Source organism: Ideonella benzenivorans (assembly GCF_020387415.1).
GTDB classification, from domain to species: domain Bacteria; phylum Pseudomonadota; class Gammaproteobacteria; order Burkholderiales; family Burkholderiaceae_C; genus Ideonella; species Ideonella benzenivorans.
On the sequence record NZ_JAGWCB010000018.1, the window covers coordinates 448,064 to 497,409 of the forward strand.

Annotated in this window: 43 protein-coding genes (1 of these 43 cut by a window edge); 23 read left to right on the forward strand and 20 right to left on the reverse strand. The window is 70.1% G+C overall.

Translation table 11 applies throughout. The features are described from left to right. Positions 1–850, forward strand: the 3' portion of a protein-coding gene (locus KGA65_RS18495) for a THUMP domain-containing class I SAM-dependent RNA methyltransferase (protein ID WP_225864592.1). 464 nt of this gene lie to the left of the window's left edge; the window shows 850 of its 1,314 coding nt (coding positions 465–1,314); the start codon falls outside the window, past its left edge; it ends in the stop codon at positions 848–850. Between the two features lie 13 nt (positions 851–863). Here KGA65_RS18495 and KGA65_RS18500 read toward each other — a convergent pair whose 3' ends face one another. The 9 genes from KGA65_RS18500 to KGA65_RS18540 form a co-directional block, all read right to left on the reverse strand. Further along, positions 864–1,289, reverse strand: a complete 426-nt coding sequence (locus KGA65_RS18500; RefSeq protein ID WP_225864593.1) for a YidB family protein — start codon at positions 1,287–1,289, stop codon at positions 864–866. A gap of 138 nt (positions 1,290–1,427) precedes the next feature. Then, positions 1,428–2,153 carry a 16S rRNA (uracil(1498)-N(3))-methyltransferase gene (locus KGA65_RS18505; protein WP_225864594.1) on the reverse strand — a complete coding sequence of 242 codons (726 nt, stop codon included), beginning with the start codon at positions 2,151–2,153 and terminating at the stop codon, positions 1,428–1,430. A 41-nt stretch (positions 2,154–2,194) separates the two neighbouring features. After that, positions 2,195–2,755: a hypothetical protein gene (locus KGA65_RS18510; RefSeq protein ID WP_225864595.1), complete on the reverse strand. Its 561-nt coding sequence runs from the start codon at positions 2,753–2,755 to the stop codon at positions 2,195–2,197. A 51-nt stretch (positions 2,756–2,806) separates the two neighbouring features. Beyond that, a complete protein-coding gene (locus KGA65_RS18515) occupies positions 2,807–4,498 on the reverse strand; it encodes a long-chain-fatty-acid--CoA ligase (protein WP_225864596.1) in 1,692 nt (563 codons plus the stop codon). Positions 4,499–4,613: 115 nt separating this feature from the next. Then, the gene (locus KGA65_RS18520; protein ID WP_225864597.1) at positions 4,614–5,351 is read right to left on the reverse strand and encodes a 5'-methylthioadenosine/adenosylhomocysteine nucleosidase; all 738 of its coding nucleotides are present in this window, start codon (positions 5,349–5,351) and stop codon (positions 4,614–4,616) included. 37 nt (positions 5,352–5,388) lie between these two features. After that, a complete protein-coding gene (locus tag KGA65_RS18525) occupies positions 5,389–6,813 on the reverse strand; it encodes an NAD(P)(+) transhydrogenase (Re/Si-specific) subunit beta (protein ID WP_225864598.1) in 1,425 nt (474 codons plus the stop codon). Continuing rightward, the gene (locus tag KGA65_RS18530) at positions 6,810–7,022 is read right to left on the reverse strand and encodes a hypothetical protein (RefSeq protein ID WP_225864599.1); all 213 of its coding nucleotides are present in this window, start codon (positions 7,020–7,022) and stop codon (positions 6,810–6,812) included. The genes KGA65_RS18525 and KGA65_RS18530 overlap by 4 nt, the downstream gene beginning before the upstream one ends. Then, positions 7,019–7,333, reverse strand: coding sequence for an NAD(P) transhydrogenase subunit alpha part 2 (locus KGA65_RS18535; protein WP_225864600.1), 315 nt, complete (start codon positions 7,331–7,333; stop codon positions 7,019–7,021). Before KGA65_RS18535 ends, KGA65_RS18530 begins: the two co-directional genes overlap by 4 nt. A 35-nt stretch (positions 7,334–7,368) precedes the next feature. Beyond that, on the reverse strand, positions 7,369–8,502 hold the full coding sequence (locus KGA65_RS18540; RefSeq protein WP_225864601.1) for a Re/Si-specific NAD(P)(+) transhydrogenase subunit alpha: 1,134 nt from the start codon (positions 8,500–8,502) through the stop codon (positions 7,369–7,371). Between the two features lie 193 nt (positions 8,503–8,695). Here KGA65_RS18540 and KGA65_RS18545 point away from each other — a divergent pair, with 193 nt between their 5' ends. From KGA65_RS18545 to KGA65_RS21120, 8 genes are all read left to right on the forward strand, one after another. Further along, complete coding sequence (locus tag KGA65_RS18545; RefSeq protein WP_225864602.1) at positions 8,696–9,187, forward strand: NUDIX hydrolase; 492 nt, start codon at positions 8,696–8,698, stop codon at positions 9,185–9,187. Between the two features lie 45 nt (positions 9,188–9,232). Continuing rightward, positions 9,233–10,345: a tRNA 2-thiouridine(34) synthase MnmA gene (gene mnmA / locus KGA65_RS18550; protein WP_225864603.1), complete on the forward strand. Its 1,113-nt coding sequence runs from the start codon at positions 9,233–9,235 to the stop codon at positions 10,343–10,345. Between the two features lie 386 nt (positions 10,346–10,731). Next, positions 10,732–11,628, forward strand: coding sequence for a substrate-binding domain-containing protein (locus tag KGA65_RS18555; RefSeq protein WP_225864604.1), 897 nt, complete (start codon positions 10,732–10,734; stop codon positions 11,626–11,628). A gap of 104 nt (positions 11,629–11,732) precedes the next feature. Beyond that, the gene (locus tag KGA65_RS18560) at positions 11,733–15,086 is read left to right on the forward strand and encodes a GLUG motif-containing protein (protein ID WP_225864605.1); all 3,354 of its coding nucleotides are present in this window, start codon (positions 11,733–11,735) and stop codon (positions 15,084–15,086) included. Positions 15,087–15,136: 50 nt separating this feature from the next. Beyond that, complete coding sequence (locus tag KGA65_RS18565) at positions 15,137–16,843, forward strand: ShlB/FhaC/HecB family hemolysin secretion/activation protein (RefSeq protein ID WP_225864606.1); 1,707 nt, start codon at positions 15,137–15,139, stop codon at positions 16,841–16,843. 15 nt (positions 16,844–16,858) lie between these two features. Beyond that, entirely contained in the window at positions 16,859–17,302 is a 444-nt protein-coding gene (gene exbB / locus KGA65_RS18570) for a TonB-system energizer ExbB (RefSeq protein ID WP_310740989.1), read from the forward strand. Continuing rightward, positions 17,299–17,685, forward strand: a complete 387-nt coding sequence (locus tag KGA65_RS18575) for an ExbD/TolR family protein (RefSeq protein WP_225864607.1) — start codon at positions 17,299–17,301, stop codon at positions 17,683–17,685. The genes exbB and KGA65_RS18575 overlap by 4 nt, the downstream gene beginning before the upstream one ends. Beyond that, positions 17,682–18,440, forward strand: a complete 759-nt coding sequence (locus KGA65_RS21120; RefSeq protein WP_310740990.1) for a TonB family protein — start codon at positions 17,682–17,684, stop codon at positions 18,438–18,440. The genes KGA65_RS18575 and KGA65_RS21120 overlap by 4 nt, the downstream gene beginning before the upstream one ends. Positions 18,441–18,462: 22 nt before the next feature. Here KGA65_RS21120 and KGA65_RS18590 read toward each other — a convergent pair whose 3' ends face one another. Next, a complete protein-coding gene (locus KGA65_RS18590; RefSeq protein WP_225864608.1) occupies positions 18,463–19,044 on the reverse strand; it encodes a thioredoxin domain-containing protein in 582 nt (193 codons plus the stop codon). Between the two features lie 149 nt (positions 19,045–19,193). Here KGA65_RS18590 and KGA65_RS18595 point away from each other — a divergent pair, with 149 nt between their 5' ends. Genes KGA65_RS18595 through KGA65_RS18610 form a run of 4 tightly spaced genes read left to right on the forward strand, consistent with a single transcriptional unit; the run spans position 19,194 to position 23,537 of the window. Then, positions 19,194–20,498 (forward strand): efflux RND transporter periplasmic adaptor subunit, encoded by a 1,305-nt coding sequence (locus KGA65_RS18595; RefSeq protein WP_225864609.1) that lies wholly within the window; start codon positions 19,194–19,196, stop codon positions 20,496–20,498. Next, complete coding sequence (locus tag KGA65_RS18600; protein ID WP_225864610.1) at positions 20,499–21,197, forward strand: ABC transporter ATP-binding protein; 699 nt, start codon at positions 20,499–20,501, stop codon at positions 21,195–21,197. 2 nt (positions 21,198–21,199) lie between these two features. Then, positions 21,200–22,357: an ABC transporter permease gene (locus tag KGA65_RS18605; RefSeq protein WP_225864611.1), complete on the forward strand. Its 1,158-nt coding sequence runs from the start codon at positions 21,200–21,202 to the stop codon at positions 22,355–22,357. Positions 22,358–22,367: 10 nt separating this feature from the next. Further along, a complete protein-coding gene (locus KGA65_RS18610) occupies positions 22,368–23,537 on the forward strand; it encodes an ABC transporter permease (protein ID WP_225864612.1) in 1,170 nt (389 codons plus the stop codon). Here KGA65_RS18610 and soxR read toward each other — a convergent pair. Further along, the gene (gene soxR, locus KGA65_RS18615; RefSeq protein ID WP_225864613.1) at positions 23,479–24,024 is read right to left on the reverse strand and encodes a redox-sensitive transcriptional activator SoxR; all 546 of its coding nucleotides are present in this window, start codon (positions 24,022–24,024) and stop codon (positions 23,479–23,481) included. The two genes, KGA65_RS18610 and soxR, sit on opposite strands and share 59 nt — an antisense overlap. Before the next feature lie 59 nt (positions 24,025–24,083). Between soxR and KGA65_RS18620 the strand changes: the two genes are divergently transcribed. Both KGA65_RS18620 and KGA65_RS18625 read left to right on the forward strand, forming a co-directional pair. After that, entirely contained in the window at positions 24,084–25,100 is a 1,017-nt protein-coding gene (locus KGA65_RS18620; protein WP_225864614.1) for a questin oxidase family protein, read from the forward strand. Between the two features lie 138 nt (positions 25,101–25,238). Next, positions 25,239–25,589 (forward strand): PspC domain-containing protein, encoded by a 351-nt coding sequence (locus tag KGA65_RS18625; protein ID WP_225864615.1) that lies wholly within the window; start codon positions 25,239–25,241, stop codon positions 25,587–25,589. A gap of 3 nt (positions 25,590–25,592) precedes the next feature. On the opposite strand, the gene acpA (KGA65_RS18630) is transcribed toward KGA65_RS18625, so the two are convergent. After that, complete coding sequence (acpA, locus tag KGA65_RS18630) at positions 25,593–27,266, reverse strand: acid phosphatase (protein WP_225864616.1); 1,674 nt, start codon at positions 27,264–27,266, stop codon at positions 25,593–25,595. Positions 27,267–27,367: 101 nt separating this feature from the next. Then, entirely contained in the window at positions 27,368–29,047 is a 1,680-nt protein-coding gene (gene acpA / locus KGA65_RS18635) for an acid phosphatase (RefSeq protein ID WP_225864617.1), read from the reverse strand. Positions 29,048–29,206: 159 nt separating this feature from the next. Between acpA (KGA65_RS18635) and KGA65_RS18640 the strand changes: the two genes are divergently transcribed. Continuing rightward, positions 29,207–30,430 (forward strand): cytochrome-c peroxidase, encoded by a 1,224-nt coding sequence (locus KGA65_RS18640; RefSeq protein ID WP_225864618.1) that lies wholly within the window; start codon positions 29,207–29,209, stop codon positions 30,428–30,430. On the opposite strand, the gene KGA65_RS18645 is transcribed toward KGA65_RS18640, so the two are convergent. Then, on the reverse strand, positions 30,415–30,645 hold the full coding sequence (locus KGA65_RS18645) for an ATP-binding protein (RefSeq protein WP_225864619.1): 231 nt from the start codon (positions 30,643–30,645) through the stop codon (positions 30,415–30,417). The two genes, KGA65_RS18640 and KGA65_RS18645, sit on opposite strands and share 16 nt — an antisense overlap. Further along, entirely contained in the window at positions 30,642–31,421 is a 780-nt protein-coding gene (locus tag KGA65_RS18650; RefSeq protein WP_225864620.1) for a helix-turn-helix domain-containing protein, read from the reverse strand. Before KGA65_RS18650 ends, KGA65_RS18645 begins: the two co-directional genes overlap by 4 nt. Before the next feature lie 104 nt (positions 31,422–31,525). Between KGA65_RS18650 and KGA65_RS18655 the strand changes: the two genes are divergently transcribed. Continuing rightward, positions 31,526–32,575, forward strand: coding sequence for a bile acid:sodium symporter family protein (locus tag KGA65_RS18655; protein WP_225864621.1), 1,050 nt, complete (start codon positions 31,526–31,528; stop codon positions 32,573–32,575). Here the strand turns inward: KGA65_RS18655 and KGA65_RS18660 are convergent. Next, positions 32,539–33,420, reverse strand: a complete 882-nt coding sequence (locus tag KGA65_RS18660) for a ParB N-terminal domain-containing protein (RefSeq protein WP_225864622.1) — start codon at positions 33,418–33,420, stop codon at positions 32,539–32,541. The genes KGA65_RS18655 and KGA65_RS18660 overlap by 37 nt on opposite strands. A gap of 77 nt (positions 33,421–33,497) precedes the next feature. Here KGA65_RS18660 and KGA65_RS18665 point away from each other — a divergent pair, with 77 nt between their 5' ends. Then, the gene (locus tag KGA65_RS18665) at positions 33,498–33,884 is read left to right on the forward strand and encodes a hypothetical protein (protein ID WP_225864623.1); all 387 of its coding nucleotides are present in this window, start codon (positions 33,498–33,500) and stop codon (positions 33,882–33,884) included. 140 nt (positions 33,885–34,024) lie between these two features. Next, positions 34,025–36,181: a TonB-dependent receptor gene (locus tag KGA65_RS18670; RefSeq protein WP_225864624.1), complete on the forward strand. Its 2,157-nt coding sequence runs from the start codon at positions 34,025–34,027 to the stop codon at positions 36,179–36,181. Positions 36,182–36,198: 17 nt separating this feature from the next. Here the strand turns inward: KGA65_RS18670 and KGA65_RS18675 are convergent, their stop codons facing one another. Both KGA65_RS18675 and KGA65_RS18680 read right to left on the reverse strand, forming a co-directional pair. Next, positions 36,199–36,744 carry a cysteine hydrolase family protein gene (locus KGA65_RS18675; protein ID WP_225864625.1) on the reverse strand — a complete coding sequence of 182 codons (546 nt, stop codon included), beginning with the start codon at positions 36,742–36,744 and terminating at the stop codon, positions 36,199–36,201. Positions 36,745–36,764: 20 nt separating this feature from the next. Continuing rightward, on the reverse strand, positions 36,765–37,508 hold the full coding sequence (locus KGA65_RS18680) for an NYN domain-containing protein (protein WP_225864645.1): 744 nt from the start codon (positions 37,506–37,508) through the stop codon (positions 36,765–36,767). Between the two features lie 208 nt (positions 37,509–37,716). Here KGA65_RS18680 and KGA65_RS18685 point away from each other — a divergent pair, with 208 nt between their 5' ends. Both KGA65_RS18685 and pbpC read left to right on the forward strand, forming a co-directional pair. Continuing rightward, positions 37,717–43,749 (forward strand): alpha-2-macroglobulin family protein, encoded by a 6,033-nt coding sequence (locus KGA65_RS18685; RefSeq protein ID WP_225864626.1) that lies wholly within the window; start codon positions 37,717–37,719, stop codon positions 43,747–43,749. Between the two features lie 19 nt (positions 43,750–43,768). Next, complete coding sequence (gene pbpC, locus KGA65_RS18690) at positions 43,769–46,204, forward strand: penicillin-binding protein 1C (RefSeq protein ID WP_225864627.1); 2,436 nt, start codon at positions 43,769–43,771, stop codon at positions 46,202–46,204. A gap of 118 nt (positions 46,205–46,322) precedes the next feature. On the opposite strand, the gene KGA65_RS18695 is transcribed toward pbpC, so the two are convergent. Both KGA65_RS18695 and KGA65_RS18700 read right to left on the reverse strand, forming a co-directional pair. Further along, positions 46,323–47,807: a P-loop ATPase, Sll1717 family gene (locus tag KGA65_RS18695; RefSeq protein ID WP_225864628.1), complete on the reverse strand. Its 1,485-nt coding sequence runs from the start codon at positions 47,805–47,807 to the stop codon at positions 46,323–46,325. A 389-nt stretch (positions 47,808–48,196) separates the two neighbouring features. After that, positions 48,197–48,544 (reverse strand): low molecular weight protein tyrosine phosphatase family protein, encoded by a 348-nt coding sequence (locus tag KGA65_RS18700; RefSeq protein WP_225864629.1) that lies wholly within the window; start codon positions 48,542–48,544, stop codon positions 48,197–48,199. Between KGA65_RS18700 and KGA65_RS18705 the strand changes: the two genes are divergently transcribed. Both KGA65_RS18705 and KGA65_RS18710 read left to right on the forward strand, forming a co-directional pair. Continuing rightward, complete coding sequence (locus KGA65_RS18705) at positions 48,543–48,920, forward strand: VOC family protein (RefSeq protein ID WP_225864630.1); 378 nt, start codon at positions 48,543–48,545, stop codon at positions 48,918–48,920. The genes KGA65_RS18700 and KGA65_RS18705 overlap by 2 nt on opposite strands. 65 nt (positions 48,921–48,985) lie before the next feature. Further along, positions 48,986–49,264, forward strand: coding sequence for a class I SAM-dependent methyltransferase (locus KGA65_RS18710; protein WP_310740991.1), 279 nt, complete (start codon positions 48,986–48,988; stop codon positions 49,262–49,264). Positions 49,265–49,346: the final 82 nt, after the last annotated feature.

A 49,346-nucleotide genomic window follows, 5' to 3' on the forward strand; every position in this document is an offset into this window, starting at 1 on the left:
CTGCGGCGAGCGGCCCAGCGTCGACACCTACCACCCCGATCTGTCGCTGGTGCTGCACGTGGGGCCCGACCACGCCAGCCTGAGCGTGGACCTCTCCGGCGAGGCGCTGTTCAAGCGCGGCTGGCGCGAGGCCAAGGGCGAGGCGCCGCTGAAAGAAACCCTGGCCGCGGCGATGCTGGCGGCCATCGGCTGGCACGGCCGGCCCGAGGATGGTGGCCTGCTGGATCCGTGCTGCGGCGCCGGCACGATCGCCATCGAGGCCGCGCAGATCGCCTGCGGCATCGCGCCCGGCCTGCAGCGCCGCTTCGCCTTCGAGCGCCTGCTGCCCTTCCGGGACCAGCTGTCGGCCTGGCGCGAGATGAAGGCCGCGGCCCAGGCCGCCGTGCATGCGCCGGCGGTGCCGGTGTGGGCGGGCGACGTGTCCTTCCGCATGACCGACTTCGCCACGCGCAATGCCGAGCGGGCCGGCGTGACGCACGCGATCGAGTTCAAGACCGCCGATGCGCTGCAGCGCCCGGCGCCGGCCGAGCATGGCACCCTGCTGATGAACCCGCCCTACGGCGAGCGCATCGCGCCCAAGGGCACCGGCCAGGGCGGCACCCAGGGAGAGAAGTTCGAGGGCGCGGCCGATGCCGGCGAGTTCTACGCCCGCCTGGCCGCCCACTGGAAGAAGGGCTACAGCGGCTGGACGGCCTGGGTGCTGACGCCCGAGGCCAAGCTGCCCAGCCTGATGCGCCTGAAGGAAAGCCGGCGCATCCCGATGTGGAACGGGCCGATCGAGTGCCGGCTGTTCCGCTTCGACATGGTCGCTGGCTCGGCGCGCAAGGGCGCGGACAACCCCGCGCCCTGAGCCCTGGGGGCGCTCAGCCCTTGAGCAGGCCGCTCAGCCCACCCAGCAGGCTGCCCAGATCGGGCGCCTCCGCGGGCGTGGCGGGCAGCTGACCCTGGGGTGTCATCCGGTTCACCAGTTCCGGCAGCAGCTGGGCCAGCTGGCCCAGCATCGCCTGGCCCTGGGGCCCCTGGGCCTGCTGCAGCAGGCCGGCCAGCGCCGGGTGGCCACCCAGCACCGACTGCAGCTGCTCGGCGCTGATCGGCAGGTTCTGCCCGTTCGAGATCCAGGAGCCGATGACCTGACCCAGGCCCCCCTGCTCGAACTGCTGCACCAGCCCGCCCAGGCCACCGCCCGGTGCGTTGCTGTCCAGCAGCTGGCTGGCCAGGGCCATCAGGTCGTTCTGGCCGCCGCCGGCCGCGCCGTTCAGCAGGCCATTCACTGCATCCAGCAGTCCCATGGGGTTCTCCTTCCTGAGAGATTGATGATCGAGGTCGGGAGCATGGCCCGCCCGCGTGTCCCTGTCACGTCCGGGGCGATGGCGCGGCGGGTGCGGTGTGCCAGAGGTCCGGCCGGCGTGGCGTGCACGCCGCAGGGGTCAGCCGCCGGCCAGGGCCAGCAGGCTGAGCGCGGCCAGCGGGGCGGTGTCCGCGCGCAGCACACGCGGCCCCAGGCTGAGCGGCTGGAAGCCGGCTTGACGGGCCAGGTCCTCCTCGCGCGGGTCCAGCCCGCCCTCGGGGCCGGACAGCAGCAGCACCGGCCCGCGGGCCTGTAGCAGCGTGGCCGGGCCGGCGGCGTCGGGGCCGAAGCTCAGCACCTGGCACAGGCCCGTGGCCGTCGCAGCCTGGGCCAGCCAGGCGTCGAAGGACTGGATGGAGGCCACGGCCGGCACCCGGGTGCGGCCGCTCTGTTCGGCCGCGGCCTCGGCCACGCCCTGCCAGTGGGCGCGGCGCTTCTCGGCCCGCTCGCCGGAGAGCTTCAGCACCGAACGGGCGCACATCAGCGGCTGGATCGCGTACACACCCAGTTCGGTGGCTTTTTCCACCAGCGTGTCCATGCGCTCATTGGCGGGCATGCCCAGCGCGATGGTGACCGGGCAGGCCAGCTCGCGGTCGGTGGCCTGGTGGGGGCCGATGGCCAGATCGACGTCCTGCCGGCCCATGCGGGTGACGGTGGCGGCCCATTCGCCGCCCTGGCCGTTGAAGACGATCAGCGCATCGCCCGGTTGCAGGCGCAGCACCTGGATGTGGCGGGAGGCCTCGGGCGGCAGGGTCAGGTCGGCGCCTTCGTGCAGCGGCGCGTCAAGGTGGACTCGGACAGGCATGGGCCGAGAGTGTGCCAGCCCCGGCACCGGGTGGGCCAGGCTCAGCCGGCCGCGCGCAGGGCGTCGAGGAACTGACGCAGCGCCGCCGGGCCATGGTCGTCGTGCAGGCCCTGGGCGAAGCGGCGGGCCAGGGTGCGCAGTGCGGCGAGGTCGGCCGCCCGCTCCACCTCCAGCGTGAAGCGGTAGCCCTTCAGCAAGCCCAACTGGCCCTTGGCCTGGGCGGTGAGCGTGTCGTAGAGCGGGGTGTAGTCGGCCGCGTCGATGCATTGCTGCGCGTCCTGCAGCGACCCGGTGGCAGCCTCGATGCCCGTTGGGGTGAGGCTGCCGGGCACCGTGTCGGCGGGGCTGCTGTCGCTGCCGTCCGGGCGACGGGCCGGGCGGGCCACGGCCGCGCCCGGGGGCGCGGTTTCGGCGATCAGGCCGGCGTCGAGCAGGGCGGTCAGGTCGGTGCCGGCCAGGCCCCGGATCTGCTGCAGCCAGACCTCGCCAGGCTGGCTGTCATTGATGACCAGCAGCAGGTTGCGCACCGGCCGCGACAGGGCCAGGGTCTTGGACTGGATCTCCGCGTGGCCCGCGGGGGTCTTGACGTAGCGCTTGTTCATGGTGCCAGCAGCCGGGGAGGCGCGCGGCACCGCGCACCGGGAAACCTGGGGTCAGCGCGCCGGCGTGGCGGGCCGGTCGCGCAGTTCGCGCCGCAGCACCTTGCCCACCGGCGTCTTGGGCAGGTCGCTGCGGAACTCCACCAACTTGGGCCGCTTGTAGCCGGTCAGGTTGGCTTCGCACCAGTGCCGCACATCGGCCTCTGTCACTGCGGGGTCCTTCTTCACGATCACGACCTTCACCACCTCGCCGGCCTTCTCGTCGGGAACCCCGACGGCGGCACACTCCATGATGCCCGGCATTTGGGTGATCACGTCCTCGACTTCGTTAGGGTAAACGTTGAAGCCGGACACCAGGATCATGTCCTTCTTGCGGTCGACGATGCGGAAGTAGCCGCGCTCGTCCACCATGCCCACGTCGCCGGTGCGGAAGAAGCCGTCGGCGGTCATCACGCGGGCGGTCTCGTCCGGGCGCTGCCAGTAGCCGGCCATCACCTGCGGGCCGCGCACCGCGATCTCGCCGGCCTGGCCGGCGGGCACCTCGTTGCCCTCGTCGTCGAGCAGGCGCAGCTCGGTGTTGGGCACCGGCATGCCGATGGTGCCGCTGTAGGCGCTGGAGGTGGTGGGGTTGCAGGACACCACCGGCGAGGTCTCCGACAGGCCGTAGCCCTCGCAGATCGGGCAGCCGGTCTTCTCCAGCCACAGCTTGGCCGTGGCCTGCTGCACCGCCATGCCGCCGCCCACCGACATCTTCAGGTGGCTCCAGTCCACCTTGTCGAAATCCGGGTGGTGGGCCATCGCATGGAACAGGGTGTTGACCGCAGGGAAGCTGTGGAAGCGCTCGGTCGACAGGGTCTTGAGCGTGCCGGCGATGTCGCGCGGGTTGGGGATCAGGATGCCGCAGCCGCCCATGCGCAGGCCCAGCATCATGTTCGTGTTGAAGCCGAAGATGTGATAGAGCGGCAGCGCGCAGATGGTGACCACCTGGCCCTCGTCGGCCACCCGGTCGATGGCCGGGCGGTACCAAGCTTCGGACTGCAGCACGTTGGCCACCAGGTTGCGGTGCAGCAGCACCGCACCCTTGCTGATGCCGGTGGTGCCGCCGGTGTACTGCAGCACTGCGATGTCGTCCGGCCGCACGGTGACCGGCTTGAACACGGTGCCGCGGCCCTGGGCGATGGCGTCGTTGAAGCGCACCGCGTCGGCCAGCTGGAACTCGGGCACCATCTTCTTGACCCGGCGCACCACGTGGTTGACCACCGCGCCCTTGATCCAGCCCAGCATGTCGCCCATGGCGGTCAGCACCACGTGGTCCACCACCTTGGCATGGGCCTGCGCCGCCTGCAGCGTGGCGGCGAAGTTCTCCATGATGACGATGGAGCGGGTGCCGGCGTCCTTGAGCTGGTGCTCCAGCTCGCGCGGGGTGTAGAGCGGGTTGACGTTGACCACCACCATGCCCGCGCGCAGGATGCCGGCCACCACCACCGGGTACTGGGGCACGTTGGGCATCATCACGGCCACCCGGTCACCGGGCTGCAGGCCGCTGGCCTGCAGGTAGGCCGCGAAGGCGCGCGAGAGCTCGTCGACCTGGGCGTAGCTGAAGCTCTTGCCCATGAAGCGGTAGGCCGGCAGCGCCGCGTGCTTGCGGAAACTCTCCTCCAGCAGCGCGACCAGCGAGGGATAGACCGACACGTCGATCTCGGCCGGCACGCCGGCCGGGTAGTTCTTCAACCAGATTCGTTCCATCCCCAGGACTCCATTCGATGCGGGCCAGATCGTAATCGAACGATCGTTCGAAAATACGTCGACTGCGGGAAATCCCGGGGGGTGGCCCCGGGCCGTGGCGCTGGGCGCGCAGCCCTCAGCCGGCCTGCAGGGCGGCCAGCACGATGTCGCGCGAGTACGGTGCGGCCACCTGGCGCAGAAAGCGCGGGAAGTCCACGTGCGCGTCGTCGTCGGCGCGGTCGGAGATGCTGCGCAGCACCGCGAAGGGCCGGCCGAAGTCGTGGCAGACCTGGGCCACGGCCGCGCCTTCCATCTCCACCGCCAGCGCGTCGGGCAGGTCGGCGCGCAGGGTCTGGACCTCGGCCTGCGAGGACACGAAGCGATCGCCGCTGAGCACCAGGCCGCGGTGCACCTGGGGGGCCTGTACGCCGAAGGCCGACAGGGCGGCCGGCGGGGCCTCGCGCAGCACCCGCCGGGCGGCTGCGGCCAGCCGATCGGTCAGCGCGGCATCGGCCGGAAAGCGGCTGCGGCCGGTGAACGGCACCTCCCAGCGCGGGAACAGCGGCGAGGCGTCCATGTCGTGCTGCAGCAAGGTGTCGGCCACCACCACGTCGCCCACCGCCACGTCGGGGCCGATGCCGCCGGCCACGCCGGTGAACAGCAGCTCGCTGACAGCGAAACGGTCCAGCAGCAGCGCGGTGGTGGTGGCCGCGGCCACCTTGCCCACGCCGCACAGCACCAGGAGGGCGTCGTGACCGGCCAGGCGCCCGCGGTGCAGCGTGCGGCCGGCCAGGGTCTGGGTGTGGTCGACGTCCAGCCGCGCCTGCAGCGCGGCCAGCTCGTCGGGCAGGGCGCTGACGATGGCGAGGGTCATGCCGGCATGGTACGCGGGCGCTCCCGCGCCCCCGCCCTCACTCGACGGCCTTGACCATCTCCTCGACCACCTTCTTGGCGTCGCCGAAGACCATCATCGTCTTGTCCAGGTAGAACAGCTCGTTGTCCAGGCCGGCGTAGCCCGCGGCCATCGAGCGCTTGTTCACGATCACCGTCTTGGCCTTGTAGGCCTCCAGGATGGGCATGCCGTAGATGGGCGAGCCCTTCTGCAGCGCGGCCGGGTTCACCACGTCGTTGGCGCCCAGGATGATGGCCACGTCGGTCTGGCCGAACTCGCCGTTGATGTCCTCCATCTCGAAGACCTGGTCGTAGGGCACCTCGGCCTCGGCCAGCAGCACGTTCATGTGGCCGGGCATCCGGCCGGCCACCGGGTGGATGGCGTACTTGACCGTGATGCCCTTCTCGGTGAGCTTCTCGGCCAGCTCCTTGACCGCATGCTGGGCGCGGGCCACCGCCAGGCCGTAGCCCGGCACGATGACCACCGTCTCGGCATTGCCCAGGATGAAGGCCGCGTCGTCGGCGCTGCCGCTCTTGACCGCGCGCTGCACCTGGCCGCTGGCGCTGACGGTGGTCGCATCGCCACCAAAGCCACCCAGGATCACGTTGATGAACGAGCGGTTCATCGCCTTGCACATGATGTAGCTGAGGATGGCGCCCGAGCTACCCACCAGCGAGCCGGCGATGATCAGCATGCTGTTGTTCAGCGAGAAGCCGATGCCCGCGGCCGCCCAGCCCGAGTAGCTGTTGAGCATGGACACCACCACCGGCATGTCGGCGCCGCCGATCGGGATGATGATCAGCACGCCCAGCACGAAGGCCAGGGCCAGCATGCCGAAGAAGGCGCCCCAGCTTTCGGTGGCCATGAAGGCCAGGCCCAGGCCGACGGTGGCCAGGCCCAGCACCAGGTTCAAGAGGTGCTGGCCGCCGAACTGCACCGGCGTGCCCTGGAACAGGCGGAACTTGGACTTGCCCGAGAGCTTGCCGAAGGCGATGACCGAGCCGCTGAAGGTGATGGCACCGATGGCCGCGCCCAGGAACAGCTCCAGCCGGTTGCCGGCGGGGATGGGGTCGCCCTTGGCCAGGCCGTGCAGCAGGGCGCCGGGCTCGGCCACGGCGGCCACCGCGATGAAGACCGCGGCCAGGCCGATCATGCTGTGCATGAAGGCCACCAGCTCGGGCATCTTGGTCATCTCCACCCGCTGGGCCATGATGGCGCCGGCGCTGCCGCCGACCAGCAGGCCGACCAGCACCCAGGACAGGCCCAGGGGGGAGCCGGCCAGCTTGGCGATCAGCGCGGCGGTGGTGAGCACCGCGATCGTCATGCCGGTCATGCCGAACACATTGCCGCGGATCGAGGTGGTGGGGTGGGACAGGCCTTTCAAGGCCTGGATGAAGCAGACGCTGGCGATCAGGTACAGCAGCGTCACGAGGTTCATGCTCATGCGGAACTCCCGGGCGGGTTCTGGGCAGAAGAGGATGTGGCGATGGCCTGGCGGACCTGGCGCACGACGAGGGCCTCGAGGGCCAGCGTGACGAGCGCAGCCAGCGCGCCCGCGGGGCGGGACTCGGCCAGCTCGGCCACGACCACGCCGACGAAGCTGGCGTTGATCAGGCCGACGACGAAGACGACGGTGAGGACCAGGGCCTTCACGCGCTGACCTCCGGCTTCTTCTTTTCCTTCTTCTTGAACATCTCCAGCATGCGGCGGGTCACGAGGAAGCCGCCGAAGACGTTCACCGCGGCCAGGGCCACGGCCAGCACGCCCATGGTCTTGCCCAGGGGGGTTTCGGTCAGCGCGGCGGCCAGCATGGCGCCCACGATGACGATGGCGGAAATCGCGTTGGTCACCGCCATCAGCGGGGTGTGCAGCGCGGGCGTGACGGTCCACACCACGTGGTAACCCACGTAGATGGCCAGCACGAAGATGATCAGGTTGATCAGGGTCGGGGACACGGCGTCCATGGCAGGGCTCCGATTGATTCAGGGGTGAAAGAGGTTCAAGCGCGCAGCACGGCGCCGTCGCGGGTCACCAGGCAGGCGGCCACGATGTCGTCGTCGGCCGGGATCGTCAGCGCGCCGCCGTCCTTGGGCAGCACCAGCTTGAGGAAGTCCAGCACGTTGCGGGCATAGAGGGCCGAGGCATCGGCGGCCACCAGCGCCGGCAGGTTGGTCTCGCCGACGATGGTCACGCCATGCTTGACGACCGTGCGGCCAGCCTCGGTCAGCGGGCAGTTGCCGTCCGTGCCGCCCGGGCCCTTGCCGGCGGCGATGTCCACGATCACCGAGCCCGGCTTCATGGCCTGGACCATCTCCTCGGTGATCAGCACCGGTGCGGCGCGGCCGGGGATCAAGGCGGTGGAGATCACCACGTCGGCCGCCGCCACGCGCTTGGCCACCTCGGCCTTCTGGCGCGCCAGCCAGCTCGGCGGCATGGGCCGGGCGTAACCGCCCACGCCCTCGGCGGCCTCCTTCTCCTCGGCGGTCTCGTAGGGCACGTCGATGAACTTGGCGCCCAGCGATTCCACCTGCTCCTTCACCGAGGGCCGCACGTCCGAGGCCTCGATGGTGGCGCCCAGGCGCTTGGCGGTGGCGATGGCCTGCAGGCCCGCCACGCCCACGCCCAGGATGACGACCTTGGCCGCCTTCACCGTGCCGGCCGCGGTCATCAGCATCGGGAAGAACTTGCCGTAGCGGTCGGCCGCCATGATGACCGCCTTGTAGCCGGCGATGTTGGCCTGGCTGGACAGCACGTCCATGCTCTGGGCCCGGGTGGTGCGGGGTGCCGCCTCCAGCGCGAAGCTGGACAGGCCGGCGGCGGCCATGGCCGCCAGGCCGTCCTTGTCGAAGGGGTTGAGCATGCCCACCAGGGCCGTGCCGGGCTTCATCAGGGCCAGCTCGTCGGCCGAGGGGCGCTGCACCTTCAGCACCAGCTCGGCGCCGAAGGCGCCGTTGCGGTCCGTCAACGTGGCGCCGGCAGCCTCATAGGCGGCATCGGGCACGCTGGCCGCCAGGCCGGCGCCGGCCTGCACTTTCACGCCATGGCCTTGGGCCACCAGCTTCTTGACCGTCTCGGGCGTGACGGCCACGCGGGTCTCTCCAGCCGCTGTTTCCAGCGGCACACCGATCCACATGGGTCTCTCTCCTCGTTCCTGCACTCGGGTGGGTGGGCGCGGCCCGTCGTGTCGCGGTCCGTCGTTGACGGCCAGCTTACAGGCAATGCGGGGTCTGTGGCGGGGCCGTGGACGGGCTGTCGCACCGGGCCGACGCCAGGGGCCTGCCACCCCCCAGAACGGAGGTGGATTTCAGGCTGGTTACCATGCAGGCATGGGTGCCTCCCGCTGGAAACCGAACGTCACCGTGGCCGCCGTGATCGAGCGCGACGGCCGCTTTCTGCTGGTCGAGGAGATGACCTCCCGCGGCCTGCGCCTGAACACGCCGGCCGGCCATCTGGAAGCCGGCGAGAGCCTGCTCGATGGCGTGGTGCGCGAGGTGCTGGAGGAGACCATGCGCCCCTTCCAGCCCCAGGCGCTGGTGGGCATCCAGATGGGCCGGCTGCCGCCGCGCGGCGACGAGGACATCACCTTCCTGCGCTTCGCCTTCGCCGGCACGGTGGCCGAGCCGGTGCCCGGGCGCGTCTACGACAGCCCGGTGGTGGCCAACCACTGGCTGAGCTGGGACGAGCTGCGGGCCAGCCGCGAACGCCATCGCAGCCACTTCGTGCTGGACAGCATCGGCCTGTACCGGGCCGGCCAGCGCCACCCGCTGGAACTGCTGCACACCGACCCCAGCGTCTACACCGGCGGACCCGCCGCCTAAGCCCCACCCGGGCCAGACCGGCCCCGGCTTTTTACAATCCGGGACATGGCTTCACAACGTGTGGTCGTCGGTCTGTCCGGCGGCGTCGATTCCTCGGTCTCTGCCTGGCTGCTCAAGCAGCAGGGCTATGAGGTCATCGGCATCTTCATGAAGAACTGGGAGGACGACGACGACGGCGAGTACTGCTCGTCGCGCCAGGACTTCCTGGACGCCGCCTCGGTGGCCGATGTGCTGGGCATCGAGATCGAGCATGTCAACTTCGCGGCCGAGTACAAGGACCGTGTCTTCGCCGAGTTCCTGCGCGAGTACCAGGCCGGCCGCACGCCCAACCCGGACGTGCTGTGCAACGCCGAGATCAAGTTCAAGGCCTTCCTGGACCACGCGATGCGGCTGGGCGCCGACAAGATCGCCACCGGCCATTACGCCCGGGTGCGCGAGGTGGACGGCCGCTTCCAGCTGCTCAAGGGCCTGGACCCGCTGAAGGACCAGAGCTACTTCCTGCACCGGCTCAACCAGGCCCAGCTGTCCAAGACCATCTTCCCGGTGGGCGAGCTGCCCAAGACCGAGGTGCGCCGCATCGCCGCCGAGATCCAGCTGCCCAACGCCAAGAAGAAGGACTCGACCGGCATCTGCTTCATTGGCGAGCGGCCCTTCCGTGACTTCCTCAACCGCTACCTCAGCAACCAGCCCGGCCCCATCCTGGACGACCGCGGCCGCCAGCTGGGTGAGCACGTGGGCCTGTCCTTCTACACCCTGGGCCAGCGCCAGGGCCTGGGCATCGGCGGCGTGAAGGAAAAGAAGTCGCAGCGCGGTGGCGGTGAGCACGCCCCCTGGTACGTGGCCCGCAAGGACCTGGAGCGCAACATCCTCTACGTGGTGCAGGGTCACGACCACCCCTGGCTGCAGTACCGCAGCCTGGTGGCCGACGACACCAGCTGGGTGGCCGGCGAGCCGCCGGCGGCCGGCGCCATCGCGGCCAAGACCCGCTACCGCCAGGCCGATGCGCCCTGCACGCTGGCGGCGGGTGCCGGGGCCAGCTTGCAGCTGGACTTCGCCGAACCGCAGTGGGCCGTCACGCCTGGCCAGTCGGCCGTGCTGTACGACGGCGAGGTCTGCCTGGGGGGCGGGGTGATCGCCAGCGCCGAACGCTGGCGCTGAACGCCTGCCGGCGGACCGCGCCGCAGTCGCGGGGCCGTGGCATGTCGCGCTGTATTGTTTTGTACATAGCGTGTGCGTCAGACGTCACAAATGCGACAGCCACGGCAGCGCCATGCCCCCTGGGAAGGGGGCTCCCGAGGGAGCGCGATCTCTGGCATGCCGATTGCTGAGGGTTTTCCCGTTCGTTGTATAGAAACATAAATAACGAACCCATCCGGCATCCCCATCAGGCCCACCGCGGGGCCATCGGGGGTGGGCGGAGACGTCGCCGGGGAACTTGGGAAACCCCGGCAGGACATCGTCGAGCAGTGCTCCCTTGAGTCGCTCCAGGTCACAGGGGCCTGCCCCGGCACGCCTGGAGATTTCGAATGTTCTCAGGAGAAATCATGTTCCGCATTTCCATGGGCAAACGGTTGTTGGGGGGGGCGGCCATCGCGCTGGCCCTGGGGGCGTCCGGCGCCCAGGCCGCCACGGTCAAGGTCGCGGTGGCGGCCAACTTCCTGGCGCCGCTCAACGCATTGGTCACCGCCTACAAGGCGGCGGGCTGGACCTACTCCAGCTCCACCTTCACCGTCACCTCGGGCGCCACCGGCGATCTCGCCTCGGCCATCAGCAATGCCGTCACCGCCGGCGGCGCGACGCCGTACGACCTGCTCTTTGCCGCTGACGACACGACCCCGGCCGCCTTGGCCAGCACGCTCAGCAGCTATGGGGTGGTCCAGACGCCGTACTTCTATGCACAGGGCAAGCTGGTGCTGTGGTCCAAGTACGGTCCCGATGTCAGCACCGCCGGCTATGCCGGCTTTCCCTCGCCCGCCGGCCATGCCTATGCCAATGGTCAGGTGGCCATTGCCAACCCGAGCACCGCGCCCTACGGCACGGCCGCGCAGCAGGTGATGGCCCGGGTCACCGGCATCACCTACCCAGGTGGCAGCTACGACGCCAAGTTCTCCCAGTACGCGACCATCACGTCCACCTACAACGCGGTCAATGCCAGCACGGGGGCCACGTCCTATCCCAACCTGGGGTTTGTCGCCAAGTCGCTGCTGTGCGATGCGAGCACCGGGGCCATCCGCAGCACGCTGACCGGCAGCTACTACGAGTACACGCCCTCGGCGGTGGACGGCGGGGCGCCGCACGACCGCCTGCTGCAGAACGCGGTGGCCATCCGCGGCCGCAGCGGGGCCAGCGATGCCGCGGTGGACGACTTCTCGGCCTATGTCCAGACGGCGGCCGCCAAAACCATCATTCAGAGCTACTGCTACCTGACGACGTCGTCGTGATGACGACGGGGCGCCGCCGGCATGGGCGGTGCCCTCTGCTGCCCGGTGCGGCGGCCCGAATCGTCCCGCAAAAGAAGAGCGCGCTGCGCAAGGAGGATCCACAGATGAGCAGACCGTCATTCACCCCGCGCCAGCTCTGCCTGGCCATCGCCGCGCTGTGCTGCACACCGTCCTTGTGGGCCGCGCCCCAGGGCGGCGTGGTGACCCGCGGCAGCGCCACCATCGCCCAGAGCGGCGGGGTCACCACCGTCCACCAGTCCTCGCAGAAGGCCGCCATCAACTGGCAGAGCTTCAGCATCGGCGCGCAGGAAACGGTCAACTTCAACCAGCCCAATGCCTCGTCCGTCCTCCTCAACCGGGTGATCGGCAACGAGACCAGCGTGATCGACGGGGCCCTGCATGCCAATGGCCAGGTCTTCCTGATCAACTCGAATGGCGTGCTGTTCAGCCAGGGCAGCAGCGTCAGCACGGCGGGCCTGGTGGCCAGTACCCGTGACATCAGCGATGCGGATTTCGAGGCCGGGCGCCATGTCTTCCAGGGCGATGGCGCTGGTGCCGTCGTCAACCTGGGCACGCTCAACGTGGGAACCGGCGGCTACGTGGCCTTGCTGGGCCAACAGGTGCGCAACGAGGGCGTGATCGTGGCCACCCGGGGCACGGTGGCCCTGGCCAGCGGCAACAAGATCCGCCTGAACTTCAACGGCGATTCATTGCTCAGCGTCAGCCTGGACCAGGGCGCACTCGATGCGCTGGTGGACAACCGGGGGGCCATTTATGCCGATGGCGGCGCGGTGGTCCTCACCGCCCAGGCCGCCGACGAACTGCTGGGCAGCCAGGTCAACCACAGCGGCATCATCCAGGCCCGCACGCTGGACGATCTCCAGGGCGACATCCTGCTCCATGCCATCGGCGGCACCACCCAGGTCTCCGGCACGCTGGACGCCTCGGCGCCCACCGGCGGCGCTGGCGGGCGCATCGAGAGCTCCGGGCGGTCCGTCCGGGTGGCCGACGGTGCGGTCATCACCACCCAGGCCGCCCACGGCGCGACAGGCACCTGGACCATCGACCCCGATGGCTTCACCGTGGGCGCGGAGGGGGACATCAGCGCGGGCACGCTCAGCACCCTGCTGGCCACCAACAACATCACGCTGGCGTCCACCAGCGGCAGCGGCTCGGACGGCGACCTCCACATCAACGATGCGATCGGCTGGTCGGCCGACACGCTGCTGACCCTGACCGCCACCCACGACATCGCCATCAACGCCCCCATCACCGCGACCGGGACCCAGGCCGGGCTGGCTCTGAACTACGGGGGCGACTACCGCATTGACACCGACGCCGGCGCATCGGTGACCCTCCGTGGCGCCAACGCCAGCCTCAGCCTGAACGGCACGGCCTACACACTGGTGCATGACATGGCGGCCCTGGCCGTGCTGGACGATGTGCGTGGCCTGGCCGCTGGCCACTACGCTCTGGCCGAGGATCTGGACGCGTCCGGCACCCCCTACAGCGCCGCGCTGGTGAATACGCTGTCGGGCACCCTGGCGGGCCTGGGCCACACGATCAGCCACCTGACCCTCTCCGAGGCCTATGGCGGCACCGACAACCTGGGCCTGGTCGGCCTGATCACCAGCACCGGCACCGTCCGGGACCTGGGGCTGGTCGATGCCCAGGTGGACGGCCCCTTGTACGTCGGCGCGCTGGCGGGCGAGAACGACGGCACCATCCGCAACAGCCACAGCAGTGGCGCGGTGTCCGGCTACATCAACGTTGGCGGTCTGGTGGGCACCAACATCGGCAGCATCTCCCAGTCCTCCTCCAGTGCCACGGTCTCCGGCGCCCAGGTCGACTATGGCTCCGGCCTCGAAGGCTATTACAGCGCGGTGGGCGGTCTCGCGGGGGAAAACTACGGCAGCATCACCGATGCCCATGCCAGCGGCGATGTCACCGTGCTCAGCGCCGACCTGGGCGCCAGCGCCACCTACATCGGCGGCTTGGTGGGCTACAACGGCAACGGGGTGCTCACGCGCACCCATGCCACCGGCGATGTGACCACCACGTCCAACGCCTATGACGTCGGGGGCCTGGCCGGGATCAGTGCCGGCAGCCGGGCGGCCATCATCGACTCCTCTGCCACCGGCAACGTCACCGGGGGCAACCACGTGGGCGGGCTGGTGGGCAGCAACAGCTATGGCGCCAGCATCAGCGGCTCGTCGGCGGCCGGCACGGTGACCGGCCTGTCGACCGACAGCCCTGCCGACGTGGGCGGCCTGGTCGGCGAGAACCTGTCGGGCAGCACCATCACCCGCTCGTCTGCCACTGGCGAGGTGACCGGCAACAACAGCTACATGGGCGGGCTGGTGGGCAGCAATGGGGGCAGCGTCTCGGATTCCTATGCCACCGGCAATGTGGACCCCACTGGCAACAACAGTGCGGGGGGGCTGGTGGGCACGAATGCCGGGCAGATCAGCGGCTCCCATGCCACCGGGGATGTTTCCGGAGAGTACGTGGGGGGCCTGGCCGCCCTCAACAACGGCAGCATTGCCGATTCGTATGCCACCGGCAACGTGACGGGCAGCTACGCCGCCGGGGGCCTGGTGGGGGGCAACACCGGCACCATCACCGGCTCCAGCGCCTCGGGCGCCGTGGATGGGGCGTACTACGCCTCGGGAGGGCTGGTGGCGGTCAACAGTGGCAGCATCAGCGACTCCACCGCCACCGGCGTGGTGACGGGGGCCACGGCGGTGGGCGATGACAAGCTGACGGGCCGCAACACCGGCACGATCACCCACAGCAGCTACCACGACGTGGCCGCGGAGGCCGCCGCAGCCCAGGCCGCGGCAGAGGCAGCGGCACAGGCCGAGGCGGAAGCTGCAGCGAAGGCGGCGGCCGAGGCGGCTGCAGCGCAGGCCGCTGCCGATGCGGCGGCCAAGGCGGCGGCGGACGCAGCGGCCCAGGCGGCCGCGCAAGCCGCGGCGCAGGCAGCCGCCCAGGCAGCCGCGCAAGCCGCGGCGGAGGCAGCAGCCCAGGCAGCCGCGCAAGCCGCGGCGGAGGCAGCAGCCCAGGCGGCCGCGCAAGCCGCGGCAGAGGCAGCAGCCCAGGCGGCCGCGCAAGCCGCGGCGCAGGCAGCGGCCCAGGCAGCCGCGCAAGCCGCGGCAGAGGCGGCGGCCCAGGCGGCTGCGCAGCAGGCAGCCCTGCAGGTGCGGGTGCAGCGTGGCACGGGCCAGGCCGCCCAGGCCATGGCCGAGGTGCAACGCGCGACCCGCCAGGGGACGGACGCGCCGAGCGAGGCGGCCCGTGGGCAACCGCGCGCTGCGGCCCTGGACAGCCATCTGGTCATCAGCGAGCCGGGACGCTTCTCCGCCCATATCCGGCGCATCGAGGTGGATGGCGAGGTCTATGAACTGGACGACAGCAACACGGCGCCGGCCACTTCCCGTCCGGCGGTCCAGCCATGAGCCGCCGGTTGCTGGTTCCTTCCCCCCTCTTGACGTCAATGCGGTCTGCCATGCGTGTTCCGTCCTTTCGCTTGGGTTGGTCTGGCCGCTGGTGGGTCCCGCTGGCCTTGTCCGTGGGGGCCGGGGCCGGCCAGGCGCAGACGGTGACGCCGCCGCCCTACGGCATTGGCGATGCGCTGAAGGCCGTCCAGCCCGAGCGCACCCCGGCGCCGGCCCAACCGCCCGCACCGGTCATCCAGACCCGCGAGGAGGCGCCGTTGAGCCTGCCCGACGGTGCCACGCTGACACTCAAGGCCTTCCGCTTCGAGGGGGCCGAGTTCATCGACGAAGCCGAACTGCAGGCCGAACTGGTCTCCTTCCTGAACCGCCCCCTGCGCATGGTCGACATCGAGGCCGCCGCCGGTCGGATCACCGCGCTGTACCGCCAGCGTGGCTACCTGGTGGCGCGCGCCTATGTGCCCCGGCAGGACGCGCGCGCGGGCACGCTGCTGCTGCGCGTCCTGGTCGGGCACTTCGGGCAGTTCTCGCTGAAAAACCGGTCCCGGGTCGCCGATGACCTGGTCCGGCCGGTGTTCCAGTCGCTGCAGGGTCAGGGCGCGGTCACCCGCGCCGGTCTGGAGCGCGCGATGCTGCTGGTCGGCGACATGCCCGGGGCGTCGCTGCCGCGGTTGACGGTGGGCCCGGGCCAGGCGCCGGGCAGTTCGGACTTCGAGGTCGAGGTGGATGCGGGCCCGCGGGTGGCCGGCTATCTGCTGGGCGACAACCAGGGCTCGCGCTACACCGGCCGGAACCGTTTCAGCCTGGGGCTGGACGTCAACTCCCCCTTGGGGGGCGCCGACCGCCTGTCGCTCAACGCGATGAATGCCGAGGGCGGCGGTCTGGTCAGTGGTCGGCTGGCCTACAGCGTGCCGCTGGGCAGCGACGGCCTGCGTGCCGAGCTGGCGGGCAGCAAGACCACCTACGAGCTGGGCAGCGTCTACCAGGACCTGGGCGCCAGTGGCACGGCCGACAGTGCGGAGGCCACCCTGAGCTATCCGGTGCTGCGCGGGCGGATGCAGAACCTGGTCGTCAGCCTGAACCTGGCGGCCCGCCATCTGCGCGACGACATCGACGCCGATCGGTCCCGCAACCCCAAGGACGCCACCGTGGCCACGCTGGGTCTGCAGCACGAGGCCTGGGGCAGCCTGTTCAATGCGCCCAGCTACAGCCAGGTCACCCTGGGCCTGACCGTGGGCGAGCTGGACTTCACCGACGCCGCGCAGCGGGCGCTCAACGAGGCGGGCGCCAGCACCGGTGGCGCCTTCGCCCACCTGAACCTGGGCCTGCAGCTGCGGCTGAACCTGAACCCGGCCTGGACCGCCAGCGCCCAGCTGACGGCCCAGAAGGCCCTGCACAACAAGAACCTGGACAGCAGCGAGCAGATGAACCTGGCCGGGCCCAACGGCGTGCGGGCCTACCGCGAGGCAGTCAGTGGCGACAACGGCTGCGTGGTCAGTGCCGAGCTGCGCTACGCGCTGCCCGTGCTGGCGGGCCTCAGCCAGTCCCTGGGCGTGTTTGGCGACGCGGGCCGGGTGGCCCTGCAGGACGGCGGCTACACCACCGTCCGCGCCCACCACCTGGCCGACCTGGGCCTGGGCTGGGCGGGGCGCTGGGGCGACTGGGTGGGCAAGCTGCAGGTGGCGCGGGCCGTCGGGGCCGCGCCGGAGGACGGCAGTGGCAAAACCCGCGTGCTGGCCCAGGCCGGGCTGGCGTTCTGACCCAGGAGGATGGACATGAATCTCAATGGCTTGAGCGGTGTGATCGACTACGGCGTGATCGGTCTGCTGGGCATGCTGAGCGTGCTGGTGGTGGCCATCGGCCTGGAGCGCGTGCTGTTCTTTCACCGGCTGGACCTGCGCAGCGTGCCGGACCGCCCCTCGCTGGAGCTGGCGCTGACCCGCAAGCTGTTCGTCATCGCCTCGGTGGCCAGCAATGCGCCCTACCTGGGCCTGCTGGGCACGGTGCTGGGCATCATGCTGACCTTCTACAGGATGGGCCAGGGCGCGGCCGTTGACCCGGGGCAGATCATGATGGGGCTGGCCCTGGCGCTGAAGGCCACCGCGGCGGGCCTGGTGGTGGCGCTGGTGGCGGTGGTGCTCTACAACAGCCTGCTGCGGCGGGTCACGGTGCTCACGCTGCAGTGGCAGATCGGCCGGGCCGAGGGGGCGCCGGCATGAGCAGCGAGAAGTCCTTCGAAAGCCTGAACATGGTGCCGTTCATCGACATCATGCTGGTGCTGCTGACCATCGTGCTGACCACCTCCAGCTTCATCGCCAGCGGTCGCATCCCCATCCAGCTGCCCCAGGCCAGTGCCAGCCCGCCCGCAGCGCGGCCCACCCAGACCATCGCCATCAGCGCGAGCGGGGCGATCCATTACGCCAGCGAGGCGGTCAGCACGGCGCAGCTGCGCCAGCGCCTGGCCGCAGTGGACCGGGCCACCCCGCTGCTGTTGCGGGCGGACCAGGCGGTGTCGCTGCAGCACTTCATCGACGTGGCCGATCTGCTCCAGCAGCTGGGCTTTGCCCAGGTGGCGGTGCAGACCCAGGCCGGGCGGCCGTGAACCCCCTGGCGCCCTCACGCTGGGGTTGGGCCCAGGGGCTGGGGGGCTCCCTGCTGTTGCATGGGGCCCTGCTGCTGCTGGGCCTCTGGGGGACGGGGCGGGTGGCCGCGCCGGTACCGCCACCGCGCCACCATGCGTTGGTGCTGGACCTGGCCGGGCTGGTGGGCACGCGCCAGGTCGAGGCGCAGGCCGGTCCCCGGCACGCCCACCCACCGGCGCCGCCCCGTCCCGCGGCGCCCCGCGTGGCCCAGGCGCCTCGGCCCACACCGCCGGCCCCCAGCCCGGGGGCCCAACGGCCATTGCCGCGCCATCCCACCCCGGCGGTGGCCGAGCCACCCGCGCCATCCCCGATGGTGGCGCCAGTGGGGGCCCAGGCCCCCGTGACGCCCGGGCCGGACGCCACCCCGCCCCACGCGGCGGCGGAGGCGCGGGCGGCGCAGACCATCCGGCCCCGACCACAGGACGAGGCTGCGGCCATCCAGCAGTACCTGCGGGCGCTGCGCCAGGCCATCCAGTCCCGCCTGGTCTATCCGCCCGAGGCGCGGGCGGCCGGTGTCGTCGGCGCGCCAGTGATCCGTTTTGCCATCACCGCCAGCGGCGAGATCCAGCCCGGCTCGCTGGCCCTTCAGGAAAGCAGTGGCCACCCCGTGCTGGATGAGAGGGCGCTGGCCGCCGCGCTGGCCAGTGCGCCGCTGGCGCGCCCGCCCAAGCCCATGAAGGTGGCGATCGCGGTGTCCTTCACGCGCGACCCCTAGCCCCCATGGGCGGGGCGGGGTGTCAGAGCCCCACCATCTGCACGAACTGCGCGGTGTCCATCGCACCTGCCTGGGTGCCGTATTCGCCGGTCTTGGCGTTGCGGAAGACGATCAGTGGCACGCTGTCGCTGCCGATCTGCAGCAGCAGCGCGGTGTTGCCCTTGACCTTTTGCAGCACCGCGTCCGACAGGCCCTCGGCCGGCGTGATGCCGCCCTGGCGGGCCATCAGGCGCTGCTCGTTGAGGGTCATGGCGGCCTTCGGGTCCGGCGCCGAGAGGATGGTCGCCCCCTGGGTGCTGGACTTGGGTTGCAGAAAGCCCACCGGGATCCAGACGATCTTCACCTTGCCGGCCAGCGGCTGGGTGGCCTCCCACAGGTGGGCGCAGTGCGGGCAGGTGGTGTCGAAGAAGACGTACACCGTGTTGGCGGCCATCATCGGCCCCGTCACGAAGCCCTGGCCCTTGGCGGCCAGCCCGTAGGCCTGCTGCGCGGGCAGCTTGGTCACACTCGGCGCGGCGGCCTGGGCGGGGGTCTGGTCACAGGCGGCCAGCGTCCCGGTCAGCAGGGCAGCGACGGTCTGGAGGGAGAAGTCTCGACGGTTCACAACGGGTTCCTTGTGGCGGAAATGCGGGGCACCGGTGTCTGAGCCGGTCCGGATCACGAGGTTCCAACGTTATCAACCCCGCTTTCGTGCACAGGGCCAGGGGGTTTCTCATGGCATGCTTGGCCTCCCCGGATCTGCCCCCTTCGTCCATGGCCGATTTCCCCCCCTCGTCGCCTGCCCCCGCCTCGCCCCCGCCGGCCCATCCCGGCCTGGCCGGGCTCCAGATCCAGCGTGGCGCGGCCGTGCACCGGCGTCGACGGCGCTGGCCGGTGGTGCTGGCGGTGGGCGTGGGCATCGCGGTGGCGGTGGGCCTGTTCGGCCCCCACACCACCGAGGTGCAGGCCACCGCCGTGCAGACGGCCTACGGCTCGCAGCAGTACAACCTGTTGGCCGCCTCGGGCTATGTGGTGGCCCAGCGCCGCGCGGCCGTCGCCTCCAAGGCCACCGGCCGGCTGGTGGACCTGCAGGTGCGCGAGGGCAGCGTGCTCAAGAAGGGCGAGCTGATCGCCCGGCTGGATGCCTCGGACGTGCTGGCCTCGCTGGCCGCCAGCCAGGCTGGCGTGCAGCAGGCGGAGGCCGCGTTGAAGCAGGCCCAGGCCAACCTGGCCCAGGCCCAGGCCCAGCAGGAGCAGGCCGAGGACAACCTGCACCGGGTGCGCGGCCTGGCGGCCGATCACTTCGTCTCGCCCCAGGCGGTGGAGACGGCGCGCACCCAGGCCCAGGCGGCCCAGGCCGCCACCGCCGCGGCCCAGGCCGGCGTGGGCACCGCGCAGGCCGGCATCGCGCAGGCCCGGGCCCAGGTGCAGGTCCAGCAGGTCAACCGCGACTTCACCGAGATCCGCGCCCCCTTCGACTGCGTGGTGCTGGTCAAGAACGCCAATGTGGGCGACCTGATCACGCCCTTCTCCAATGCCTCGGGCACCTCGGGTGCGGTGGTGACGGTGGCTGACATGTCCACGCTGGAGGTCGAGGCCGATGTCTCCGAATCCAACGTCGCCCAGGTCAAGCCCGAGCAGCCGGTGGAGATCACGCTGGACGCCATCCCCGGCGTGCGCTTTCGCGGCAGTGTTTCGCGCATCGTGCCCACGGTGGACCGGGCCAAGGCCACGGTGATGACCAAGGTGCGTTTCGAACAGCTGGACCCGCGCATCCTGCCGGAGATGAGCGCCAAGGTCAGCTTCCTGTCCCAGGCCGTCAGCGCCGCCGACCAGCAGCCGGTGCTGGCCGTGCCGCCGCAGGCCATCGCCATCCGCGATGGGCACGAGGTGGTCTTCCGCGTCGGCGCCGACGACAAGGCCAGCGCCGTCACCGTGGCCAAGGGCCGCACCCTGGGCGACGTGGTCGAGCTGCGCCAGGCCGGCGGGCTGAAGGCCGGTGACCGCCTGGTGCTCTCGCCGCCCGAAGGCCTGAAGGACCAGGCCCGGGTCAAGGTGGCCGCCGCGGGAGCCAAGTGAATGGCCGCTGACCCCACGCCGCTGATCCGCATCCGCTCGCTGGGCAAGCACTACCGGCGCGGCGACCAGACCATCCCCGTGCTGCTGGACATCCACCTCACCGTGATGCCCGGCGAGTTTGTCGCGCTGATGGGCCCCTCCGGCTCGGGCAAGAGCACCCTGCTCAACCTGATCGCCGGCATCGACAGCCCCAGCAGCGGCACCATCGAGATCGGCGGGGTGGACATCGCCACCCTCAGCGAGGGCCAGTTGGCCGACTGGCGGGCCCAGAACGTGGGCTTCATCTTCCAGTTCTACAACCTGCTGCCGGTGCTCAGCGCCTGGGAGAACGTGGAGCTGCCCTTGCTGCTCACCCCGCTGTCGGCGCGCGAGCGGGCCGAGCGGGTGGAGGCGGTGCTGGCCATGGTGGGCCTGAGCGACCGCGCCGAGCACTACCCCAATGAACTGTCCGGTGGCCAGCAGCAGCGCGTGGCCATCGCCCGCGCCCTGGTGACCGACCCGGTCCTGATCGTGGCCGACGAGCCCACCGGCGACCTGGACCGCGTCACCGGCGAGGAGGTGCTGACGCTGATGGACGCGCTGGTGCGCGAGCTGGGCAAGACCATCGTGATGGTCACCCACGACCCCAAGGCCGCCGCCCGGGCCCACCGCATGGTGCACCTGGAAAAAGGCGTGCTGGTGGACGAGGCGCCGGCGTAGACATGTTTTTACTCAAGCTCTTGTTGCGCAACGCCTTTCGCCACCGGCTGCGCACCGGGCTGACCATCCTCGGCCTGGTCGTGGCCATCACCGCCTTCGGCCTGCTGCGCACCCTCATCGGCGCCTGGTACGCCGGGGTGGAGGCCAGCTCCAGCACCCGCCTGGTCACCCGCAGCGCCATCTCGCTGACCTTCGCCTTGCCGCTGAGCTACGCCCCGCGCATCAAGGCGGTCGATGGCGTCACCACGGTCAGCTGGGCCAACTGGTTTGGCGGCATCTACCAGAGCGAGAAGAACTTCTTCCCCCAGTTCGCGGTGGAGCCCGCCAGCTACCTGCAGCTCTACCCCGAATACGTGCTCAAGCCCGAGGAGAAGGAGGCCTTCATCCGCGACCGCCAGGGCGCGGTGGTGGGCCGCAAGCTGGCCGCCCAGTACGGCTGGAAGATCGGCGACCAGATCCCGCTGCGCGGCACCATCTACCCCGGCACCTGGACCTTCACGCTGCGCGGCATCTGGACCGGCGCCGAGGCCAAGACCGACGAGAACCAGATGCTTGTCCACTACGAGCTGGTCAACGAGAGCATCAAGCAGCGCTTCCCCGGCCGCGGCGACAGCACCGGCGCCTTCATCGTCGGCATCGACCAGCCGGTCAATGCCGCGCTCATCTCTCAGCACATCGACGCCGAGTTCCGCAACTCCCTGGCCGAGACCCTGAGCGAGACCGAGGCCGCCTTCCAGCTCAGCTTCGTCTCGATGAGCGACGCCATCCTGGCGGCCATCCAGGCGGTGAGCTTCATCATCATCGTCATCATCATGGCGGTGATGGCCAACACCATGACCATGACCGCGCGCGAGCGCCTGTCCGAGTACGCCACGCTCAAGGCCCTGGGCTTCCCGCCGCGCTTCGTCGTCGCCCTGCTCTTCGGCGAGAGCCTGCTGATCGCGGTGATCGGCGGCGCGCTGGGCCTCTTGGCCACCTTCCCGGCGGTGGCCGGCATCGCCCATGCGCTGGGCAGCTTCCTGCCGGCCTTCCACATCACGCCGCTGACCATGGGCCTGCAGATCGGCGCGGCCCTGCTCGTCGGCACGGTGGCCGCGGCCTGGCCGGCCTGGCGCATGAGCCACATCGACATCGTCAGCGGCCTGAGGTTCATGGCATGAGGGGGCTTGCATGAAGGCCGTGCCGCTGTCCTACATCGCCCGCAACCTCTGGGTGCGGCGTGTCACCACCCTGCTCACCGCCGGGGGCATGGCCCTGGTGGTCTACACCTTCGCCACCGTGCTGATGATGAGCGAGGGCATCCGTGCCACCCTGGTGGCCACCGGCCGGCCCGACAACGTCATCGCCCTGCGCAAGGGCTCGCCCTCGGAGATCAGCAGCGGGGTGGACCGAACCCAGGCCGCCGTCCTGGCCAGCCTGCCGGGCATCGCCCGCGGGGCCGACGGCCAGCGCCTGGTCAGCGCCGAGACCGTGGTGCTCAACGCCCTGCCCAAGAAGGACAGCGCCAAGGCCGGCAACCTGACCATGCGCGGCACCTCGGCCGCCGGCCTGGCGCTGCGGCCCCAGGTGCAGCTGGTGGCCGGGCGCATGTTCCGCCCCGGCAGCGCCGAGATCATCGTCGGCCGCGCGGTCAGCGACGGCTTTGCCGGTGCCCTGCTGGGCCAGAGCCTGCGCTTTGCCGGGCGCGAGTGGCGCATCGTCGGCATCTTCGACGCCGCCCACACCGCCTTCGACAGCGAGATCTGGGGCGATGTGGACGTGATGATGCAGGCCTTCCGCCGCAGCGCCTACTCGGTGGTGCTCTGGCGCCTGGCCGACCCGGACGGCTTCGCGCGCCAGCAGGCCGTCATCGTCGCCGACCCGCGCCTGACCGTGGAGGCCAAGCCCGAGGTGCAGTTCTACGAGGAGCAGAGCCAGGCCCTGGCCACCTTCATCCGCATCCTGGGCACGGCGCTGTCCATCATCTTCAGCATCGGCGCGGTGGTGGGGGCGATGATCACCATGTTCGCCGCCGTCTCCCAGCGCACCGCCGAGATCGGCACGCTGCGCGCCCTGGGCTTTCGCCGCGGCGCGGTGCTGGTCGCCTTCCTGGGCGAGAGCCTGCTGCTGGCCCTGGTGGGCGGCCTGATGGGCCTGGCCGGTGCCAGCCTGATGCAGACCGTCAACATCAGCACCACCAACTTCCAGACCTTCGCCGAACTGGCCTTCCAGTTCAAGCTGACCCCGGGCATCGTCGTTCAGACCCTGGTCTTCGCGCTGGCCATGGGCTTCGTCGGCGGCTTCATTCCCGCCTGGCGGGCCGCCCGGCTGCAGATCGTCGACTGCCTGCGGGCGGCGTGATTGGCGCGGCTTTTGCTGCGGGCTGCGTGGCCGGGGCCTCGCCCAGCAGATAGCGCGCGCCGGGGCCGCGCACGGCGGCCGCGTCGTCGGCGTTGTACAGCGCGCAGCTCTTGAGCGACAGGCAGCCGCAGCCGATGCAACTGCCCAGGCGGTCGCGCAGCCGCGTCATGGCCGCGATGCGCGCGTCCAGCAGCGTCTTCCAGCCGCGCGAGAGCCGCTCCCAGTCGGCCTTGGTGGGCGTGCGGCCTTCTGGCAGGCTGGCCAGCGCGGCGCGGATCTCCTCCAGCGACAGGCCCAGGGTCTGGGCCGCGCGGATGAAGGCCAGCCGACGCAGGTCGGCCCGCGTGTAGCGCCTTTGGCCCGAGGCACTGCGCTGCGAGGCCATCAACCCCTGCTGCTCGTAGAAGCGGATCGCGCTGGGTGCCAGCCCGGCCCGCTGGGCCAACGCGCCAATGCTCAGGACCTGGGATGACGGGGTGCTTGACATCAAGTTCACTTTAACTTGCAGGATGGCCCCCATCTTCTCAGCTGCCGGAAGCCCCTGCCATGACCCTGCCCGCTTTGTTGGACCGTTGTGCCGCCCTGCGCCCCGACCTGCCGAACGGCTACACCAACCATCTGTCGATGGCCCTGCACGCGCTGGCCAGTCTGGGGGCTGGCGCAGACCGGTTGACAGGGTTTGCCGATCACTACCTGGCCGGGCAAGGGCTGGCGTGGCCCGCGGCGGGGGAGGCCTCCGTGGCCTCGGGGCGCCTCGTCCCGGGCTGGCAGCGCCTGTTGGGCCAACCTGACGCCTACGGTCCGCTGCGCGAGGCCATGGCCCAGGGCCTGGCCCTGCACGGCACCGAGGCCTGGGTGCGCGGCGTGTTGCCGGCACTCTGGCCTGGCCTGGGGGCGGCTGCTCTGCATGGCCCCATCCGCGTGGCCCACGCGTTGCAGGCTGCTCATGACGGTGAGCTGGCGGCGGGCCTGGCCCTCTGGGCCAGCCGCTGGCGCCCGCTGCCTGCGGTGGCGGCGACCGATCCGCTGCCCCTGGCCGATTGGGCGGTGGCCTTGCAGGCGGCGGGCGGCGAACTGGCGCTGACGGCACCGTCGATCAGCCACTGCATGGCCGAGGCGGGCCGCAGTGCGCTGTACCGCGGGCTGCTGGCCCAGGCGCCGCAAGGCCTGCCTCTGGCAGAGGCCCTGGCCCGGCTGGTGCCGCTGGCGGTGCAGGGCTATGCCTTGACCGGCGACTTTACCGTGCTGCATCTGGTCACTGGCCTGCGGGCGGTGCGGGTGCTGCTGCCCTGGCTGCCGGGTGGGGTCGACGCCGGGGTCCTCTGGCAGGTGGTGGTGGCCGGCTGGCTGGCCGCGCCGCTGCACCGCGCCATGCCCAGGCCCTTGGCCGAGCAGCACGCCCTGCCGGCCTGGCCCGCGCTGCGCGCCGCGGCCTGCGCCCAGAACGACGACCATGTGATCAAGCTGGTCCATGCCTGCCAGGACCATGCGGCCCACGGTCTGGCGCCGGGGGGCGCCTGTCGGCAGGCGGCGGTGCGGGCCTTGCAGCGCTGCCTGGGCTGAGGGCGGGTCGCGTTCCGTCGGGCTGTCCCGCGCCCCATGCCGCCGGCAGGCCCTCCCGTCGCCTGGGGGTGGCGGGTTGAGGAGCGGCGCGCCACACTGTGGCCATTCTTCCCCTCCACTTCTTTTCGGGAGCCCACGATGTCCGACGCCGATGACCTGGCCCAGCTGGCCGAACTGCATGCCCGCGGGCAACTGAGCGACGAGGAATTCGCCCGCGCCAAGGCCCGGGTGCTGAGCGGCGCGCCGACGGCGGCGGCGCCGTTCGTGGAGCGGGTCAACAGCCTGCGCCGCAGCCGCGAGGACCGCTGGCTGGGCGGCGTCTGCGGCGGGCTGGCCGAGATCACCGGCCTGGCCGCGTGGATCTGGCGCCTGATCGCGGTGCTGCTGATGCTGTTCGGCGGTACCGGCCTGCTGCTCTACGTGCTGCTGTGGGTCTTCGTGCCCGAGGCGCCGGTGCGCACGCCCGTCAGCGGCGCGCCGGTGCATTGACGCTCAGTCCAGCCGCAGCGCCGCGGTCAGGTCGCCCATCGCGGGCTGGCCGTGGGCCTTCAGCGCTTCGTCGCGCTGGCGTAGGCCGGGCAGCAGCGGCAGCTCAAAGCGCCGGCTGATCAGCCGCAGCACCGAGCCGGTGTCGTAGGGCGTCTTGTCCACCGTGCCCTTGCGGGCCAGCGGTGAGACGACGATCGCCGGGATGCGGGTGCCCGGGCCCAGCAGGTCGCCGCGCGGCGGGGCCACGTGGTCCCAGGCGCCGCCGTTCTCGTCGTAGGTGATCACGATGACCATGTGTGGCCACTGCGGGCTGGCCTGCAGTGCGGCCACCAATTCGGCGATCTGCCGGTCGCCCTCGGCCACGCTGGCATAGCCCGGGTGCTGGTTGTAGAGCCCTTCGGGCTTGTAGAACGCGACCGGCGGCAGCGTGCCTGCGGCGGCGTCCTTGCGCAGCGCGCGGCCATCGCGCAGGTGCTCGGCGCGGGCGGTGGCGTGCTGTTCGGGGTCGAAGGCCGCGTAGTAGTTGAACGGCTGGTGGTGCGGCTGGAAGCCCGGCGCTGCGGGCGAGGTGACGCCGTTCGACTCGCTGGCGTAGATCACCCGGCGCTTCGCGCTGGCCGGTTGCTGGCCATCGGCCAGGGCCTCGGCCCAGGCGCCGGCGTACCAGGCCCAGCCGATCTTCTTCTGCGTCAGCAGGTCGCCGATCGTGGCGCTGGTCTGCGGCGGCAGCGTGGTGCCCTTGGCCGGGTCGGCCCGCATCGGGTGCTGCGGGTCGGTCGGCGGGTTGCCGCTGGGCTGGTAGGCCGGCTGCATGGTGTTGACGGCGCGGAAGGTGCCATCGCCAAAGTAGTTCTTCGGTGCCAGGTTGCCGGCCAGCGCGAACACCGGCCGGCCGTCCAGCGCCGAGGCCGGGCTGCGCGCCGCCAGCTTCAGGCGCGGCAGGGGGCGGCCCTGGGCGTCGACCTCCAGCTCGGTCAGGCTGGGGTGGGCGGGCGCGGTGTCGGCGTTCGGGTACTCGGGCGCACAGGCGCAGATCAGGTACTGGTGGTTCAGGAAGGAACCGCCAAACGCACCCTGGAAGAAGTGGTCGGCCAGCACGTACTCGCGGGCCAGCCGGGTCAGGGCCGCGTCATGGGTGTCGAAGTGGCCCATCACCAGGCCGCCCACATTGCTCCAGGCGGCGAACTGGTCGTTCTTGCCGCCGTCGATCTGCATCTGGTTCTCGAAGAAGCGGTGCACCAGGTCGTGCGTGACGGTGGCGGTGCTCAGCGTGGCACCGGCCGAGGCCTGGAAGGCCGTGGCCAGGTCGAACGGGCGGTTGGGCAGGTTCGCGCTCTGGGCCTGGGTCACGGCCGGGCTCACCCCCGGCGCGGTCACGCCGCCCCAGCTCTGCGGCAGCACCGGCAGCACGCGGCCGTCGCGGTCGCGCTGCGGGGCGTAAGCGGGCGTGGGCCGGCCCTGCGCGTCCAGCACCGTGTCCAGCCCTTCGGCGCCAGGGAAGCGGCCGAACAGGTTGTCGAAGGAGCGGTTCTCGGCGTAGATGACGACGATGTTCTGCACCTTCTCGCGCAGCGCGGCGTCCAGCGGGGCGGCCTGGCTGGGGGCCAGCGGGCTCAGGGCGGCGGCCAGGGCCAGGGGCATCCAGTGGGGGCGACGGGGCAGGGCGGGCGTCTTCATCGGCGGGGCTCCAGAAACGGCAACGGCGCGGGCCCCGAAGGACCCGCGCCGCGGATTTGACACCAACCCCGCGGGGCCGGTGGGGGCTCAGCCCCGGGGCCTCACAGGTTCAACGCGTTGGTCAGGTCGCCCATGGCCTTGCCGCCGGCGGCCTTGAGCGCCTCATCCCGCGCGGTCAGGCCCGGCAGTGGGGTCAGGCCGAAGCGGCGGGTGATCAGGCGCAGGATCGACGCGGTGTCGTACTGGGTGTGGTCCACCGCGCCCTTCTTGGCGTAGGGCGAGACGATGATCGCCGGGATGCGGGTGCCCGGGCCCAGCTTGTCGGCAGTCGGGGGTGCCACGTGGTCCCACTGCCCACCGTTCTCGTCGTAGGTGATGACGATCACCATGTGCTTCCACTGCGGGCTGGCCTGCAGCTTGGCCACCAGGTCGGCGATCTTCTGGTCCGCATCCTTCACGTTGGCATAGCCCGGGTGCTGGTTGTAGAGACCCTCCGGCTTGTAGAACGCGACGGCCGGCAGCGTGCCGGCGGCCGCGTCGGCCACCAGGTTGCTGTAGTCCTGCAGGTGGTTGGCACGCTCGGTGGCGTGGGTCACCGGGTCGAACTCGGCGTAGTAGTTGAACGGCTGGTGATGCGGCTGGAAGTCCACGTTGGCGCTGGTGGCCACGCCATAGCTGTTGCCGGCGTAGATGACCGAGCGGGTGGCGCTGGCAGCCTGGGTGCCGTCGGCGGTGGCCGAAGTCCAGGCGCCGGCGTACCACTTCCAGCTCACGCCCTTGGCCGTCAGCAGGTCGCCGATGTGGGTGGCGGTCTGCGCCGGCAGCGTGGTGCTCTTGGCGGTGTTGGCGTACAGCGCGTTGTTGCCGCTCACATCCGCCGGCGCGTTGCCGCTGGGTTGGTAGGGCGGCTGCATGGTGTTGATGGCGTAGAACTTGCCATCGCCAAAGTAGTTGGCCGGCGTGATGTTGCCGCTCAGCACGAAGCTGGGCTTGCCGTCCATGGCCGAGGAGGCGCTGGAGGCCGCCACGCTCAGGTTGTGCGTGTAGTTGCCGCTGCTGTCCTTGTCCAGCACGGCGATGCTGGGCGCGGCGGTGGCCGTGTCAGCGTTCGGGTACTCGGGGGCGCAGGCGCAGATCAGGTACTGGTGGTTCAGGAAGGAGCCGCCGAAGGCGCCCTGGAAGAAGTTGTCTGCCAGGGTGTACTGCTGGGCCAGCTTGTAGAGGGCCGAGCTGCTGCTGTCGAACTGGCCCATCACCATGGCGCCGGAGTCGGCCCAGGCGACGAACTGGTCGTTCTTGCCGCCGTTGATCTGCATCTGGTTCTCGAAGAACCGGTGGTACATGTCGCGGGTGACGGTCGTCAGGTCCAGCGTGGCGTTGGCCGAGGTCTGGAAGGCGGTCTCGATGCTGAAGGGCTGGTTGGCCAGGCCCGCGCTCTGCGCCTGGGTCACGGCCGGGGTGATGCCGCCAGCGGTCACGCCACCCCAGACCGGGGGCAGGGTGCTCAGGGCGCTGCCGTCGCGGTCCACCTGGGCCACATAGGCGCTGGTTGGCTTGCCGTGGCTGTCCATCACGGTGGACAAGCCTTCGGCGCCGGGGAAGTTGCCGAACAGGCTGTCGAAGGAACGGTTCTCGGCGTAGATGACGACGATGTTCTGAATGTCGTCCTGCAGGGCGGCCGTGGTGTCTTGCGAGTGGCTGTTGCAGCCGCTGGTGCCCAGCACGGCCAGCAGCACGGCGGGGGCCGCCAGCGCGCGCAAGGGGCGGTTGTGTCGGATCATGGCGTTCGGTGAAGAAGTGGCTAACGTCGCGGCAGCATCGGCAGAGCGCATGACAGTTTGGTGATGTGCCATCACGGCGTCATGTCTCTCGGGCATGTCACCGACCGGACAGCTTCATGCGCCTATAAACCCGGCTGCAGTTCAGACCACCGAGCTCCCTTGAACCTCTCCACCTTCCTGCGCCGACTGGCGCCGCTGACCCTGGCCGGTGCGGCCTTCGCCACCCTGGCCACGCCCTCGTTCTACGGCACCGTGTACGAACACCAGCCCGATGCCGCCACGCTGACCCGCGTGGGGCGGGTGCTGTTCTTCGACCGCAGCCTGTCGGCTTCCGGGCGCATGGCCTGCGCCAGCTGCCATGACCCGGCCCATGCCTTCGGCCCACCCAATGCGCTGTCCACCCAGCGCGGCGGCCCGCGGCTGGACCAGATCGGCCTGCGTGCCGCGCCCTCGCTGATGTACCGCGCGGCCACGCCCAGCTTCTCGGAGCACTACCAGGAGTCCGAGGGCGACGACAGCATCGACGCCGGTCCCACCGGCGGCTTCACCTGGGACGGTCGGGCCGCCAGCGTGCACGAGCAGGCCGCCATCCCGCTGCTGGCCCCCAACGAGATGGCCAACACCAGCCCGGCCGATGTGGTGGCGCGCCTGGGCCGCTCGCCCAGCGCCACGGCCTTCAAGGCGGCCTTCGGCCCACATGTGCTGGCGCACCCCGACCTGGCCTGGAAGGGCCTGCTGCTGGCGCTGGAGGTGTTCCAGCAGAACCCGGCCGAGTTCTCGCCCTACAGCAGCAAGTACGACGCCTTCCTGCGCGGCCAGGCCCAGCTCAGCGCGGCCGAGCGGCGCGGCCTGGCGGTGTTCAACAACCCCGACCAGGGCAACTGCGCCAGCTGCCACATCAGCGCGATCCGGCGCGGGGTGTTCCCCCGCTTCACCGACGATGGGCTGATCGCGCTGGGCGTGCCGCGCAACCGCACGCTGCCGGCCAACGCCAACCCGGCCTTCTTCGACCTGGGGCTGTGCGGCCCGCTGCGCACCGACCTGCGCCAACACGCCGACTACTGCGGCCGCTTCAAGACCCCGTCGCTGCGCAACGTGGCCACCCGCCAGGCCTTCTTCCACAACGGGGTCTACCACCGGCTGGACGAGGCGGTGCGCTTCTACAGCCTGCGGGACACCCAGCCGGACAAGCTCTACCGCGACGCCCACGGCCGGCCGCAGCGCGTGCCCGACGACCTGCCCGCCGCCTACCGCGCCAACCTCAACCAGGACGCGCCCTTCGGCCCGCAGCGCGGCGCCAAGCCGCCGCTGAGCGAGGCCGACGTGCAGGACATCGTGGCCTTTCTGAAGACGTTGACCGACGGCTATCAGCCCGCCCGCTGAACCCGCGCCATGTGGATGGCGTCGAACGGGCAGTGCACCGCGCACAGCGCGCAGCCGGTGCAGTCCGGCGCGTCGTGCAGCACCGCGTGCTTGGGGCCCCAGCCGCGCGGGTCGGCGCTCTCCAGCCACAGCACCTGCGGCGGGCACAGGCCCACGCAGCGGCCGCAGCCGGTGCAGCGGGCCGGGTCGATGGCAGGCAGCGCCTTGGCCGTCATGGGGTGGCGAACATCTGGGTCGGCGTCAGCCCGAACTCGGCGCTGAACGCGGTGATGAAGGCCGAGGGCGAGGCATAGCCGCACTCGGCCGCCACGGCGGCCACCTTGGTGCCGGCTGCCAGCGGCCCCAGGGCCAGCAAGAGGCGCAGGCGCCGCCGCCAGGCGCCGGGCGTCAGGCCGGTCTGGCTGTGAAACAGCCGCACCAGGGAGCGCTCACTCAGGCCCACCGCCTCGCCCCACTGGGCCCAGGTGCGCGGGTCGGCCGGCTCGGCCTGCAGCGCGGCGCACAGCTTGCGCAGCCGCGCGTCGGTGGGCAGCGGCAGGTCCAGCGCGGCGGGCGGGGCCACGGCCAGCTGGTCCAGCGTCACCGCCACCAGCCGGCCGGCCGGGCCGTCTTCCTCGTAGCGCTCGGGCAGGCCGCAGACGGCCAGCACCAGCTCGCGCAGCAGCGGGGCGATGTCCAGCACCAGGCAGCGCGCGGGCAGGCCGGGCGTGCCGGCCTGCACATACAGGCTGCGCATCTGCGCCGGGCCGATGTTGTGGATCGAATGCTCCAGCCCGGCGGGCACCCACACCGCGCGCTCGGGCGGCGCCAGAAAGCAGCCATCGGCCGTCTCCACCTGCAGCACGCCCTCGATCGCATACGACAGCTGGCCCCAGGGGTGCTGGTGCGGCGCGCTCCAGGCGCCGGGCGCCAGCGCCTCCACCCGGGCCAGCACCGGCCGAGGCAGCGCGGCCAGGCGCGGGATGCGGCGCTCGGCCTGGGGGCGGTGCAACAGGGCAGTTTGGCGGTTTGACGGCATGGCTTGGCGCAGCGCAGACAGCCGCGCGCGCGCACAGCCCTTAGCCTAACCGCATCCTGTTGAACGCACTCCGCACCATGTTGTTGGCACCCCGCACCCCCCCCGCCCGCCGCCAGGGCGCGCACGGCAAGGCCGATGTCTTTTTGCTGGGCATGATCACCGCGGTGATCGTGGCCAGCCTGGCCCCGCAGATCGGCCGCAGCGGCGGCTGGCTGCACCTGGACCAGGCCTCCGACATCGGCATCTTCCTGATCTTCTTCCTGCACGGCATGGGCCTCTCGACCGAGAGCCTGCTCAAGGGCGCCAGCCGCTGGCGCCTGCACCTGCTGGTGCAGCTGTGCACCTACGCCCTGTTCCCGCTGTGGTGGTGGGTGCTGGACACGGCCTTCGGCCAATGGGTGCCGCCGGACCTGCGGCTGGGCTTCTTCTACCTGGCGGTGCTGCCGTCCACCGTGTCGTCGTCGGTGGCGATGACCGCGCTGGCCAAGGGCGATGTGGCCGCCGCCGTGCTCAACGCCAGCCTGTCCACGCTGCTGGGCGTGGTGCTCACCCCGCTGCTGGCCAGCCTGATGTTCCACACCGGCGTGGACGGCGGCGCCATGCCGCTGGGCGAGACGATGCTGAAGGTGGCCCGCATGCTGCTGCTGCCCTTCGTGCTGGGCCAGGTGGCGCGCCGCTTCGTGGGCGAGTGGTTCAAGCGCATCAAGCCCGTCACGCAGCTGGTGGACCGCGGCGTGATCCTGATGCTGGTGTGGTGCTCGTTCAGCGACGCGGTGGCCGACGGCCTGTGGACCCGCCACGGCGCCAGCCTGCTGCTGCTGGTCTTCGTCGGCGTCGCGCTGTTCCTGTTCCCGATGCTGGCCTTCACCCGTTGGCTGGCGCGGCGCCTGGGCTTTGCGGTGGAGGACGAGATCGTCGCCGTCTTCTGCGGCAGCAAGAAGACGCTGGCCTCCGGCGTGCCGATGGCGCGGCTGCTGTTCGCCGGCAACCCGGTGCTGGGCACGGTGGTGCTGCCCATCATGTTCTATCACCAGCTGCAGCTCTTCGTCTGCGCCATCCTGGCCCGGCGCTACGCCGCCCGGGCCGAGCTTCAGACCGCCGGCGTGGCCCCCAAAGCCGCCAGCTGACGCCGCAGCTCGGCGTTCTCGGCCTCCAGCGCGGCCACGCGCTGGCGCAGACCGTCCAGCGTCTCGCCGCCGTCCGCCGGGGCGCTGCCCTCTGCGGCGGCCTTGGGCTTGCGCTTGGCTTCGCGCACCCGCTTGGCGGCCTGCTTGAGCTCATCGGCGCCGGCCTGCGCGGCGGCGGCCTGTTCCTCGGCCGGCAGCGTGGCCACCGCGGCGGCCGCGTTGATGGACAGCGTGCCCGCCCGCACCGCGGCCACCACCTCGGGCGCCGCCTGGTGCTGGATCTTCTCGATCATCTGCACCTGCGCGCTGGACAGGCGGGCCGCCTTGGCCACTGCCTCGCGGCTGTCCAGCGGCTTGGGCTCGGCGGTGGGCGCCGCGGCCCCGGCCGGCTCGGCCGGCGGTGTGCCCTCGCCATCCCAAGGGGGCGTGGCCGCCTCGCCTTGCGCCGGGGCGGCGGCCTCCACCGCCACCGGGGCCGCGTCGGCCAGCGCCGCCATGCGGGCGCTGCGGCGGGTCTCCAGCAGCTCGCGCTTGCGCAGGGCCAGCACCCCGCGCTGGTAGTTGGACACGCTGCGCCGCCCCAGCTGCTGGTCGATCATCCACAGCTGCACGTCCTCCAGCGTCTTCAGGCGCGGGTTCTGCACCGTGCGGAACGGGATGCCGTGCTGGGTGCACAGCCGGTAGCGGTTGTGCCCGTCCACCAGCACATCGCCCCACAGCACCAGCGCCTCGCGGCAGCCCTCGGCCAACAGGCTCTGCTCCAGCGCCTCTTCTTCTTCCGGCCGCAGCGGGTCGATGTAGGCCTGCAGGCCCTCGTGGATGACGATGGTGGGGGTGTCGGACATGCGAACTTGGGGGGAAGGGCGGGCAGGGGCAGGCATTCTATGCACGGGGTCCCACCCGCCTCTCTAGAATCTTGACCGTGCGCAAGTCCTGGCTGTCCTGGCGGTTCTCACTGCTGTCTCTCGTGCTCCTGCTGGCCCAGCAGGGCGCGGTGCTGCACGAGCTCAGCCACCTGCTGCCGGCCCTGCGTGGCTCGGCCGGGGCCCAGGCCCTGGTCCAGCCCTTGGCCTCCGGGTCGTCCCAGGCGCCCCGCAGCGAGGGCCGCGACCGGGCCGACGCCGTCTGCCAGCTCTGCCTGGGCTTTGCCCAAATGGGGGACCTGGCCGCCTGGCGCTTCGTGCCGCCCGACCTGTTGGCCTTGCAGCAGACTCCGCCGCGCAGCGCGCCCTTCCTCTGGCGGGAGGGCACGCGCCCGCCGCACAGCGCCCGCGATCCGCCGGCGCGCTTCACCCCCCTCCTGTCCTGAGCGGGACCGCCCGCGCCTTGGCGGCGCGGCCGGCCCCAGCTCGCTGCACCCCCATTTGCATTCCGATGCGCCCGACCGCAGGCCTGTCTGTGCCTGGCGTGCCTGTGCCTGGTCCTGCGCGCATCGCAAGGAGTTTCTGCGTGAAGAACTTTCCCCGGACGAGCCTGGCGCTCGCCCTGTCCCTGGCTTTTCCCTGCGCCCTGAGCCTGCTGGCCACCCCCGCCCGCGCCCAGACGGCCCCCGCCACCACCGCGTCCTCTGCCGACACCGCGCCCACCCAGCGGGTGGAGATCAGCGCCCAGCGCCAGAAGCTGGACGCGGCCCGCAACGGCCTGTCGCCCGACACCGGCAGCTCGGTCTACCGCTTCGATGCCGAGGACCTGCAGCGCCTGCCTCAAGGCGAATCCACCCCGCTCAACCAGGTGCTGCTGCAGGCCCCCGGCGTGGTGCAGGATTCGTACGGTCAGCTGCATGTGCGCGGCGACCACGCCAACCTGCAGTACCGCATCGACGGCATCCAGATCCCCGAGTCCATCAGCGGCTTCGGCCAGGCCCTGCAGACCCGCCTGGCCGACCACCTTTCGCTGATCACCGGCGCGCTGCCGGCCCAGTACGGCAACCGCACCGCCGGCGTGGTGGACATCCACACCCATGACAACACCTTCGCCAACGGCGGCAGCGTGGGCCTGGAGACCGGCAGCAATGGCCACCGCCAGGCCAGCGCCGAGGTGGGCGGCACCGAGGGCGCGCTGAGCTACTACCTGACCGGCTCGGCCCTGCGCAGCGACGAGGGCATCGAGAACCCCACCGACAGCCGCCATCCCCAGCACGACCAGACCCAGCAGGGCAACGCCTTCGGCACCGTGTCCTACCTGCTCAGCCCCCAGACGCGGCTGAGCGCCATGGGCGGCTTCTCCAACAACCGCTTTCAGATTCCCGACGTGCCAGGCCAGGAGCCGAGCTTCAGCCTGAACGGCAGCGACAGCATCGACTCGGCCACGCTGGACGCGCGCCAGAAGGAGCGCAACCGCTTTGGCGTGCTGGCGCTGCAAAGCAGCCTGGGCGAGGGCGTGGACTACCAGCTGGCCGCCTACGCCCGCTACACCGACGTGCACTACACCCCGGATGACCGCGGCGACCTGATGTTCAACGGCGTGGCCGCCAACGTGCTGCGCAGCAACGCCGCCACCGGCCTGCAGGGCGACCTGAGCTGGGTCATCAACCCGGCCCACACCCTGCGCAGCGGCTTCGCCTTCCAGCACGAACGCGGCGTGACCGACAACACCGCCCAGGTCTTCCCGGCCGATGCCGACGGCAACGCCACCAGCGATGTGCCCGAGACCATCGTCGACAACAGCCACCTCATCGGCCACCAGTGGAGCGCCTATCTGCAGGACGCGTGGACCCCGACCCAGGCCCTGACCGTCAACTACGGCCTGCGCTACGACCAGGTGAACACCGTGGTGAACGAGCACCAGCTCAGCCCGCGCCTGGGGGCCGTGTACGACCTGAGCCCCAGCACCCGGGTGCACGTGGGCTATGCACGCTACTTCACCCCGCCGCCCACCGAGCTGATCGACCAGACCTCGGTGGCCAAGTTCCTGGGCACCACCAACGCCCTGCCGTCAGATGCCAACACCGCCGTGCGCTCCGAGCGCAGCCACTACGTCGACGCCGGCATCTCGCAGCAGCTCAGCCCCGCGCTGACCGTGGGCCTGGACGGCTACTACCGCCACGTGCGCCACCTGCAGGACGAAGGCCAGTTCGGCAATGCGCTGATCTACTCCGCCTTCAACTACCAGAAGGCCCGCATCTGGGGCCTGGAGCTCAGCGCCAACTACCACCAGGACGCCTTCTCGGCCTATGCCAACGTGGCCCTGGCACGGGCCTTCGGCAAGGGGCTGGAGAGCGGCCAGTTCAACTTCGAACAGGATGAGCTGGACTACATCAACAGCCACTGGGTGCACCTGGACCACGACCAGGCCACCTCGGCCTCGGCCGGCGTGAGCTACCGCTGGGCCGAAGGCACCACCGCCTCGCTGGACCTGATCCACGGCAGCGGCCTGCGCAACGGCTTTGCCAACACCGGCCACCTGCCGGCCTACACCCAGGTCAATCTGGGCGTGCAGCACAGCCTCACCCTGGACCAGGGCCTGGGCCCCACCGAGCTGCGCGTGGCGGTCACCAACCTGTTCGACAAGGTGTACCAGATCCGCGACGGCTCGGGCATCGGCGTGGGCGCGGCCCAGTACGGCCCGCGCCGCGGCGCGGTGCTGGGGGTGACCCAGCGTTTCTGACCTGACCGGTCAGACGCTCAGGCCGCTGGGGGCACCACCACCTCGGCGGCCGGTACCAGCGTCACCTTCACGCCGAAGCTGTCCATGTGGGACAACGTGCGGTTGTGGTGGGCGATGATCTGCGGCGCCGTCAACACCCCGTTGTCCAGCGTCGAGTGGCCGTCGGACACCAGCGTCACCGGGAAGCCGTGCTCCAGCGCGCCCAGCACCGTGGTGCTCACGCAGAAGTCCGTCTGCAGCCCGCAGACGACCAGCGCCGTCACGCCCCGGGTCTGCAGCTTGCCCATCAGGTCCGTCTTGAAGAAGGAATCGGGCGTCGTCTTGCGCACGAACAGGTCGCCCTCGGCCGCCTCCAGGCCGGGCGCCAGCTGCCAGCCTTCGCTGCCATGGCGCATCAGCGGGTGATCCTCCTCGTGCTGGATGAACACCACCGGCGCACCCGCCGCACGCGCGGCGCGCGACACGCTGTTGATCCGGTCGATCAGGCCGGCCGCATCGTGCACGGCCCAGGGGCCGGCACAGAGGGTGGTCTGGACATCGATGACGAGCAGCGCGGTGGTCATGGGCAGGCTCCTTGGGGCGATCAATCGGTCGTTGTGGCGGTCTTCAGGCTCACCGACCAGCCGCCATTGGGCTCCTGCTTCAGCGAGAGCTGCTGCTCATAGGATTTGAGCATCTGCAGCAGGCCGGCGTGCCCGTACTGGTTGGGGGTGAACGCGGGGTTGGTGCGCTTGAGGTACTGGCCCAGCGCGCCCAGCCCCACTTTGCCTTCCGAGGCTTCGCTCACCAGCAACTTCACCGCATCCAGCACAAAGCGCGGTCGGTGCTTGGGCAGTGGCTTGGCGGCTGGCGTGGTGCTCACGTCGGCAGCAGGCTTCTCGGGGGCCTTCGTGCATCCCGCACTCGGCGGCTCGGGGGGCTGCGGCTTGGGCTTGGTCCACTCGAAGAACTGATCGCTGGCGTTGCGCAGCGCGGGGGGCGTCTTGGCCTCGCCCACGATGCAGACCGACGCGCCCCGCTCGCGCAGCTTGCGGCACAGGTAGGCAAAGTCGGAGTCGCTGGTCACCAGGCAGAACACCTCGGCTCGCTGGTCGAACAGGGCCTCCAGGGCGTCCAGCGCCAGGGCAATGTCCGAGGTGTTCTTGCCGGCTGAATAGCGGAACTGCAGGCAGGGCGTGAAGGCCCACTGCACCAGGGCTTCCTGCCACTTGTTGCTCAGGGCTTCGGGGTTGCCGTAGCCGCGCCGCAGCACCACGCGGCCGAACTGAGCGGCCATCTGCAGGGCATGCTCCAGGATGTCCGGAGACACGTTGTCGCAGTCCACCATCACTGCCACGCGGGCTTCTTCGTTCAACGCAGGCACCGATCCCTCCCTGGATGCGTGTGAAAGCTGCCCAGGATCTTGCCTTACCGCGTGTTACCCACTGTCTGATTCCTCCGACGGGACATCCCCCAATTGGGGAGGGCACCCAGGGTGAGGGTGCCTGCGTCAGCACACCTGGGAATAATGCCCGCCATCACAGTGGGGGAGAGCCATGCTCAAGCAGGCCAACGAACAGGTCGGGCGCGCGTTCGCGCAGGTGGCACGCTGGCTGGGCCAGGCGGGGCGGGCGGCGGCGCCCGTGGCGCGCCAGGTGCTGGGGCAGTGGGCCCCGCCGGCCTGGGCGCAGGCGGCCGGGCGGGGCCTGGGCCGGCTGGGCGGCCTGCTGCAGGCCCATGCCCTGCTCACCCTGGTGGTGGCGGCGCTGGCCGGGGCGGCCGTGTGGCAGGCCCCGCACATCGCCCAGCGCTGGCGCGCCTGGGCCCCGGCCTGGATGAACCTGGGCCTGCTGGGCGACGACCTGGGCGCGGCCACGGTGACCGTGCAGCTGCAGCCGCCCGGCGCGCCGGACTACCGCAACAACGGCGGCCCGCAGCCCCTGGTGCTCAGCTTCAGCGCGCCGGCCGCGCCGCCGTTGCGCATCGGCAAGGAGCCCACCGATGTCCGCCTCTCGCCCGAGGTGGCCGGCCAGTGGAAGTGGGTGGACGCCAGCACCCTGCGCTTCGAGCCCCAGGGTCACTGGCCCATCGGCGAGCACTACACCCTCAAGCTCGGCCGCAAGAGCCTGGCCCCGCATGTGGCGCTCAAGGAGCGCCAATACGAATTCGACGCCGCCGGCTTCACCATGAACGTCGGCTCGGCCGAGTTCTACCAGGACCCGGTGCAGGCCGGCTTGCGCCGCGTGGTCATGACGCTGGACTTCAACCACCCGGTGGACGCCAAGGCGCTGGAAAGCCGCATCCACCTGGACGACGGCAGCGAGCGCAAGTTCAGCGTGAGCTACGACGCCCAGCGCCTGCAGGCCACCGTGCAGTCCGAGCCGCTGGCCATTCCCGCGCAGACGGTGGCCATGCAGATCACCATCGACAAGGGCGTGGGCGCCCAGCGCGGCGGCCCGGGCACGCCCGCGCCGGTGGTCAAGTCGGTCGATGTGCCAGGGCTCTACAGCCTGGCCATCAGCGAGATCAGCACCGCCGTGGTCAGCAACGACGCCGGCGACCCCGAGCACGTGCTGCACCTGGGCGCCAGCATGGCCGTGCACGAGCGCGAGTACGCCCGCACTGTGCAGGCCTGGATGCTGCCCGTGTCCGACAAGGACGGCGGTGAGCCCTTCGCCTGGAGCGACCCGGCCGAGGTGACGCCGGCTGTGCTCCAGCGCGCCAAGCCCATGAAGCTCGACCCCATCGCCAGCGAGCGCGAGGTGACCGAGGCCGCATCCTTCCGCCTGCCCCAGGCCGAAGGCGGGCGCTTCCTCTTCGTCAAGGTGGCCAAGGGCATGAAGTCGCCCGGCGGCTACCTGCTGGGCAGCGACCGGCTGGAGATCCTGCAGATCAAGACCTTCGCGCCCGAGCTGTCCATCATGAGCCGCGGCTCGCTGCTGGCCCTGTCCGGCGAGAAGAAGCTGCCCCTGCTGGTGCGCGACCTGCCGGGCGTGAAGATCGACATCGCCCGCGTGCTGCCGCAGCAGCTGCACCTGCTGGTCAGCCAGGCCGATGGCAACTTCAGCCAGCCGCAGTTCTACGGCCGCGTGAACGACGACACCCTGGCCGAGCACTTCGAGCGCGAGATCCCGCTCAAGCTCAAGCCCGGCAAGTCCCACTACGAAACGGTGGACTTTGCCGAGTACCTGCAGGCCGGCGGCGAGCGCCGCGGCGTCTTCCTGCTCAAGGTGCAGGGCTACGACCCGGCCGCCAAGCGCGGCCCCGCCACCGGCGGTGACGAGGGCGATGCCAGCGCCATGGCCGGCGGCGAAGGTGAAGGCGAGGGCTGCTGCGAGGGCGATGCCGAAGCCGCGCAGGTCGACCCCACCACCATCCACGACCAGCGCCTGGTCATCGTCACCGACCTGGGCCTGATCGCCAAGCGCGCGGCCGACGGCACGCGCGACGTCTTTGTGCAGTCCATCGCCAGCGGCCAGCCGGTGGGGGGCGCGCGCATCGAGGTGTGGGGCCGCAACGGCCTGGTGCTGGCCAACGCCAGCACCGACGCCAGCGGCCACGCCCGCCTGCCCAACCTCAACGGCTACACCCGCGAGAAAACCCCCGTGCTGCTGCTGGCCCGCAAGGACGGTGACCTCAGCTTCCTGCCCATGGGCGGCGCGGCCAGCCTGGGCCGCGGCGAGCGCACGCTGGACATGTCGCGCTTCGACGTGGGCGGCCTGCACACCAGCGGCGTGCCCAACCAGATGACGGCCTTCCTCTTCAGCGACCGCGGCATCTACCGCCCCGGTGACACGCTGCACGTGGGCATCGCCGTCAAGGCGTCCAACTGGGCCACCTCGCTCAAGGACCTGCCGGTCGAGGCCGAGATCATCGACCCGCGCGGCCTGAGCGTGCGCCGCGAGACCCTGCGCCTGGGCCCGGCCGGCACCGCCGAGCTGGCCCACAGCACGCAGGACAGCTCGCCCACCGGCAACTACACCGTCAACCTCAGCCTGCCGCGCCAGACCAGCGCCAACGCGCCGGACGTGCCGCCGCTGCTCATCGGCTCCACCACCGTCAAGGTGCAGGAATTCCTGCCCGACCGCACCAAGGTCAGCGCCCACCTCTCCACCGAGGTGGCCGAAGGCTGGGTGAAGCCCGACGACCTGAAGCTGCAGGTGCATGTGGAAAACCTCTTCGGCACCCCGGCGCAGAACCGCCGCGTGGAAAGCCGGCTCACCCTCACCCCCACCTGGCCGCGCTTTCGCAGCCTGCCCGACTACAGCTTCTACGACCCCAGCGTGAACCGCCGTTCGCAGATGGACGACCTGGGCGCCGTGCAGACCGACGACAAGGGCAACGCCGAGGTGGACCTGCGCCTCGCGCGCTTCGAAGCCGCCACCTACCAGGCCCATGTGCTGGTCAAGGCCTTCGAGCCCGAAGGCGGCCGCAGTGTGGCTGCCGAAGTGCAGAGCCTGGTGAGCGACCAACCCTGGCTGGTGGGCGTGAAGACCCCCGACCCGCTGGACTACATCGCCCGCAACGCCAAGCGCGAGATCCAGCTCATCGCCATCGACCCCAAGGCCCGGAAGATCGCCGTGCCCGGCCTGAAGCTGGTGCGGGTGGAGCACAAGGTGCTGTCGGTGCTGGTCAAGCAGAACAACGGCCTGTACCGCTATGAGAGCCGCGCCAAGGACGTGACGCTGGACGAGCAGCCGCTGGCCATTGCCGCGGCCGGCAGCAAGGTGGCGCTCAACACCGGCGCGCCCGGCAACTTCGCGCTGGAAGTGCGCAACGCCCAAGGCCAGGTGCTCAACCGCGTGCAGTACACCGTGGCGGGCCGCGCCAACCTCAGCCGCTCGATGGACCGCAACGCCGAGCTGCAGATCAAGCTCAACAAGAAGAGCTACGAGCCTGGCGAGACCATCGACCTGGCCATCCAGGCGCCCTACACCGGCGCCGGCCTCATCACCATCGAGCGTGACAAGGTCTACGCCCACGCCTGGTTCAAGGCCGACCAGACCGCCAGCGTGCAGCACATCGCCCTGCCCAAGGACTTCGAGGGCAACGGCTATGTGAACGTGCAGTTCGTGCGCGACCCGTCCTCCGACGAGATCTACACCAGCCCGCTGTCCTACGGCGCCGTGCCCTTTGCCACCGGGCTGGACCGCCGCACCGCCAAGATCAGGCTGGACGCGCCCGCCCTGGCCAAGCCCGGCGACACCCTGAAGATGACCCTGCACAGCGACAAGCCGGCGCGGGCCTTCGTCTTCGCGGTGGACGAGGGCATCCTGCAGGTGGCGCGCTACACCACGCCCGATCCGCTCAAGCACTTCTTCCAGAAGCGCGCGCTGGAGGTGAGCACCCTGCAGACCCTGGACCTGGTGCTGCCCGAGTTTCGCAAGCTCATGCAGAGCGCCGCCCCCGGCGGCGACGGCGAGGGCGAGGCCGGCAAGCACCTCAACCCCTTCAAGCGCAAGCGCGACAAGCCGGTGGCCTACTGGTCCGGCCTGGTGGACGTGAACGGCGAGAAGACCTTCAGCTACACCCTGCCCGACACCTTCAACGGCGCCGTGCGGGTGATGGCCGTGGTCGTCAGCGACGAGGCCGTGGCCTCGGCCACCACCACCAGCACCGTGCGCGGCGACATCGTGCTGCTGCCCACCGTGCCCACCTCGCTCGCCCCGGGCGACACGGTGGACATCGGCGTGGGCGTGGCCAACAACATCGCCGGCTCCGGCAAGGACGCCCCCATCCGCCTGGCCCTGGCCGTGGGCAAGGGGCTGGAGGTGGTGGGCGACGCCGCGCAGACCGTCAAGGTCAGCGAAAAGGGCGAGGCCACCACCGTCTTCCACCTGCGCGCCAAGCCCGGTGCGCAGGCCGTGCTGGGCTCGGCCAGCGTGGCCTTCACCGCCACGTCCGGCAAGGCCAGCGCCAAGCTCAGCACCGACCTGAGCGTGCGCCCCGCCTCGGCCCTGGTGACCCTGGTGCAAAGCGGCACCGCCGTGGGCGCGGGCGAGCTCAAGTCCCAGCTGGACGCCTACCCCGCCTTCGCCCGCAGCGACCTGGCCGTGTCGGCCACGCCCTGGGCCTTTGCCTCCGGCCTCATCCGCTACCTGGACGGCTACCCCTACGGCTGCACCGAACAGCTGGTCAGCCAGACCCTGCCCTCCGTGGTGCTGGCCGCCCAGCCCGAGCTGGCCAAGGAGCTCAACAAGAGCCGCGCCGCGCTGGGCCAGACGGCCTTCAGCCCGCAGCAGGCGCTGCAGCGCACGCTGACCCAGTTGCGTGCCCGCCAGACGGCCGACGGCGGCTTTGCCATGTGGCCGGGCGGCACCGCCGATGACTTTGCCAGCACCTACGCCCTGCAGCTGCTGCTGGAAGCCAAGGACCGCCAGCTGACCGTGCCGCCGGACATGGTCAGCAAGGCCACCGTCTACCTGCAAAGCCGCCTGGGCCATGGCGACACCAGCAGCGCCTTCAGCTGGCGCACCCGCGCGCAGATGGCCTACCTGCTCACCCGCCAGGGCGTGCTGGTGCCCGCCGCGCTGGCCAACCTGCGCCAAGCCCAGCAGGCCGCCCTGCAGCGCGACAAGGCCAGCCCCCTGGCCACCGACCTGGGCGCGGCCTACCTGGCCGCCGCCTTCGCGCTGCAAAAGCAGGACGCCACCGCCCAGGCCCTGATGGCCCCGGTGTGGAGCGACCTGCAGCAGCGCGTGGCCCGCAAGCAGCCTCTCAACCGCTGGGACTATTACTACGACCCGCTGGTGCACGACAGCACGCTCATCCTGCTGGGGGCGCGCCACTTCCCCAAGCTGCTGGCCAGCCTGCCGGTGGAAAGCTGGAGCCGCCTGGCCGCCATGATCGGCGAGGGCTGGTACAGCACCCAGTCCTCGGCCACCACCATCCTGGCGGTGGACGCCTACGCCCGCGCCGCCGCCGCGTCGGCCGGCGGCAGCGTCACGGCCCAGGCGGTGGACAAGGCCGGCAAGAGCCTGGCCCTGCCGCTCACCGGCGAGCTGCGCAGCCTGCAGCAGGCTGCCGTGCCCAATGGCACCGCCAAGCTCAAGCTGTCCAACCCCGGCAACCTGCCGCTCTATTACGGCTGGGCCGAAACCGGCTACGAGCGCAACCTGCCCGACACCGCCGTCACCCACGGCCTGGAAATCACCCAGGCCATCCTGGACGAGAAGGGCAACGCCATCAGCGAAGCCCGCATCGGCCAGGAAGTGACGGTGCGCCTGACCGTGCGCGCCCTGGACCGCGACAGCGCCCGCCAGGTCGTGCTGGTCAACGTGCTGCCCAGCGGGCTGGAGCCGGTGTTGAACAGCGGCAGCAGCGACGACGAAGCGCCCGACACCCCGCTGTGGCAACGCCGCGTGGGCGGCAGCGGCAGCTGGAGCCTGAGCTACGTGGACATCCGCGAAGACCGGCTCATCTTCTTCGGCGACGTGGGCCGCAACGTGCAGGACATCAGCTTCAAGGCCCGGGCCACCAACGTCGGCCAGTTCGCCCTGCCCGCGGCCTATGCCGAAGCCATGTACGAGCGCCGCGTCTACGGCCGCTCGGCGGCGGGCCGCTTCAATGTGGCGCCGCTGGGCAAGTAAGGGCCCGGGCCCCGGGTGGATGGCGCGGTGGCCGCGGTGGGCCGCCCGCGCCGCCACCGGCCTGGGCCTGCTGCTGGCGCTGCTGCTCACCCTGCGCCTGTGGCCGCACGCGCCCCTGCGCGAACAGCTGGCCCTGTCCACCCCGCTGTACGACCGCCACGGCAGCCTGCTGCGCCTGACCCTGGCGCCCGACGAGCAGTACCGCCTGTGGACCCCGCTGGACGCCATCGCCCCGCCCCTGGTGCAGGCCACCCTGCTCTATGAGGACCGCGGCTTCTGGTGGCACCCCGGCGTGGACCCGGCTGCCCTGGCCCGCAGCGCCTGGCAGATGGCCCGCGGCGGCCGCCGTCAGGGCGGCTCCACCCTCACCATGCAGCTGGCCCGCCGGCTCTATCACCTGGACAGCAGCAGCCCCGGCGGCAAGCTGCAGCAAATGGCCGCTGCCCTGTGGCTGGAAGCCCGTTACGGCAAGCGCGAGCTGCTGGAGGCCTACCTCAACACCGCGCCCTACGGCAGCAACATCGAAGGCGCCGGCGCCGCCAGCCTCGTCTACTTCCACCACGACGCCGCCCACCTCACCCTGCCCGAAGCGCTGACCCTGGCCGTCATCCCCCAGCACCCCGGCCAGCGCGTGGCCGCCGGCCGCACAGGCACGCCCACCACGGCCGCCAGCGCCGCCCCCAACCCCGCGCTGGAAGCCGCCCGCCAGCGCCTGTGGGCGCTCTGGCGCGCGCGCCACCCCGGCGAGGCCGACGCCCACCTGCCCCCGCTGGCCGCCCTCAGCCGCGGCCAGCTGCCCTTCGAAGCCCCGCACCTTACCGACATGCTGCTGGCCCAGGCCCGCCAGGCCAGCGCGCGCGACAACCCCGTGCTGGAAGCCGACGGCAGCATCCACACCACGCTGGACCTGCCCATGCAGCGCACCCTGGAACGCGTGATGGCCGCCTACCTCAAAGGCCGGGCCGGCGTGGGCATCCGCAACGCCAGCGCCCTGCTGCTGGACGCATCCACCATGCAAGTGCGCGCCGTCGTCGGCTCGGCCAACTACCGGGACGAAGCCATCGCCGGCCAGGTCAACGGCACCCTGGGCAAGCGCTCGCCCGGCTCCACCCTCAAGCCCTTCATCTACGCCCTGGGGCTGGACCAGGGCCTGCTGCACCCCCGCACCCTGCTGAAGGACGCGCCCACCGCCTTCGGCCCCTTCACGCCCGAGAACTTCGACGGCCAGTTCATGGGCCCCGTGGCCGCGCAGGACGCGCTCATCCGCAGTCGCAACATCCCCGCCGTCGCCCTGGCGGCGCGGCTCACCCAGCCCAACCTCTACCAGTTCCTGCAGCTCAACCACATCAGCCGGCTGGAAAGCGAAGCCCACTACGGCCTGGCCCTGGTGCTGGGTGGCGGGGAGGTGACGCCCGAAGAACTGGCCCGCCTCTACGCCCTGCTGCCCAACGGCGGCGTGGCCCGCCCGCTGAGCTACCTGCGCCCGCCGCCGCAAGGCCCCCGCGCCGCGCCGCCTGAAGAAGCCGCCGCCCCGCCGCGCCTGCTCAGCCCCGAAGCCGCCTTCATCACCCTGGACATGCTGCGCCAGACGCCCCGGCCCGACACCGGCGCCCCCGCCCAGCCCGCCATCGCCTGGAAGACGGGCACGTCGTGGGGCTTTCGGGATGCGTGGACGGCCGGCGTCTTCGGCCGCCATGTGCTGGTGGTGTGGGTGGGCGAATTTGACGGCAGCGGCAACCCCGCCTTCATCGGCATTGACGCCGCGGCCCCGCTCTTTCTGCGCATGGTGGACGCGCTGCGCGCTCAGCGCCTGGACCCGGGCGAACTGCCCCAGCCCCAGCCCGCCAATCTGCGCCGCGTGGAGGTGTGCACCAGCACCGGCGCCCCGCCGGACGCCCTGTGCCCCGCGCGCACCACCACCTGGTTCATCGCCGGCAAATCGCCCATCCAGCCCAGCCACCTGCACCGCGCCCTGTGGGTGGACGCGCAAACCGGCCAGGTGCTGTGCGGCCCCCAGGCCGCCAGCGCCCCGCATGCCAAAGAAGTGGTGGTGGAACAGTGGGGCAGCGACATGCAGCGCCTGTTCAAACAAGCCGGCCTGCCCCGCCGCACCCTGGACGACAGCGCCTGCCGCCACGGCGGCAGCTCAGCCGGCAGCACCCTCGGACCAGTGCCCGACGCCACCGGCGCCGACGCACCCACCATCACCTCGCCCCTGCGCGCCGTGCGCTACCTGCTCAACCCCCGCAAGCCCCAGCCCCTACTGCTGCGCGCCGACGCCGCGGCCGGCGTCAAAACCCTGTACTGGTTTGCCAACGACAGCCTGCTGGGCCGCACCGCCCCCGGCGAAAGCCTGCCCTGGCTGCCCCCCCAACCCGGCGACTACAGCCTGCGGGTGGTGGATGAGGTGGGAAGGGTGGACGTGAGGGGGGTGAGGGTAGAGGGGCAGGATTGACTTCGGCGAGGTCGATCAAGATCATTTCCGCTTCTGTAAGTTGCCTGCCGACCCGCTTTCTGATGGGCGTTCCAAACCAAATATCTTTGACGCGCAGTCGGTATGGGGCACGCTCCAATTAGGACCGTGAGTTGATCGTCTGCTCAGCGTCGTCTGAGCTTGCTCCCGCTTTATTTCGGATACGTTCAACTGTACCGACAGCCCGTCTAAAGCACGGATGTATCTGCACCTCTTCGAAGCGAGGTTCGTGCCGACCTTGGTACGAGTACACCGTTTTGCTTCCACCTTCTCCGCCCTGAACAAAATCTCCTATGAATCCGATTTCATACAAGACCTGCAGCAACTTGGGAACGTCGGTCGCATCTACTATTTCGTTGAACCACGCGGAATTCAGCGTTACCTCTGTTAGAACCTTGAGTAACATCTCATCGACTTCAGATCGCTTCAAGTGGTACTTGACCCTGAAGAAATTTGTCTTCCAGTAAGCAAATACGTCGACCAATCCTGGGTATTGGTTTGAATATTCGGAGCAAAGGTCGTCAAGTTTCCACTCGGAATAGCTTAGCTCTGATTGTTTTAAAGCCTCGTCGCTTGGTTGATCGGAATCAACGGATTCGGTGTAGTATCTGGATAATTGGATTAGTTCACGTGGTCGGCCAAGTGTTCTCTCATATAGCCAGTTGTCGCTATTGCTTGTCCCGATCGTGTGAGGGAAAACCGTGTAGAGGGGGGAGTTTAATCTTGAAAGTCCGATCAACTCCCTGTTGAAATTAATTCTTTCGCACAATATGGACATCAGATCATTCTTGTCCCATCGTAAGCGTTCGATATTTCTGTACTTGTCCGAGTGTTGTGTTTTTGTGATGAGGATTGAGTAGACGTCTTCTCGCAGGAAAACGCATAGGAACATGTTGCGACTAAGCGAGGCCAAGTAATTTACTGCGGAAAGAAGACCTAGTAGGAGATTGTTCGCTGCTTCGCTGTTATTCCATCCCAAGTCCAGGTCATCGATCAGTACAACGAATTTCGCACCATCCTCTGCGATTGCACGGAAGTGGTGCTCCAGGGCATCCACATCGGCGACATTACGAAGCTCGCGCTCCAAAGCAAGCCCGAAATCCCCTAGTTCTCCTACCTTCGCTTTAATCTTTGTGAGAACATCCGATATATTCTCCACAAGGTCCTTTGACGTGCGATTTAGATCTACGCTGATCTGTCGTGCGAACTCTAGGCTGCTCTTCGCATATCGTCCCTTTGCGCAATGGCCTACCACGCAGAGGCAATCCAATAGTATCTGACGAATCCACGTGTGTTGAAAGAATATCTCTTGGCCGAATCCTCCGGAAATATCCTTGTCATTCAGAATGTTTCGGATGGAGTTGAACTTGGGGGAAAGATTGATGACGTGGGTGTTTTCTTCTGAATTGAAGGTCTCTTCTAGTTTCTTTCTCACTGCACTCTTGCCAGATCCCTTTCGCCCGACAATCATATTTTTCTGACGGTCGCGTAGTCTCTGGAATGCGGTTGATTCGACGAAGTAACGAAGAAGGTATGGGTCCTTTTCGGCGCTATCGTCGCCCCAATTAATGTTTGAGAGATTCATGGGGGTGATTTGAAATGGTTTTATTGCGATTGGGTGTGGGGTCAATGCTGACGCGCGGGGTGCGTGCGTCGACGATTTGGCGGATGCATGGCAATGGCACGCAGTACCACCGCGCCCACGCCGACCGAGGCGGTGGCAATGGCGGTGGCGGTTTGCCAGTTCAGCAGGGGTTTGGATGGCGGCTCTGCCGCAGGGGCCGCAGCGGGGGCGGCCAAAGAGTTTTCTTCTGTCATGCCCGGGTTTCCCAACGGGCCGAGTTTGCGCGTGTGTCGATTTGCAAACGAGGGGCGGCATCCTCTCTCGGGAGGATGATTCACCCAGCGACTGTCAGGGTTTCCTTTTGGCGGTGCCGGGGTGTTCTGTGAACGCGGCCGCCAGCCGGCGTGGCGTCAGCCCTTCGGCAGATGCCGCGTCACCCTGGCCCGCAGCAGCGCCACCAGCGCCGGGTCCATGTAGCGGTAACGGTCTGGAATGCCCAGGCACACCACCGTCTTGCCGGTCAGCTGCGGGCGAAAGCGCGCCTTCAGCCGCGCCTGGTGGTCGCGCTCCATCACAAAGATCAGGTCGGCCCAATCCACCAGTTCCGCCGTCAGCGGGTTTTCGGCGTCATGGTTCAGGCCGGCCGACAGGCATTCCACGCCCGGCGCGTCGGCAAACACCGCCTCGGCGGTGGGGCTGCGCCACTGGTTGCGGCTGCAGATGAAAAGGACGCGGGTGGGGGCACACTGCGGGCTCATGCTCCACCATCTTTCCATCGCGGTGTCCAACCTGCAACTCAGCGGCGCCTTCTACGACGCCGCGCTGGGCGCCCTGGGCTACCGGCGTGTGTTTGAAGACGACACGGCCATTGGCTACGGGGTGGAGGACGGCAAGGACAAGCTCTGCCTGAAGCTGCGCACGCCGGTCATCGCGCCGGGGCCGGGCTTTCATGTGGCGTTTGCGGCGCCCAGCCGTGCGGCGGTGGACCGCTTCCACGCGGCCGCGCTGGCGGTGGCCGGCCAGTGCAACGGCGCGCCGGGCCTGCGGCCACACTACGGGCCAAACTACTACGCGGCCTTTCTCATCGACCCGGATGGGCATGCCATCGAGGCGGTGATCAATGAGGCAATTTGACCGTTGGCGTCACCGCACACAGCACCTTGGCGCTTTGGCGTAGCCCTCAACCTCAGGGGATAGAGATGTCATCCTTTTCAGACCCAAAGGCCATTGCCGGCTATGCGGAAAACGCAATGCGCCGCGTCCCCGGGCTGGTGGACGTACACCGTATGGCGGCAGTGCTATTGGCTGAAAGCACACCTCCCGAGGGGCGGGTGCTGGTCGTTGGCGCGGGTGGTGGAATGGAGCTCAAATTCTTCGCTGAGTCATTCCCAGGCTGGCACTTTGATGGCGTCGACCCCTCCGCCGAAATGCTGGGCGTTCTCAAATCTGAAGTGCAACACCCCACCCGGGTTGCTTGATCAGTGGACTGTAGCCTGATGGGCTTGGGCCAAGCCGCGCATGAGTTCTGCGAAGACCTGAATGGGGCTGCGCCAGTTCAGG

Bases quoted from the DNA above. Each gene is read 5' to 3' on its own strand.
- KGA65_RS18685 (WP_225864626.1), top strand. From the start codon at position 37,717: ATGCTCAAGCAGGCCAACGAACAGGTCGGGCGCGCGTTCGCGCAGGTG.
- soxR (WP_225864613.1), bottom strand. From the start codon at position 24,024: ATGTCAAGCACCCCGTCATCCCAGGTCCTGAGCATTGGCGCGTTGGCC.
- KGA65_RS18500 (WP_225864593.1), bottom strand. From the start codon at position 1,289: ATGGGACTGCTGGATGCAGTGAATGGCCTGCTGAACGGCGCGGCCGGC.
- KGA65_RS18515 (WP_225864596.1), bottom strand. From the start codon at position 4,498: ATGGAACGAATCTGGTTGAAGAACTACCCGGCCGGCGTGCCGGCCGAG.
- KGA65_RS18605 (WP_225864611.1), top strand. From the start codon at position 21,200: ATGTTTTTACTCAAGCTCTTGTTGCGCAACGCCTTTCGCCACCGGCTG.
- KGA65_RS18655 (WP_225864621.1), top strand. From the start codon at position 31,526: ATGTTGTTGGCACCCCGCACCCCCCCCGCCCGCCGCCAGGGCGCGCAC.
- KGA65_RS18540 (WP_225864601.1), bottom strand. From the start codon at position 8,502: ATGTGGATCGGTGTGCCGCTGGAAACAGCGGCTGGAGAGACCCGCGTG.
- KGA65_RS18560 (WP_225864605.1), top strand. From the start codon at position 11,733: ATGAGCAGACCGTCATTCACCCCGCGCCAGCTCTGCCTGGCCATCGCC.
- KGA65_RS18700 (WP_225864629.1), bottom strand. From the start codon at position 48,544: ATGAGCCCGCAGTGTGCCCCCACCCGCGTCCTTTTCATCTGCAGCCGC.
- KGA65_RS18660 (WP_225864622.1), bottom strand. From the start codon at position 33,420: ATGTCCGACACCCCCACCATCGTCATCCACGAGGGCCTGCAGGCCTAC.
- KGA65_RS18525 (WP_225864598.1), bottom strand. From the start codon at position 6,813: ATGAGCATGAACCTCGTGACGCTGCTGTACCTGATCGCCAGCGTCTGC.
- pbpC (WP_225864627.1), top strand. From the start codon at position 43,769: ATGGCGCGGTGGCCGCGGTGGGCCGCCCGCGCCGCCACCGGCCTGGGC.
- KGA65_RS18710 (WP_310740991.1), top strand. From the start codon at position 48,986: ATGTCATCCTTTTCAGACCCAAAGGCCATTGCCGGCTATGCGGAAAAC.
- acpA (WP_225864617.1), bottom strand. From the start codon at position 29,047: ATGATCCGACACAACCGCCCCTTGCGCGCGCTGGCGGCCCCCGCCGTG.
- KGA65_RS18555 (WP_225864604.1), top strand. From the start codon at position 10,732: ATGTTCCGCATTTCCATGGGCAAACGGTTGTTGGGGGGGGCGGCCATC.
- KGA65_RS18645 (WP_225864619.1), bottom strand. From the start codon at position 30,645: ATGACGGCCAAGGCGCTGCCTGCCATCGACCCGGCCCGCTGCACCGGC.
- exbB (WP_310740989.1), top strand. From the start codon at position 16,859: ATGAATCTCAATGGCTTGAGCGGTGTGATCGACTACGGCGTGATCGGT.
- KGA65_RS18620 (WP_225864614.1), top strand. From the start codon at position 24,084: ATGACCCTGCCCGCTTTGTTGGACCGTTGTGCCGCCCTGCGCCCCGAC.
- KGA65_RS18695 (WP_225864628.1), bottom strand. From the start codon at position 47,807: ATGAATCTCTCAAACATTAATTGGGGCGACGATAGCGCCGAAAAGGAC.
- KGA65_RS18545 (WP_225864602.1), top strand. From the start codon at position 8,696: ATGGGTGCCTCCCGCTGGAAACCGAACGTCACCGTGGCCGCCGTGATC.
- KGA65_RS18675 (WP_225864625.1), bottom strand. From the start codon at position 36,744: ATGACCACCGCGCTGCTCGTCATCGATGTCCAGACCACCCTCTGTGCC.
- KGA65_RS18505 (WP_225864594.1), bottom strand. From the start codon at position 2,153: ATGCCTGTCCGAGTCCACCTTGACGCGCCGCTGCACGAAGGCGCCGAC.
- KGA65_RS18595 (WP_225864609.1), top strand. From the start codon at position 19,194: ATGGCCGATTTCCCCCCCTCGTCGCCTGCCCCCGCCTCGCCCCCGCCG.
- KGA65_RS18565 (WP_225864606.1), top strand. From the start codon at position 15,137: ATGCGTGTTCCGTCCTTTCGCTTGGGTTGGTCTGGCCGCTGGTGGGTC.
- KGA65_RS18680 (WP_225864645.1), bottom strand. From the start codon at position 37,508: ATGGTGGACTGCGACAACGTGTCTCCGGACATCCTGGAGCATGCCCTG.
- mnmA (WP_225864603.1), top strand. From the start codon at position 9,233: ATGGCTTCACAACGTGTGGTCGTCGGTCTGTCCGGCGGCGTCGATTCC.
- KGA65_RS18575 (WP_225864607.1), top strand. From the start codon at position 17,299: ATGAGCAGCGAGAAGTCCTTCGAAAGCCTGAACATGGTGCCGTTCATC.
- KGA65_RS18535 (WP_225864600.1), bottom strand. From the start codon at position 7,333: ATGGACGCCGTGTCCCCGACCCTGATCAACCTGATCATCTTCGTGCTG.
- KGA65_RS18520 (WP_225864597.1), bottom strand. From the start codon at position 5,351: ATGACCCTCGCCATCGTCAGCGCCCTGCCCGACGAGCTGGCCGCGCTG.
- KGA65_RS18600 (WP_225864610.1), top strand. From the start codon at position 20,499: ATGGCCGCTGACCCCACGCCGCTGATCCGCATCCGCTCGCTGGGCAAG.
- KGA65_RS18610 (WP_225864612.1), top strand. From the start codon at position 22,368: ATGAAGGCCGTGCCGCTGTCCTACATCGCCCGCAACCTCTGGGTGCGG.
- KGA65_RS18510 (WP_225864595.1), bottom strand. From the start codon at position 2,755: ATGAACAAGCGCTACGTCAAGACCCCCGCGGGCCACGCGGAGATCCAG.
- acpA (WP_225864616.1), bottom strand. From the start codon at position 27,266: ATGAAGACGCCCGCCCTGCCCCGTCGCCCCCACTGGATGCCCCTGGCC.
- KGA65_RS18625 (WP_225864615.1), top strand. From the start codon at position 25,239: ATGTCCGACGCCGATGACCTGGCCCAGCTGGCCGAACTGCATGCCCGC.
- KGA65_RS18705 (WP_225864630.1), top strand. From the start codon at position 48,543: ATGCTCCACCATCTTTCCATCGCGGTGTCCAACCTGCAACTCAGCGGC.